We start from the raw sequence: 56,886 nt of genomic DNA on the forward strand, positions 1-56,886 counted from the left end.
ACCGCTACGAGGTGAACAACGCCTACCGCGCCGAGCTGGAGAAGAAGGCCGGTCTGCAGTTCTCCGGCCTTTCCCCCGACGGCAAGCTCGTCGAGTACGTCGAGTACCCGCGCGACGTCCACCCGTACCTCGTCGCGACCCAGGCGCACCCCGAACTGCGCTCCCGCCCGACCCGGCCGCACCCGCTCTTCGCGGGCCTGGTCAAGGCCGCGGTGGAGCGCAAGACGGGCAGGTAACACAAGGGTTGTACGGTGGCCGGGGTGCCGACCCGCGGGTGAAACCGCAGGTCGCGCGCCCCGGCTCCGTCGACGGACCGGCTTCTTTGGGCACGTGTGGGAGGACAGACCATGACGATCAAGGACACCCCCGAGGAGTGGGAGGTCCGGGCGACCGAGACCCCCTTCAAGGGCAACAAGACCTCGGTACGCACCGACGACGTGGTCATGCCCGACGGGTCCGTCGTCCGCCGCGACTACCAGGTCCACCCGGGCTCCGTGGCCGTGCTCGCCCTCGACGACGAGGGCCGGGTGCTGGTGCTGCGCCAGTACCGCCACCCCGTGCGGCAGAAGCTGTGGGAGATCCCGGCGGGCCTGCTCGACATCCCCGGGGAGAACCCGCTGCACGCCGCCCAGCGCGAGCTGTACGAGGAGGCGCACGTCAAGGCGGAGAGCTGGCGCGTGCTGACCGACGTGTACACCACGCCCGGCGGCTGCGACGAGGCCGTGCGCATCTTCCTCGCCCGTGACCTCTCCGAGGCGGAGGGCGAGCGGTTCGACGTCGAGGACGAGGAGGCCGACATGGAGCTGGCCCGCGTTCCCCTCGACGACCTCGTCCGCGGTGTCCTCGCCGGCGAGCTGCACAACAACTGCCTGGTCGTGGGCGTCCTCTCGCTCGTCGCGGCGCGGCAGGGCGACGGGCTGGACGCTCTGCGTCCCGCCGAGGCGCCCTGGCCGGCGCGCCCCTTCGAGGCCTGACACCGGTTCCTCCCGCCACCCCTCCGGACGCGGAACACCCACCCGTCCGGAGGTGCCGGTCCTACGATCGCCTGATCCGATCGGGGGACGTCCCCGCCGCGCTCCTCCCGGATCGTCGCAGAGCGTGAACTAGGCTCTGGAAACGCCCGAACCGGAGTCCCGGCGGGCTTGCGCGCGCAGTGGAACGGGAGTGTGGCCCGTGGCGGATCAGGCAGTGGACGACGGCGGCACGAAGGTGTCGGCCAAGGGGCGGCGACCGGCTGCCGGGTCCGCTCCTACGGAGAGTCAGTTCCTGGGCCGTACCAGAGAGTTGAAGGAACTCCGGGCCGACATCGAACGCGCGGGGCTGGACACGTTGTCCGGCCGCAAGGCACCCCGCGCGCGGGTTCTCCTGATCGCCGGCAAACCCGGATCGGGCCGCACCGCGCTCGCCGCCGAACTCGCCGGGCAGGTCGCCGAGAGTTACCCCGACGGCATACTGCGAGCCCGGCTCACCGAACCCGACGGCACCCCCGTGCCCACCGAGTCCACCGCCCGTGAGCTGCTGACCGCGCTCGGACTGCCGACGCCTCCCGGGGCCGGCGCGGACGATCTCGGCGAACGGCTGCGCGAGGCCCTCGCGGTCCGCCGGGCGGTGCTCGTGCTCGACGACGCGGCCGACGCCGAACAGGTCGACGCGGTGCTGCCCGACTCCCCGGACTGCCTGGTCGTCGCCGTGTCCGAGGGACCGCTGACCGGGATCGCGGACGTCCGCCCCTGCACCCTCGGCGGCCTGGACACCAAGTCCGCCCTCGAACTCCTCGGCCACTTCACCGGCTCGGTGCGCATCACCGTGGACCCGCTCGCCGCCGAGGGACTGGTCGAGCTCTGCGCCGGTCAGCCGGCCGCCCTGGTGCTCGCCGGCGGCTGGCTCGCCGCCCGCCCGGCGTCCGCCGTCGCCGACCTCTCCAAGCACCTGCGGTCCGAGGGCGAGGACGGCACCGCGCTGGCCCGCGTCTTCCGGCTCGCCTACACCTCGCTGCCGAGCACGGCCGCGCGGATACTGCGCCTGCTCTCCCTCGCGCCCGCGGGCCTGGTGGACCCGCACACGGCCTCCGCGCTGGCCGGCTGCTCGGTCCAGGCCGCGCGCACCACGCTCGACGACTTCGCCGCGCTCGGCCTGCTCCACGCGGTCCCCGGCCCGCTGCCCCAGTACGAGGTCCCCGGCTGCCTGCAGCCGCTCCTCCAGGGACTCGTCGAGGCCCACGACCGTCCCGCCGAGGTGCAGCTCGCCCGTGCCCGGATGCTGGAGCGGACCGTACGGCTGCTGGTGTCCTGCCGCGCCATCACCGAGACCGACAGCTCGCCCGCCCAGGAGAAGCTCGCCGGGATGCCGCGCGCCCTGCGCTTCCCGAGCCCCCGGGCGGCCGAGGAGTGGCTGACCGTCCGCAAGCCCGCGCTGCTCGCCTCCGCCCGGCTCGCGGTGGCGGACGGGGAGCTGGACACCCTCGCCCGGCGTCTGATGGCCGCGCTGGTGCGGGCCATGGTCGCGCACTTCGGCACCCAGGCCGCCGCACCCGAGCTGTACGGCATCCACCGGCTCGTCCTGGACGTCGCCGAGCGCCGGAAGCTGCCCCGCGAGAAGGCCGCGGCCCTGCTGAACCTCGCCGACCTCGACGCGCAGACCGGCCGGAGCACGGATGCCCTCGCCCGCTACCGGGCCGCGCTGGACGCCGGACGCGAGGCGAACGACCCGTACGCGACCGGCCGCGCGATGGAATCCGTAGGCGGTGCCCACCAGGAGCTGGGCGACTACGACCGGGCCGCCGACTGGTACGGCCGGGCCCTCGCCGAGCGCCTCGCCCGCGGCGAGCGGGTGGACGCCGCCCGGCTGTACGGACGCCTCGCCACCGCGCACACCTACGCGGGCCGCTACGGCGAGGCGCTGGTCAACTGGCGCTCCGCCGTCGCCGGGCACCGCAAGAACGGCGATGTCGCCGCGCAGGCACGCGCGTTGAGCGAGACCGCGCGCGTCCAGGAGTACGCGGGACGGCCCGAGGAGTCGTTGCGCACCTGCCAGGAGGCCGTCGAGTGGGCGCGTCGCGCGGACGACGTACGGCTGCAGGCCGCGCTGCAGCTCCGGCTGGCCGACACCCTGGACCGGCTCGGCGACCCGGCGGCCGCCCGGCTGCACCGCGCCGCCGCCGAGCGCATGCTGGGAGAAGAGCTCCCGGAGAGCGCAATCGACCCGGAACAGGACGCTAACGCCTGCGAAATCCGTAGTGCATCCGCTGAAGGTTGATGCATTGAAAGGCTAGACAGAAAGAATCCCTTCATTAGACTGGCTCCGCCGCGTTCTTCCGTGGTGTCTCCCGGTGTGCTCCCGTATGCCGGGTATGACATGCATCGCCTGGCTTGCATCGCCTCGGCGTGCATAGCCCCGAACCCTCTGAGCCAAGGACCGTGATCGACGTGAAGGTCGGCATCCCCCGCGAGGTCAAGAACAACGAGTTCCGGGTGGCCATCACCCCCGCCGGCGTGCACGAGCTGGTGCGCCACGGCCACCAGGTCGTCGTCGAGCAGAACGCCGGTGTCGGCTCCTCGATCACGGACGAGGAGTACGTCTCCGCCGGTGCGCAGATCCTCGGCACCGCCGACGAGGTCTGGGCCACCGCCGACCTGCTGCTCAAGGTCAAGGAGCCGATCGCGGAGGAGTACCACCGCCTGCGCAAGGACCAGACGCTCTTCACGTACCTGCACCTCGCCGCCTCCAAGGAGTGCACGGACGCCCTCCTGGAGTCGGGCACCACGGCGATCGCGTACGAGACCGTCGAGCTCCCGAGCCGCGCGCTGCCGCTGCTCGCCCCGATGTCCGAGGTCGCGGGCCGGCTGGCCCCGCAGGTCGGCGCCTACCAGCTGATGCGCGCCAACGGCGGCCGCGGCGTCCTGCCGGGCGGTGTCCCGGGCGTGCTCGCCGCCAAGGCCGTCGTCATCGGCGGCGGCGTCTCCGGCTGGAACGCCGCGCAGATCGCCATCGGCATGGGCTTCCACGTGACCCTGCTCGACCGCGACATCAACAAGCTCAAGGAGGCGGACAAGATCTTCGGTACGAAGATCCAGACCGTCGTCTCCAACACCTTCGAGCTGGAGAAGGCCTGCCTCGAGGCCGACCTCGTGATCGGTGCCGTGCTCATCCCGGGCGCCAAGGCCCCGAAGCTGGTCACCAACGAGCTCGTGTCCCGGATGAAGCCGGGAAGTGTCCTTGTCGACATCGCGATCGACCAGGGCGGCTGCTTCGAGGACTCGCGTCCCACCACGCACGCCGAGCCGACCTTCCCGGTCCACAACTCGGTCTTCTACTGCGTCGCCAACATGCCCGGCGCGGTGCCCAACACCTCGACGTACGCGCTGACGAACGCGACGCTGCCGTACATCGTCGAGCTCGCCAACCGCGGCTGGGTCGAGGCTCTGCGCCGCGACAACGCCCTGGCCAAGGGCCTCAACACCCATGACGGCAAGGTTGTTTACCGCGAGGTCGCCGAGGCCCACGGCCTGGAGCACGTCTCCCTGGAGAGCCTGCTCAGCTAGGACCCGCGCAGGCGTCGAGAGTCGACATTCGCGGTCGACTCCGGGCTGACAAAAGGCGATACGTCAACACAGGTCGTCAACACCGCGCACCCGGCCGGACCTTGCCCGACAAGGTCCGGCCGGGTGTGTGTCGGGTCACTTTGCGACACTCGTTCAACTCGCCACGAACGTAACTCTTTAACCGATTCGCACACCGGTGAAACCTGCTGTGCGACGGCCTTACGCCCTTGACAGAGGGGTGTTCGGTTGCCGACACATCGGGTCGGGTCCGGCGGATTGTGTTGCTGCGGAGCGGTGACACGCCATAGAGTCGCCAACCGTCGGCATGGTGCCACGCTGACCTATCTAGAAGTTTCCTGGTCACCAAGGAGGTAAGACGACTTGTGAATGAGTCGACATTTACTCCCGGGGGTGGTCAACCAGGAATGCCGGCGCGGGGCCAGAGCCCCACGGGGCTCGAGGCTGTCGGCTCCGTCGCTGTCCGCACCTTCGCGGCCCACCAGAGTCCCCGTAGAACAGGGCTGACCCAGCCAGCACACCAGAGCATGGATGGCCATCACGTGAACGCCATGGCCGGCAACGGAAGTGGCGAGAACCACACCCACTTCGCCGACTACGACGAACTGCCCGAGGGGCACTTCTACGACCCCGACGCCGAGTACGAGCCCGATCCGGAGTACGCGGCCACGCTCGCGCCCGACGCGGCCCGCCAGCGCCGCGAGCGCATCGGCCCGACGGGGCGGCCCCTGCCCTACTTCCCGATCCCGGGTCCGCTGACCAGCCACGGCCCCGCGACGATCATCGCGATGTGCAACCAGAAGGGCGGCGTGGGCAAGACCACGTCGACCATCAACCTGGGCGCGGCGCTCGCCGAGTACGGCCGCCGCGTGCTCCTCGTCGACTTCGACCCGCAGGGCGCGCTGTCCGTGGGACTCGGCGTCAACCCGATGGAGCTCGACCTCACCGTCTACAACCTGCTCATGGAGCGGGGCATGGCGGCCGACGAGGTGCTCCTGAAGACGGCGGTCCCGAACATGGACCTGCTGCCCAGCAACATCGACCTGTCCGCCGCCGAGGTGCAGTTGGTGAGCGAGGTCGCGCGCGAGTCCACGCTCCAGCGGGCCCTGAAGCCGCTGATGGCCGACTACGACTACATCGTGATCGACTGTCAGCCCTCGCTCGGTCTGCTCACCGTGAACGCGCTGACGGCCGCCCACAAGGTGATCGTGCCGCTGGAGTGCGAGTTCTTCGCGCTGCGTGGTGTCGCGCTGCTCACGGAGACCATCGAGAAGGTCCAGGAGCGGCTCAACCCCGAGCTGGAACTCGACGGCATCCTCGCGACGATGTACGACTCCCGCACGGTGCACAGCCGTGAGGTGCTCGCACGCGTCGTCGAGGCCTTCGACGATCACGTCTACCACACCGTGATCGGCCGGACCGTCCGCTTCCCGGAGACCACCGTCGCCGGTGAGCCGATCACCACGTACGCCTCCAACTCCGTCGGTGCCGCCGCCTATCGCCAGCTCGCCAGGGAGGTGCTCGCCCGGTGTCACGCCGAGTGAGTCTGCCGGGGGCCGACGAACTGTTCCGTACCACCGGGGGAATGGCGCTCCAGTCGTCCACGCCCTCGCGCCGGACCAACGGCGAGGCCCGGGTGCCGGCGCCGGCCGGTGAGAGCGACGCGGCGGCCGCCGGGGAGGACGCACCGCACGCGGTGCCCGTCCAGGGCGGTGACGGCGAGGGCGACGAACATGTCGCCGCCGGTGCCGAGTCGTCCGACGCGGGGGAGTCCCGCAGCCGGGGCGGTGCCCCGGACCGTTCGGGGCGGCGCCCGCAGGCGCAGGAAGGTTCTGCCGCCCCCGGCGCAGCGGGACAGTCGTCCCGTAAACGCGGTCGGGCGGCCGCCAACCGGCGGCCCAGCGGGCGGGAGCGGCACGACGAGAAGATCACGGTGTACGTGTCCGCCGAGGAACTGATGGACCTCGAACACGCCCGCCTGGTGCTCCGCGGTGAGCACGGGCTCGCCGTCGACCGCGGGCGGATCGTCCGCGAGGCGGTCGCCGTCGTCCTCGCCGATCTGGAATCCCGCGGGGACGCGAGCATCCTCGTACGACGGCTGCGCGGGCGGTAGCGGTAGCCTGCGACGGCTATGACCTCGAACGACCCGCCTCCGACCGCCGCCTCCGGCGGCCGTCGGCGTGCGCTGGGGCGAGGGCCGGGCACGGCACCGGCGCCCGGTGGGGCCCAGCCCCCGCCGTCCCCGGAACCGTCCGGCCCGTCGGCCGGACCGCACGAAACGCCTCCGGGGCAGCCGACGGCCCCGGTGGGCCCCTCCGCCGAGGAGGCCGAGGCCCCGGGAGCACCCGAGGCGCCCGGCGTCCGGCACGGGAACCCCACCGAACCGCCTGAGGCGGCCCCAGAGGGCTCCGGCACGTCCGCCGGGCCCGCGAGTCCGGCCGGACTCCCCGAGGCGCTCCAAGGGCCCGCGGAGGCCGCCGAGGCCCTTCCGAGGTTCGCCGGGTCCGTCGGGTCCGACCGCTCCGCCGACGCGAGCGGAGCCGAGACCGACCCCTTCGTGCGTCCTGCCGGGTCCGCCGCGGAGTCCGACGGCGGCCCCGTCGCGGTCGCTGCCCGGACCGCGGTCCCGCCCGCGTCCAGCGCCCCGGCCGCCCTGCCTTCGCGCGCGCCCGATGACGCTCCGGCGGTGCCGGGCCAGGCGGGCACGGGCGGATCCGGCTCGCCCGGCACGACTCCCGGCGGGGCCGGGACAGCGGGCGGCGACGTCTCCGGCTCGACCGCCGTCACCGACGGCGCCGCTGGCGTCGAGCCCGTCGAGCCCGTGGACGACGGGGTCTTCAAGGTGCGGCTCTCGAACTTCGAGGGACCCTTCGACCTGCTGCTCCAGCTCATCTCGAAGCACAAGCTCGACGTCACCGAGGTGGCTCTGTCGAAGGTGACCGACGAGTTCATGGCGCACATCCGGGCGATGGGCCCGGACTGGGACCTCGACCAGACGACCGAGTTCCTGGTCGTCGCGGCCACCCTGCTCGACCTGAAGGCCGCCCGCCTGCTGCCGACCGCCGAGGTCGAGGACGAGGGCGACCTGGCCCTCCTGGAGGCACGGGACCTGCTGTTCGCACGGCTGCTCCAGTACCGCGCGTACAAGCAGATCGCCGACATCTTCAACGCCCGGCTCGAAGAGGAGGGCCGCCGCTACCCGCGTACCGTCGGCCTGGAGGCGCACCACGCGGCGCTGCTGCCCGAGGTGGTCATCAGCATCGGGCCGGAGGGCTTCGCCCGGCTCGCCGTGAAGGCGATGCAGCCCAGACCCAGGCCGCAGGTCTACGTCGACCACATCCACGCCCCGCTCGTCAGCGTGCAGGAGCAGGCGGGGATCGTGGTGGCGCGGCTGAGGGAACTGGGCGAGGCCAGTTTCCGGGCGCTGGTCGAGGACACCGACGACACCCTCACCGTCGTCGCCCGCTTCCTGGCCCTGCTGGAGCTCTACCGGGAGAAGGCCGTCGCCCTGGACCAGGAGGAGGCCCTCGGGGACCTGATGGTGCGCTGGACGGGCGGCGAGGGCGAGGACCGGCCGAGGGTGACGGACGAGTTCGACCGGCCCCCGGACCCGCTGGACGACGGGAACAGGCGGGCGGGCGGGAAGCCCGGGGAACCCGAGGAGGAGAAGGCGTGAGCGAGGACACCATGGAGACCCCCGCGGGGCCGCGCACCGTCGCCGACCTCGACCTCAGGCCCGCCCTGGAGGCCGTCCTGATGGTCGTGGACGAGCCCGCGACCGAGGAGCACCTCGCGAAAATACTGGAGCGGCCCAAGCGGCAGATCGCGGACGCCCTGCGCGCGCTGGCCGACGACTACACCGTTCAGGGGCGCGGATTCGAGCTGCGGCTGATCGCCGGCGGCTGGCGTTTCTACACCCGGCCCGAGTACGCGGCCGCCGTCGAGCGCTTCGTCCTGGACGGGCAGCAGGCCCGTCTCACCCAGGCGGCACTGGAGACGCTCGCCGTCGTCGCGTACCGCCAGCCGGTCAGCCGATCCAGGGTCTCCGCGGTCCGCGGAGTCAACTGCGACGGCGTGATGCGCACCCTCCTCCAGCGGGGTCTGGTGGAGGAGGCGGGCGCGGAACCCGAAACAGGTGCGATCCTGTACACGACGACGAACTACTTCCTGGAGCGAATGGGCCTTCGCGGTCTGGACGAGCTCCCGGAGCTCGCGCCCTTCCTCCCCGAGGCGGACGCGATCGAAGCAGAGACGCTGGAAGGGGTCCCGTCGTTCGATCCGGATGCACCGGATACAGACGCAGACGACACGACGACGACGGAACTTTGATGCGAAGCAGTGGCAGTGGCAGCGGCAGGAACAGCGGGCGCGGCAACCCGCGGGGAACCGGCGGGAGCGGCAGCTCGCGTGGGTCCGGCGGGAGCGGCGGTGCGCGCGGAAGCGGCGGCGGTCCGCGGGGGACCGGCGGAGGCGGCGCCCCCCGTGGGGCCGGCGGTTCGCGTGGGGCCGGCGGGAGCGCGGGATCGCGCGGAGCCGGCTCCCAGCCGAGGAGCGACGACCAGCCGAAGCGTCCCAGCAAGCCCCGTCCCGAGGAGCGTCGCTACGACGTAGGCCCCGGCGGCACGCACGAGGGCCCGAAGTCCGGGCGCGGCGCCTCGGCGCGCGGCGGCGCCAAGGGCGGCCCCAAGCAGAGCCAGCAGCGCGGCGGCCGCACGGAGCCCTCGCGCTCCCGTGAGTACGAGACGCGGACCGAGGAGCGCAACCGCGACCGGTACGCGGGCAAGCCCGACATCAAGCTCCCCAAGACCTTCCCGGGTGCCGAGGAGGAGGGCGAGCGTCTCCAGAAGATCCTCGCGCGAGCGGGCTACGGTTCGCGGCGTGCCTGCGAGGAACTGGTCGACCAGGCCAGGGTCGAGGTCAACGGCGAGATCGTCCTGGAGCAGGGGCTGCGCGTCGACCCGGAGAAGGACGAGATCAAGGTCGACGGCCTGACGGTCGCGACGCAGTCGTACCAGTTCTTCTCGCTGAACAAGCCCGCCGGTGTCGTCTCCACCATGGAGGACAACGAGGGCCGTCAGTGCCTCGGCGACTACGTGACGAACCGTGAGACGCGGCTCTTCCACGTCGGCCGGCTCGACACCGAGACCGAGGGCGTCATCCTGCTCACCAACCACGGTGAGCTCGCACACCGGCTGACCCACCCCAAGTACGGCGTGAAGAAGGTCTACCTCGCGCACATCGTCGGCCCGATCCCGCGTGACCTGGGCAAGCGGCTCAAGGACGGCATCCAGCTGGAGGACGGGTACGCCAAGGCGGACCACTTCCGCGTCGTCGAGCAGACCGGCAAGAACTACCTCGTCGAGGTGACCCTGCACGAGGGCCGCAAGCACATCGTGCGCCGCATGCTCGCCGAGGCCGGCTTCCCGGTCGACAAGCTGGTGCGCGTCTCCTTCGGCCCGATCACGCTGGGCGACCAGAAGTCGGGCTGGCTGCGCCGCCTGTCCAACACCGAGGTCGGCATGCTGATGGCCGAGGTCGGCCTCTAGTCCTCCGGCGGGTGGTCGCGCGACTCACCGCCCTCACGCCTCGCGCGTACGACGGCCGGTTCCGGAACTTCTCCGGGGCCGGCCGATTCGTTTTCGCCGCCCCGCCGGTCTGTACCGGTGAACGGACCACCGGTGTGCCGACGTGCGCCGGGTGCGACGAAGGGAGCGGCGATGACCGCGACGACGGACCGTGACGAGTTCGTCCGGCTGACCGGCCCGTACCGGCGGGAGCTGCTCGCCCACTGCTACCGCATGCTCGGTTCGGCCGACGACGCGGAGGACCTGGTCCAGGAGACGTACCTGCGGGCCTGGCGCTCCTACGAGGGGTACGAGGGCCGGGCCTCCCTGCGCACCTGGCTCTACCGGATCGCCACCAACACCTGTCTGACGGCGCTGGAGGGGCGAGGGCGGCGTCCGCTGCCCACCGGGCTCGGCGGGCCGGGAGACGCGCCGGAGGGCCCGCTGAGGGCCCCGGCGACGGACGTCCCCTGGCTCCAGCCGCTGCCCGACGCGCTCCTCGACCCGGCGACGGTCGTCGCCGCGCGCGGCACCCTGCGGCTCGCGCTGGTCGCCGCGCTGCAGAACCTGCCCGCGCGGCAGCGGGCCGTGCTGATCCTGCGGGACGTGCTGGCCTGGCGGGCGTCCGAGGTCGCCGCCGTGCTCGACACGTCGACCGCGGCGGTCAAGAGCACCCTCCAGCGCGCGCGTGCCCGCCTCGACGAGGTCGCACCGGAGGAGGACCTGGTGGTCGAGCCCGACGGGGCCGACGACCGCGAACTGCTCGACCGGTACATGCGGGCCTTCGAGAACGCCGACATGGAGGCGCTGCTCGGACTGCTGAGGGACGGCGTCGAGCTGGAGATGCCGCCCCATCTGGAGTGGTTCAGCGGCAAGAAGGACGTCCTGCGCTTCCTGCGGGTACGGGTGCTCTCCGGCCGCGCGCCGGGATGGATCCGCATGCTGCCGGTCCGGGCCAACGGGCAGCCCGCCGTGGCCGCGTACGAAGCCGGTGCCGACGGGGTGCTGCGGGCGCACTCCGTGCAGGTGCTCACCGTCGAGGAGGGGGCCGTCGCACGGCTCACCGTGTTCCTGGACCCGGACCGTTTCCCCGGGTTCGGGCTGCCCGGGGTGCTCGCGTGAACCCCGGTGAGCTGCTGGAGCGTTCCCTCGCCTACGCGCTGGGCGGGGTCGCCGCCGTCCCGCGCGCGGATCTCGGCCGCCCGACGCCGTGCGCGGAGTGGGACCTCGGGGAACTGCTCCAGCATCTCGACGACTCGCTGGACGCGCTTCACGAGGGAGTTGCCGAGGGCCGGGTCGGGCTGTGCCCCGCCGTGCCCGCCGCCGATCCGGTGTGCGCCTTCCGGGCGCGGGCCGGGGCACTCCTCGGAGCCTGGGCCGCCGTGTCCGCCGCGCCGCCCGCCCCCGCCGTGGGCGACCGCTGCCTCGACCTCGGGCTGCTGGCGGCGGTCGGCGCCCTGGAGATCGCGGTGCACGGCTGGGACGTGACGCAGGCGTGCGGCCGGCCCCGGCCGATACCGGCGGCGCTCGCGGCGGACCTGCTGCCCCTCGCGCCGGTCGTGGTGGCGGACGCCGACCGCGGGGTGCGGTTCGCCGATCCGGTCGCGGTCCCCGCCGGGGCCGGGCCGGGCGACGTGCTCCTCGCCTTCCTGGGACGCGGCCCCGGCCACGATTCCTTTCCGGGGCGGCGCCGGTCCGTCTTCCGTGAGTGATCCTCACGGAAGGAACCGTCATGACCGACACCACCGCCCGCGCCCCCGTCCAGCAGCCGACGCCCGTGCCCGCACGCCGTGCGTGGACCGTCGTGCTCGCCGGACTGGGGGCGCTGCTCTGCTCCCTGGACGTGGTCGTCGTGGCCACCGCGCTGCCCTCGCTGCGCGCCGACTTCGGGGCGAGCCTGTCCGACCTGGAATGGACGATCAACGCGTACAACCTCGTGTTCGCCTGCCTCACCCTGACCGGTGCCGCGCTCGGCGACCGCTTCGGCAGGCGGCGCATGTACGTCGCCGGACTCGCCGTCTTCACCCTGGCCTCGGCGCTCGCGGCGCTGTCCGGGGGCCCGGGGCAGCTCATCGGCGCGCGGGTGCTCCAGGGCGCCGGCGCGGCCGTCCTGCTGCCGCTCACCCTGACCCTGATCAGCGAGGCGTTCCCGGCCGAGAAGCGGGGCGTGGCCATCGGCGTGTGGGGCGGGGTGACCGGCCTCGGGGTGGCGGCGGGACCCGTTCTCGGCGGGGCCGTCACCGAGGGCCTGTCCTGGCAGTGGATCTTCTGGCTGAACGTGCCCACCGGGCTGGTGATGCTGCCCCTGGCCGCGCTGAAACTGCGCGAGAGTCACGGGCCGCGCCCACAACTCGACATCGTGGGGATGCTGTTGGCGGCCGTCGGACTGACCGGACTCGCCTGGGCGCCGGTGCGCGCCCCGCAGGCGGGCTGGGGGAGCGCCGAGGTGCTGGGCGCACTGGCCGTGGGAGCGCTCTTCACGGCGGCCTTCCTCGGCTGGGAGCGGTCGCGGGCGCGCTACCCGATGCTGCCCCTCGGATACTTCCGCAGGCGGGCCTTCTCCACCGCCAACGGCGTCGCCTTCCTGACCTTCATGTCGCTGCTCGGCTCCCTGTTCATGATCACGCAACTGTTCCAACTGGGGCTCGGGAACTCGCCGTTGCAGGCCGGTGTCCGCATCCTGGTGTGGACCGGCATGCCACTGGCGGTGGCGCCGCTCGCCGGCGCGCTCGCCGACCGGTTCGGCAACCGTCCCTTCATGCTCGGCGGGCTCGCCCTCCAGGCCGCCGGTCTCGGTCTGCTGGCGTGGCAGGTCGAGCCGGGCGTGGCCTACGGGCGGCTGGTCCTTCCGCTGATCGTCGCGGGCATCGGCATCTCGATGGTCTTCCCCACCGTCGCCAACGCGGTGACCTCGTCGGTCCCGCCCGCCGACGCGGGGGTCGCCGCCGGCGTCAACAACGCGCTGCGCGAACTCGGCGGAGTCTTCGGGATCGCCGTCGCCGCGGCCGTGTTCACCCGGTACGGGGGCTACGGCTCGGCCGAGCGGTTCGTCGACGGCTGCGGCCCCGCGCTGTGGGTCTCCGCCGGCGTCGCGGCCGTCGGAGCGCTCGTGGCGGCTCTCGCCCCGGCGCGCGCACCGGCGCAGGGGCTCGACGTGCGCCGGTCCGGAGCCCGTCGGGCCGAGTCTCCGAAGGCGGGGGCCGACGGGTGACCGACGCGGCCTCGGCCCGGGTTCCGCACCCCTTCCGCCGCCCCCGCCCCAGGCGCGGTCACCTCTCCCGCGGCCGCCCCGAGAATCCGCAACTTCCCTGGCTGTGAACCTTGTTGGGGTCCTCGCATCCCCTTTATAGTCGTACTGACCATAGTCAGGCTGACCATAAAGGGGATGAGGGTGTGACGTCGGAGGACGGCCGCGCACCGGGCGGTACGAGGCCCGAGGGATACGACAAGTACGCCTTCGAGCCGTTCGCCGTCACCGTCGACCTGGCCGTCCTGACCGTGCGCGCGGGCGCACTCCAGGTGCTGCTCGTCGAGCGCGGCCAGGAGCCGTACGCCGGCCACTGGGCACTGCCCGGCGGCTTCGTGCTGCCCCACGAGTCCGCGGAGGCGGCGGCACGCCGCGAACTCGCCGAGGAGACGGGCCTGTCGGACATCTCGGGGCTCCACCTGGAACAGCTGCGCACCTACAGCGAACCCGACCGCGACCCCCGGATGCGGATCGTCTCCGTCGCGTTCGCCGCGCTCATCGCCGACGCGCCCGAACCGCACGGCGGCGGAGACGCGGCGCAGGCCCAGTGGCTGCGGTTCAACGCGCTCGCCCCGCTCGCCTTCGACCACGACCGCATCCTCGCCGACGCCCACGAACGGGTGGGCGCCAAGTTCGAGTACTCCTGTCTCGCCACCTCCTTCTGTCCGCCCGAGTTCACCCTCGGAGAACTGCAGCAGGTCTACGAGACCGTGTGGGGCACCGCTCTCGACCGGCCCAACTTCCGCCGCAAGGTCCTCGCGACGCCGGGTTTCGTCGAACAGGTCCCCGGTGCCGCGCGCCTCACGGGCGGCCGCGGCAAGCCCGCCGCCCTGTACCGCGCGGGCGGCGCGAAAGCACTGCACCCACCCCTGCTGCGCCCCACCTCGGAAGGACGGCCCTGATGACCACCACCACCCTCGCGAAACGCGCCGCCACCGGCTCCCTGATCGGTCTGGCCCTCGGTGACGCGCTCGGTTTCCCCACCGAGTTCAACTCCGTGCCCGCCATCCTCGACAAGTGCGGCCCCTGGCGGCAGATGGCGCTGCCCCGGCCCGCGATCGTCACCGACGACACCCAGATGACGCTCGCCCTGGCCCGCGGACTGCGCACCGCCATGGACCGCGGGCTGCTCGGCCCGCTGCGGATGGAACGGCCGGTGCGCGAGGAGTTCGTGGACTGGTACCAGTCACCGCAGAACAACCGCGCCCCCGGCCGGACCTGCCTCACCGCCTGCAACCTCCTCAAGAACGAGAAGCGCCGCTGGCAGGAGGCCAGCCAGATCGGCTCCAAGGGCTGCGGCGCCAACATGCGGGTCGCACCCGTCGGGCTCGTCCGCGGCCTCAGTGACGAACAGCGCGCGGGGGCCGCACAGCTCCAGGCCGCGCTCACCCACGGCCACCCCACCGCGCTCGCCGCCTCGGACCTCACCGCCCACGCGGTCTGGCTGCTCGCCCAGGGCACCGAACCGATGGGACTCATCGGCAGACTGCGCTCGTACGCGTACGAGAACCGGCACCGCTATCACGCGCGCTGGCTCGGCGACCTGTGGAGCTTCGGCGAGGACGCCACACCGGAGCAGTACATCTCCCGCGGCTGGGACGAGTGCCTCGACGTCCTCGACAACCTCCGGCACGCCGTGCGCACCGTCTCGCCCGAGTCCGACCCCTGCATGGCCACCGGCGGGGGCTGGGTCGCCGAAGAGGCGCTCGCCACCGGCCTGCTGTGCTTCCTGCTGTTCGTCGACGAACCCGTCACCGCGCTGCGCCGCGCCGCCTGCACCTCGGGCGACTCCGACTCGATCGCCTGCCTGACCGGGGCGTTCGCCGGCGCCTACCACGGCTCCGGCGCGTGGCCCCGGGAGTGGGCCGACCGGATCGAGTACCAGGGCGACCTGATGTCCCTGGGGGCGCTCTGGGACGCTTGAGGGATGACAGACGCCCTGGACCTCGGCACCGACCTCGCGAGCGTGGTGGCCGAACAGCCCGACCCCGTGCTCTTCGCCACCGTCTCCGGGGCGCACCTGTACGGCTTCCCCTCGCGCGACTCCGACGTCGACCTGCGCGGTGTCCATCTGCTGCCCACGGCCGACCTCGTCGGACTGCGCGAGCCGGAGGAGACGCGGTCCCGCATGTGGCTGCGCGAGGGCGTCGAGATGGACCTGGTCACCCACGACCTGCGCAAGTTCGTAACGCTGATGCTGCGGCGCAACGGCTACGTGCTGGAGCAGCTGCTGTCGCCGCTCGTCGTGCACACCGGCGACGAACACCGGGAGCTGGTCTCGCTCGCCCCCGGCGTCCTCACCCGCCATCACGCCCACCACTACCGGGGGTTCGCCTCGACGCAGTGGCGGCTCTTCGAGCGGACCGGCGAACTCAAGCCGCTGCTCTACACGTTCCGTGTGCTGCTCACCGGCATCCATCTGATGCGCAGCGGCGAGGTCCAGGCCGATCTGCCCACGCTCGTGGGACAGGTCGCCTCTCCCGACTATCTCCCGGAGCTGATCGCCGAGAAGGCCGAGCGGGAGCACGGCACGGCCGACGTCCCCCGCGACCGGGTGGAGGCCGACGTCGAGCGGCTGCACGGCGTCCTCGACGAGGCCCAGGACACCTCGGCGCTGCCGGACGCCCCCTCCGTGCGCGACGCCCTGCACGACTACGTCGTCCGGGTCCGTCTCGACGCCGACCGACGGGCCGCGGTGGTCTCCTAGGGCGTGTCGTACGCGTCGGGCGCGCCGGATTCCCGGAGCGCCGACGCCCGGCGCGTCCGGATCAGGAAGTCCTCCACGCGTGCGTGGTCCGGCTCGGGCGGAAGCGGGCTGCGGGACTCCGCCTCCTCGGCCTCCGCCGCCAGCCGGGACATCCAGGTCTCGACCCGGTCCCAGGACAGCTCGCCCCGCCGCACCGCGAGGAGCGGCTCCCGGTGGTCGCCCACGTCGACCGTGAGGACGCCGGTGCGCAGCAGATCGCGCGAACTCATCAGGAGCCGCAGCAGATGCATGGCGTGCTTCCAGCGCGGGGCGCCGTGCCGGCGGACGTCGGCCTCCAGCTTCCTGTGCTGGCCCAGGGCGTAGCGGGCGAACGTCTCGTGTGCGTGACGGGACAGGAACGCGTCCCGGAGGGCGAGGAGTTCGCGCCCCACGTCGTCCGTGTGCGTGACGAGGGGGGAGTGCAGGCACTCCAGGATGTTCGGGTTGGCCCGCAGCGCGAGTGCGCAGAACCGCTCCAGCTCCCAGCTGAACTGCTCCTCCGCCGGCCCCTCGACATGGGTCGGCGGTTTCTCGAAGCGCCAGAACAGGGGGGTCGGGGCGAGGAAGACGCCGCGGACGTCCGTGTCGCTGTCGTCCGTGGCCAGCCCGAAGGCGCGCGACCCCATCACACAGGAGTAGACCGTGTGGTCACGCACCAGGGCGAGCGGGGAGGCAGGGGGCGCCACGGAGACCCGCGGCGCTCCGGATTCGGGACGCATGCCCGGAGCGTACGGGTCCTCTCACGCCGTGCGGATCGAATTTCCGTCCACGACGATCTTCTCCGCGGGCAGCGGACGCGGGGCGGGCCCGGCCTTCACCGCGCCGTTCTCGACACTGAACCTGCTCCCGTGGCACGGGCAGTCGATCGTGCCGTCGGCGACGGTGTTCACGGTGCAGCCCTGGTGCGTGCAGATCGCCGAGAAGGCCTTGAAGTCGCCCTTCTTCGGCTGGGTCACCACGATCTTCCGGTCCTTGAAGATCTTGCCGCCGCCGACCGGGATGTCGCTCGTCGAGGCGAGCTCCTCCCCGCTCGACGCCTTCGGCGAGGTGGTGTCCGAGGAGGAGTCCGAACCGCCTTCGTCCCCGTACTTGCTGCATCCCACGAGCAGCGCGGACGCCCCCGTCGCGAGGATCACGGTGCGCCGCGTCGAGCGGTGGGTCATGTCGTCACTCCGAACGTACGGAAGAACCAGAGGGCGGACGTCAGCCAGACGGCCGTGAGCACGGCGAAGACCAGGCCGCCGACGATCGGCAGCAGCCAGCCGGGCAGGCGCTCCCAGCGGAGCAGCAGCATCTTGGCACTGAAGGCACCGAAGAAGAAGCAACCGAGGAGCGAGTGCAGCAGGACGCGCGTCTCGTACGTCTGATAGCCCAACGCGTACAGACAGTGCACGGCGACCGGCACCGCCACCAGGAAGGCGATCCGCCCGGACCACCGGTGCAGCGTGGACGCCCAGCCGGGCCCCGGCAGCTTCCCGTACATCATGAGCGCCGACACGAACTGGACGACGGCGAAGAAGAACGCGGTCGTGGCGAGCCACGACTTGACGGCGCCGGTGCTGCTGAAGCCCGCGAGGTTGAAAGCCGTCCCGGCAGGGTCGTGCAGCCTGCCGTAGACACCGAGGCCGAGAGCGACCGCCCCCGCGACCAGGGCGGGGACGAGGTAGCGGGCCGGACTCCGCCGGCCGTGGGCGGGCGGCCGGACGGGAAAGCCCCGGGTGGCGGCGTTCGGGTCCACGGTCATGAGCTGCTCCCTGCGAGAGAGGGGGTCAGGGGGTGACGGGCCGCGCGACGATCCTGTGTCCGTCGATGGTCACGGCGCCGGTCTCCGGGTCGATCGCCGGAGCCTTCGACGGGGTGCCGTCACGGTCGACGACGCCGACCTGTCGTCCGCCCGGCAGCACGATCCAGCCGCCGTCGATCTTCGCCCCGCGCACGGTCGAGGTCGCCCGGTACAGCCCGGACGGCTTGACCGCGCGGTCGGCCGTGAAGCCGTAGCGGCGCCCGCCGAGGTCGACGGTCCCGCGGATCCGCCTGCCGTCGTCGAGCGTGCCGTTCAGCTCGGCGCCGCCGCGGCCCGTGAGCTTCATGGCGCCGTCGCTGCCGACGTCACCCTTCAGCCAGGACTCCTTGTCGTGCCCGTCGCAGAAGTACGCGATCGCCTTCCCGTTCCGCAGGGAGACCGCGACCGCCGACGAGTCGTCGTCGGTGCGGCCCGCGTAGTCGGCGTCGGGCGCCGGGCGGACCGCGCGCGACGACGAGGGCGACGACGAAGGCGCGGAGGGCGACGAACCCGGCGACGAGGGGTCCGGTGAGGACGGGGACGCGGAGGCCCCGGGTGCGGCGGATGCGGCGGGCGACACCGTGGCGCCCGGCGGGTTCTTCTGGTCGGCCGACGCGGTTCTCGTCCCCGTGGCCGCGTTGAGCGTCAGAAGGAACACGCCGAGCACGAGCCCCGCGAGAAGGGTGAGAAGTGGTCCTGGACGCTTCATGCGGGCCATACGGGCCTCCCCCGAGGCGAGTCTCCTGCCATCAGAGCGGACCCGCGGCTCCGCGTCCAGGGGCGCACAGGGGCGTTCTCACCACAAGTGGCGGAAAGGGGTGATTCCGGTGACATTGGCAGAGCCTGAGGCCGGGTGGGCATCTCCCGCCGGCCGCACTCACGAAAGGCGGGACCATGGCGGGTGACGATCTCGGCAGTCTGCTCGGCGGCCTCCTCGGCGGGGGCGGCCGGTCCGGCGCCTCCGGCGGCGGTGCCGGCAACATCCTGGGCACCCTGCTCGGAGCCCTCGGCGGCGGCGCGTCGGGCAACGGCGGAAGCAGTCCGCTGGGTGGCCTGATGGACATGCTCACCAAGTCCGGCCTGGTCGACCAGGCCCAGTCCTGGGTCGGCACCGGCGAGAACAAGGCCGTCAGCGGTCAGCAGATCGCCGAGGCGCTGCCCGGCGAGACCCTCCAGAAGGTCGCCGAGCAGAACGGCGTCAGCCCCGAGCAGGCCGCCGACCAGATCGCCCAGTCGCTTCCGCAGGCCGTGGACAAGCTCACCCCGGCCGGACAGATCCCTTCCGGCACCTCCCTCGAGGACCTCATCAAGCAGCAGTCCCTCTGACCTGCGGCCCCGGCCGCCGACGGCCGGGTCCGGTGCGCGGCCCCGTCTCGGTGGACGGGCGCCGCGCACTCCCGCTCCGGGCGCTGACTACGCTGGCCACGACACGACATCCGCAGACCAGCGAGGAGCATCACCGTGGCGGTACGAGCGGTCCGGGGCGCCGTCCAACTGGAACGGGACGAGGCCGGCCACATGGACGAGCAGGTCAGCGAGCTGCTCACCGCCGTCCTGGAGCGGAACGCGCTCACCACGGACGACCTGATCAGCATCTGGTTCACGGCGACCCCCGATCTGCACAGCGACTTCCCGGCGGCCGCGGCGCGCAAGCTCGGCATCGTGGACGTCCCGCTGATCTGCGCACAGGAGCTGGACATCGAGGGCGCCATGCCGCGCGTCGTCCGCGTCCTCGCCCACATCGAGTCCGACCGGCCGCGCGCCGAGATCGTGCACGTCTACCTCGGCGCCGCCGGCGCGCTGCGCAAGGACATCGCCCAGTGAGGACCGCACTCGTCATCGGCACCGGCCTGATCGGTACCTCGGCCGCCCTCGCCCTCGCCGCCCGCGGCGTCGTCGTCCACCTCGCCGACCACGACCCGGAGCAGGCCCGTACGGCCGCCGCACTGGGCGCGGGCACCGACGAGCCGCCCGCAGGACCCGTCGACCTCGCCATCGTCGCCGCGCCGCCCGCGCACGTCGCCGCGACCCTCGCCGACGCCATGCGCCGGGGGCTCGCCCGCGGCTACCTGGACGTCGCCAGCGTCAAGGGCGGCCCCCGCCGCGAGCTGGAGGCCCTCGGCCTCGACCTCGCCTCGTACATCGGCTCGCACCCCATGTCCGGCCGGGAGAAGTCCGGCCCGCTGGCCGCGACCGGCGACCTCTTCGAGGGGCGCCCCTGGGTGCTCACGCCCACCCGCGACACCGACACCGAGGTCCTGAACCTCGCCCTGGAACTGGTCTCGCACTGCCGTGCCGTGCCCGTCGTGATGGACGCGGACGCCCACGACCGTGCCGTCGCCCTCGTCTCGCACATGCCGCACCTGGTCTCCAGCATGGTCGCCGCCCGCCTGGAGCACGCGGAGGAGGCCGCCGTACGCCTCTGCGGTCAGGGCATCCGCGACGTGACCCGCATCGCGGCCTCCGACCCCCGGATGTGGATCGACATCCTGTCCGCCAACCCGGGACCCGTCGCGGACCTCCTCGCGGACGTCTCCGCCGACCTCGACGAGACGGTACGGGCGCTGCGCGCCCTCCAGTCCTCCGACGACGTCAAACGCCGCGACGGCGCCACCGGCATCGAGGACGTCCTGCGCCGCGGCAACGCCGGCCAGGTCCGTGTCCCCGGCAAGCACGGCTCCGCGCCGCGCGCCTACGAGGTCGTGGCGGTCCTCATCGACGACCAGCCCGGCCAGCTCGCCCGCATCTTCGCCGACGCGGGTCAGGCCGGCGTCAACATCGAGGACGTACGCATCGAGCACGCCACCGGCCAGCAGGCCGGTCTGGTGCAGCTGATGGTCGAGCCGAAGGCGGCACCGGTGCTCAGCGCCGCGCTGCGGGACCGCGGCTGGGCGCTGCGCCAGTAGCCCGCTCCCGAGCCCGGTGGACCGGGGGCCCTTCCCGGGCCGTCGGCACGGTCCGGGAAGGGCCAGTAATACGGGGTCCGCGGAGCCAGTAACCTTGTGCGGGGCGCGATCGTGCCCCGCACAGACCTCCACCCCGCACCAGGAAGGTGTTCCCACCGTGGAAAACGGCGCCGCCCGGACCGCTCCGACCGTCATCGTGGCCATCGACGGCCCCTCGGGCACCGGCAAGTCGAGCACCTCGAAGGCCGTGGCCGCGAAGCTCGGTCTGAGCTACCTGGACACCGGGGCGCAGTACCGCGCGATCACGTGGTGGATGGTCAGCAACGACATCGACGTCACGGACCCCTCCGCGATCGCCTCCGCGGCCGGCAAGCCGGAGATCGTCTCGGGGACCGACCCGTCCGCCCCGACCATCACGGTCGACGGCACCGACGTCGCGGGCCCGATCCGCACCCAGGAGGTCACCTCCAAGGTCAGCGCGGTCAGCGCCGTGCCCGAGGTGCGCGCCCGGATCACCGAGCTGCAGCGTACGCTCGCCGCGTCCGCCGCCGACGGCATCGTCGTCGAGGGCCGGGACATCGGCACCACCGTGCTGCCCGACGCCGACCTGAAGATCTTCCTCACCGCCTCCCCGGAGGCCCGCGCGGCCCGCCGCAGCGGCGAGCTGAAGGGCGCGGACGTCGCGGCGACCCGCGAGGCGCTCATCCAGCGCGACGCCGCCGACTCCAGCCGCAAGACGTCCCCGCTCGCCAAGGCGGACGACGCGGTCGAGGTGGACACCTCCGACCTCACGCTCCAGCAGGTCATCGAGTGCGTCGTCACCCTCGTCGAGGAGAAGCGGGCCGCCAAGTGACCGCACCCTCCGCGAGAGGCGCCGAGGTCGGGCGCCGTATCGGCGTCGGCCTGATGTACGGGCTGTGGAAGCCGCGTGTGCTCGGCGCCTGGAAGCTCCCCGCGACCGGTCCGGCGATCCTGGCCGTGAACCACTCGCACAACATCGACGGACCGATGGTCATGGGCGTGTCGCCCCGGCCCACCCACTTCCTGATCAAGAAGGAAGCGTTCATCGGCCCGCTCGACCCCTTCCTGCTGGGCATCGGCCAGCTGAAGGTGGACCGCCACACCACCGACCGCACGGCGATCACCGACGCCCTCGGCGTCCTGACGTCCGGCGGCGTCCTCGGGATCTTCCCCGAGGGCACCCGGGGCGACGGCGACTTCGCCTCGCTGCGCGCCGGCCTCGCGTACTTCGCGGTGCGCAGCGGCGCCCCCATCGTCCCCGTGGCGGTACTGGGAAGCTCCGGGCGGAACAGCCGGTTGATACGGGGGCTGCCCCCGCTGCGCAGCAGGGTCGACGTCGTCTTCGGCGACCCCTTCGAAGCGGGCGACGGCAGCGGACGGCGCACCCGCAGCGCCCTGGACGAGGCCACCGGCCGCATCCAGAAGCAGCTCAGCGCCCACCTGGACCACGCCAGGCGTCTCACCGGGCGCCCGGAAAACGCCGGGCGCCCCGCCGGGCGTTAGGCGACACTTGAGTAGTGGATCGGCCGATTTGCGGTCGTTCCACCGATCACCACGATGAACGACGAGGTACGGACTTCATGAACGACCACATCCAGCCCGACGGCTCGGCAGAGCACGAGCACGGGGCGCTTGGCGATGCCGAGTACGCGGAGTTCATGGAGCTCGCCGCGGAAGAGGGCTTCGACGTCGAGGACGTCGAGGGCGCGATCGGGGAGGCGGGCCACGGCCCGCTGCCCGTCCTCGCCGTCGTCGGCCGCCCGAACGTCGGCAAGTCGACCCTGGTGAACCGCATCATCGGCCGCCGCGAGGCGGTCGTCGAGGACAAGCCCGGCGTCACCCGCGACCGCGTCACCTACGAGGCCGAGTGGGCGGGCCGCCGCTTCAAGCTCGTCGACACCGGCGGCTGGGAGCAGGACGTCCTCGGCATCGACGCGTCCGTGGCCGCCCAGGCCGAGTTCGCGATCGAGGCCGCCGACGCGGTCGTCTTCGTCGTCGACGCCAAGGTCGGCGCCACGGACACCGACGAGGCCGTCGTCCGGCTGCTCCGCAAGGCCGGCAAGCCCGTCGTCCTGTGTGCCAACAAGGTCGACGGCATGAGCGGCGAGTCCGACGCCTCGTACCTGTGGGCCCTCGGTCTCGGCGAGCCGCACCCGGTCTCCGCGCTGCACGGCCGCGGCACCGGCGACATGCTCGACGCCGTCCTGGAGGCGCTGCCCGAGGCCCCCGAGCAGACCTTCGGCACCGCGCTGGGCGGCCCCCGCCGCATCGCCCTCATCGGCCGCCCGAACGTCGGCAAGTCCTCCCTGCTGAACAAGGTGGCGAACGAGGACCGCGTCGTCGTGAACGAGGTCGCGGGCACCACCCGTGACCCGGTCGACGAGCTGATCGAACTCGGCGGCATCACCTGGAAGTTCGTCGACACGGCGGGCATCCGCAAGCGCGTCCACCTCCAGCAGGGCGCGGACTACTACGCCTCGCTGCGTACCGCTGCCGCCGTCGAGAAGGCCGAGGTCGCGGTCATCCTGATCGACGCGTCCGAGTCCATCTCCGTGCAGGACCAGCGCATCGTGACCATGGCGGTCGACGCGGGCCGTGCGATCGTGCTCGCGTTCAACAAGTGGGACACCCTCGACGAGGAGCGCCGCTACTACCTGGAGCGGGAGATCGAGACCGAGCTCGCGCAGGTGGCCTGGGCCCCCCGTGTGAACGTCTCGGCCCGCACCGGCCGGCACATGGAGAAGCTCGTCCCGGCGATCGAGACGGCGCTGGACGGCTGGGAGACCCGCGTCCCCACCGGCCGGCTGAACGCCTTCCTCGGCGAGCTGGTCGCCGCCCACCCGCACCCGATCCGGGGCGGCAAGCAGCCCCGCATCCTGTTCGGTACTCAGGCGGGCACCAAGCCCCCGCGCTTCGTGCTCTTCGCCTCCGGCTTCATCGAGCACGGCTACCGCCGCTTCATCGAGCGCCGGCTGCGCGAGGAGTTCGGCTTCGTGGGCACGCCGATCCACATCTCGGTGCGGGTGCGCGAGAAGCGCGGCGCCAACAAGAACAAGTAGCGTCCGGTGACACGGGTGAGGGGCGGCTCCAGAAGGAGCCGCCCCTCACCCGTTGTCGCCCGGAGAACCGTTTCTCACAGCCCCCGACGCGGTGCCGGCGGCAGCGCGGCCGGGATGTGGTGCATCCCGGTGGCGTGCTGACGGCTGCCTGCCTGCCAGACGGCGGTCGCGCCCTGCCCGTTCTGCGCCGCGATCTGCCGCGCGGTGTGCGCCCCCGCGCTGTACGAGCTGTAGGAGTTGTACGAACTCGACGAGCTGTACGAGTTCGAGCCGCGGCCGAGGCCTCCGAACGCCGTGAAGTCCAGCTCCTCCTCGCCGTGCCGGTCCCCGGGCAGCGTCCTGAATGAGCGGACCCACTCGGCGTAGAGCGCGTCGTAGATCGGCGTGGCCGAGGGGGCGTCCCGGACCGGTCGGGACGCCGCCACCTCTCTGCCGGAACGGAGCGGGAGAGGGGAACCGGTGGGGGGTACCGGGTGGAACGGCCGGGGGCTGGGGACGTCGTAGGTGTGCACGTACGTGCCAACGACCCCGCCGCTCAACGGATGCGGTCCGACCGCTGATTTCGCAGGTCACCGGGAGTGAGTGGCGCTCGCGGGGGCGCGGGCGACCGCACGGACGACCGTCCGCGCGGGGGCGCGCCCGTTCCCGCGCCCCCGGCCGCCGGTTCCCCGGCCCCTGGGCGCTTCGCGCAGCCGGATGCGCCCCGCCGGGCGTGGGGCCGCTCGGCGGGGTCGGGGGCGCGCCGTCGCGGGGGAGCCGCGGGCATGCTTCCGCGGTCGGCTCAGGTGCCGGCCAGCGGCATCGTGGCCGCGACCAGCTGGCCGTTGGCGGCCGCCTTGTCGAGTGCGTCGCGCAGCAGGTCCTCACGGGGCTGACGGCCGATCGAGCCGACCGGTGCCGCGAACAGCAGCACCTGCTGGTGCTTGTTGGCGGCCGCGCGCCAGCTCTCGGCGACCTGGAGGGCCTGGTGGGCCTGCCACCAGGCGACGGGGGAGCCGCCGCCGGTGCCCGGCTGGAGCACGGCGTGCAGCTGGCCCATGGCGAGCAGCACGGACCAGCCGTGCAGGACCGGCGGCACCGCGTTCAGTTCGGTCACCGGCATGAAGCCCTGCTCGATCAGCAGCGGAAGGAAGTCGTCGCCGATGTCGGTCGAGCCGGGGCGCACGATCGGCCCGGTCGGCTCGACGACGAGCGCCGGGTGCAGATCGCCGTTGAGCAGCACGAGTCCGCTGGTGACACCGAGTACGGCCTGCTCGGGTGCGCTGTCGGTGGGAGCGCCGTCGGGGTGGATGGAGCGGACGGCGCCCTGCAGTTGCTCCTCGGTGACCTGCACGACCTGCGAGGGCAGGCAGGTGGCGTGGGCGAACGCGAGGACGGCGGTCTCGTCGCCGATGAACAGGACCGTGCTGGTGCGCTCCTGTTCCGAGTCGCCCGGGGTGCGGCACGACGTGCAGTCGTAGCTGCCGGGGGCGTTCTCTCCGGCGAGCAGCCGGTCGGCTTCTTCGTCGCCGATCTCGGCGCGTACGTCGTCGCTGACGTCGAGCATGCGCGGCACGGTGGCTCCTCGGGATGCGGTGCGTGGCGGTGCCGGGGTGGCGCCCGGCCCATGAACCCGGGGGTTCCCGGCTCATGAAGATGACAACGGGCGATCTGTGGCCGGGGTCACGCTCAAGAGCGAACGGAATCGAACCAACCGACGCCCAGGGTGAGGTGGCGCCCGGAATCGGTCACTCCACGTCAACTTGTTGCCCTGCAGAGGAAGTTGAACGGGTGAAGTAGCTCACAGGCCGTCAGGGTGACAGGTCGACAAATCAGGAAATCACCCCATGAAGTGGGCGGCTGAAAATCGACGATACCCGCGGTAACGGGGAACTGGCCTCGAATGACAGGGAATTGGTTGATACCAGGGCGCCCCGCTCCCTAGATTCCTCCGCCGTGTGCACAGAGCACCGCTCGGGTACGTCCGCCGGCCGATCACGGAAAGACCGCACGACCGCACGACAGCACGGCCTCCGGCGGACGGGGCGGAGCGCGACGACCGCGTCCTACGCGCGGCACGTCGCGCCCCTGCCTTGGGGGATCCCGGGTGTTCGGAGAGGGAAATACATGTCCGCATGTGCCGATAGCGCTCACGGCAACAGTTCCAAGGCCCGTACGCCGAACAAGGCGCGTACGACGGCGGTTCTCGCCGGGGCGGCACTGCTCGCCCCGCTCGGCGTGCTCGCCGCCACCGGCGACGCCGCCGCGGCCGACAGTGGAGTGTGGGACCGTATCGCCCAGTGCGAGAGCGGCGGCAACTGGCACATCAACACCGGCAACGGCTACTACGGAGGGCTCCAGTTCTCCGCCGGCACCTGGCGCGCGTACGGCGGCACGGCCTACGCGCCGACCGCCGACCAGGCCTCCAGGAGCGCGCAGATCGCCGTCGCGAGCAAGGTCCAGAGCGCCCAGGGATGGGGGGCCTGGCCCACCTGCTCGGCCCGCGCGGGCGCCTACGGAGGCGCACCCGCCTCCTCGGCCGGGGGCACGGCCACGAAGTCGACACCGAAGCCGACACCGAAGTCGGCCCCCGCGAAGGCCGCGAAGGCGCCGGAGCGCCCCGCGGCCCACACCAACCGCAGTGCGTCCCGCGGTGACTACACCGTCCGTGAGGGCGACACCCTGAGTGTCATCGCCGCTCGGCACGGGACCACCTGGCGGAAGATCTACGCCGCCAACGAGGCCGTCATCGGCGGCGATCCCGACCTGATCGTGCCCGGACAGCGCCTCGACATCTGAGGCCTGCTCCCGCACGCCGTGTGACGGGCCCCGCCCGGTCGTCCGACCGGGTGGGGCCCTGGGCGTGCCGGGCGCGGCTGGGCGGGCCCGCCGGGCGGGCTGCTTAGCGTGGCCCGATGTCTCCCATGTCGAACAGGTGCACCCCGCCGACCTCCAGGACCGCGCCCGCGCCCGGACCGCTCAGCGGGCCCGCCCGGTACGCGGCCGCGACCGCCCTCGCCGCCGCCGTACTGGCCACCGTGGTCCCCCAGGACGCGGTCGCCGCACCGGCGCCCCCACGGCCAGGAGCCCGGACCGCGGGCGTCTCGTACGCGTGCGCGGCCGACGGCTGGCCCTGGGGCTGTCTCGCCGACTGCGAGAGCAGCGGCCGCTGGAACGCGAACACCGGCAACGGCTTCTACGGCGGGCTCCAGTTCTGGCAGCCGACCTGGAAGGAGTTCGGGGGGCTCGTCTACGCCCCGCGGGCCGATCTCGCCACCCGCGCCGAGCAGATCAAGGTCGCCGAGAAGGTACTGGCCGTCCAGGGGTGGGGGGCCTGGCCCGCCTGTTCCAAGAAGTACAAACTGCGGGGCCGCGCACACATCGTGAAGAACGGCGACACGCTCTCCTCCATCGCCCGCAAGTACCGGATCAAGGGCGGCTGGCAGGCGCTCTACCAGGCCAACAAGAAGATGATCGGCGCCAGTCCGGACAAGCTGAACCCGGGCACGCTGCTCACGCTCCCGAAGGCGGGGAGCAGCACGCGCGTCCTGGACCCGGCCGGGTTCGGGCCGCCCGTCGCCTCCGCCGGTGCGGGCTCCCGGGGGTCCACTCGGCCGCCTCTCCGCTGAACACGACCGCGCCCGGGCCCGGTTCGAGCGGCGCCGGGCGCGGCCGGGCGTCCAGGGCGGGGGCGAGGCCGGCCCCTGCCGGCTCCGGGTTCCCGGCGACGGCCGGCGAGCCGAACACGGCCCGGTGGTCCTAGGCGCCGGGCACCGGACCCGCTTCGGGATCCCGCGGCTCGGCCCCCGCCGTCGACCCGCATGAGCCTCGCCCCCTCGCCCCCTTCGTCCCTCAAGGTCCCGTACCGGGGGCGTTCTGCCCGCGGACCGCCACCCCTCGATCACCGGAGGGGCCGGACTCTTGGCAGACTCGGGGGCATGTTGGAGACCTCCGCGCGGCTGCTGAGGCTGCTGTCGCTGTTGCAGGCCCACCGGGAGTGGTCGGGCGCGGACCTGGCGGGACGGCTGGGCGTCACCCCGCGCACCGTCCGCCGCGACGTGGACCGCCTCCGCGAGCTGGGCTACCCCGTCCACGCCAGCCCCGGCACCGGCGGCGGCTACCAGCTCGGCGCCGGCGCGGAACTGCCCCCGCTGCTCCTGGACGACGACGAGGCGGTCGCCGTGGCCGTCGGACTGCGCACGGCCGCGGGGCAGGGCATCGAGGGCATCGGGGAGGCCTCCGTCCGGGCGCTCGCCAAGCTGGAGCAGGTCCTGCCGAACCGGCTGCGCCGCCGCGTCGGGGCCCTGAACTCCTTCACGGTGCCGATGCTGCGCGGCCCCGAGCCGTCCGCCGTCGACCCGGGCGTCCTCACCGACCTGGCCAACGCCTGCCGCGACAGCGAGCGGCTCCGGTTCGAGTACCGCGACCACGGGGGCTCCTCGACGCGCCGCACCGTCGAGCCGTACCGGCTGGTGTGCACCGAGCGCCGCTGGTACCTGGTCGCCTGGGACGTCGAGCGGGACGACTGGCGTACGTTCCGCGCGGACCGCATCACGCCCAGGCCGCCGCACGGACCGCGCTTCCCGCCCCGCACACCGCCGGCGGAGGACCTGGCCGCGTACGTCTCCCGGGGCGTCTCCACGCGTGCGTACGCCACGCACGCCGTGGTCCGGCTGCTGGTGCCCCTGGAGCGGGCCACCGAGCGGATCTCGCCCTCGGCCGGGACGCTGGAGGCCGAAGGGGAGGCGAGCTGCCTGCTGCGCACGGGGGCGGCGAACCTCGACGTGATGGTCATTCACGTGATGCTGATGGGCTTCGAGTTCGAGATCGTCGAGCCCGCGGAGCTCACCGGGTCGATCAGGACGGCCAGGGACCGGCTGTCCCGCGCGCTGGAGCGGGCCGAGCCAGGAGGGCCCGCGGCCCCGCCTCCCGCGCTCTAGCGGATGATCGGCGGCACCGAGAGAACAGGCGGGGGTTCTGTGTCGGAACCGTGTATTTCCTATGCCGTGTCAGCTGTCGCTGTGGCCGGCGGAATCGGCGGGACGGGAATGGAAACACAGCGGCCGAACGTATGCGCGCGCACATTCCGCGAGGTTATTCGGGAAGCGCCGGTGATGGCTCCGAATTGCGTTCGAAGGTGTTCGGAACACGGTGCGTGATCCTCGTGCGCGGGACGGAGTTCCGCCGAAACACGTGTCGCGATCCTGTGACAGAGATGTGACCGGCGGGGGACGAGTGACGCATGGTGGTCGCCCGGGCTTCCACCGCCGGGTCGCGGAGCCTAACGTGGCGGTCATGGCACCCATTCACCCTTCGCGTCCAGAGCCGCAGGACAGTCCGGAGAGCTATGTCGGACTGGAGGTGAGCCGTGCCGAGGAGCGCGCGCGGGAGCACGGCTGGACCTCGGTGCGCTCGCTGCCCCCCGGCGCGATCATCACCATGGAGTACCTCGTGGGACGGCTGAACTTCGAGGTCAGAGACGGCACCGTGGCCCGCTGCTGGAAGGGCTGAGCCCCCCGGAGCGGTCGGGTTCGAGACCCCTTCCGCGGGACGGACGAGGCGGCCACCGGACGTGCGAAGGCCCCCGGCTCGATGAGCCGGGGGCCTTCGCGGTGCGGGGAGAGGCTGTGCGTACCGGCCCCGCAGTCCTCAGCCGCCCGTCAGGGGACGGGCCGAGGTGGTCGTCGTCGCCGTGCGGGCCACCCGGTCGGCGTGCGGTGGCCGACGGCTGCCCGCCGGGGTGACGGGGGTGCGCTCCGAGCGGGCGGTGTGCGGGCCCGGAGCCAGGTAGACGGGGGCTCTGGCCGGGGCCGGGCGCGAGGTGGCGGCGCCGCGGGCCGGCATCTCTCCGCCGTCCGCGGGGGAGGGCTGCGTGGCCATGACCGGCGCGCCGACCGGCGCGGGTGCCGGAGCGGGCGCGGTACCGCCGCGACGGGAGCGCACGATGTCGCGGAGCGTGAAGATCCAGGCCTCGGCCCGGGCGATCAGCGGCTCGAACCAGGGCAGTGCCAGCAGGATCAGCAGACCGGCGGCCCAGCCCAGCAGGACATCGCTCAGCCAGTGCGTACCGAGGTACACGGTGGTGAGGCCGACACCGAGGGAGGTCACGGCGGACAGGGCGGAGAGCCAGCGTCTGGCCCTCGGGGTCGACGCCAGATACGCCAGGATTCCCCAGGTCACGACGGCGTTCGCGGTGTGGCCGGAGGGAAATATATCGCCGCCCAGACCCATCTCGTTCGAGCCGATCGTGATGGCGTAGTGCGGGCCGAGACGGCCCATACCGAGCTTGGCGGCGCCGACCGTGATGTTGAGCAGCAGCAGGGAGGCGCCCAGCGTGAGCAGCGGGCGCAGGGTGTGCTGCCGCCAGGAGCGCCAGCCGAGCCAGGCCGTGACCATCACGGCGGTAGGGCCGCGCTGGCCCAGCACCACGTAGTAGTCGAGGAAGGCGTGGATCTCCGGCCACTGCTGGTAGGGCCGGAAGAACATGACCTGCCAGTCGAACCGGACCAGCCACGACGTGATCGAGACGGCCCACACGATGGCCAGGTAGAAGGCCAGGGTCGCCGCGAAGAGCACGACCCTGTGCCGACTCATTCTGGAGACATCGATGTGGGCCGGCCGTTCCGGCTCACGGTCGAGCCGGGCGAAGACCCGGTCCAGACGGGTGAGGTTTCGTTCGGTACGCACCCAATCGACGTTACAGCGAGTGAGCTGCGTTCCAGGCCGATTCACTCGCTTTGTGATGACGATGTGATGTGGGATTCCTCTCAGGATCATGTTCATTTCCAATGAATCTCTAATCCGTGGAGTGCGGAGCCTTCAATTCCTTTGGTCATCGGCGGCTGCGGTTATATAGCGCTTATGTATTCGTTCACCGAATGATGGCGCGGAATTACCCGTGCGCTCACCGACCGCACACGGGTGGCCGGGCCGCCGCCCACAGCGGTCCCGGGCCCTTCGTCGCAGGTCGGCGGACCCGCGACGCCGCCGCCGTACCCCGTGGACCGGCATCGACCTGGATGGACGCACCCGGTCGGGTCCGGGCCCCGGAAGGCCGGCATCGAACGGGTCCCGTCTGCCCCGATGAGCGTGGCGTACGCCACACGGGCCCCGGAAGAACGTGAGAGGTCCGCCACGTGTCATCCACGGGAACTCGCGTACGCTGACGCCTCACTCGCCTTTGTTGCGTGGGCCCGGGATTCCCGCTCTCCGGGCCGCAACCCCCAGGGAGTCCCCACCCTGGCGGATCCGCCGAACGCGAGGGAACCTCTGGAGGTACGTACATGTCCGGGACGACCACGGCCGCAGCGCGATGCCGTCGGGAGACCGGGGCCGGTGCCAACCGCTGGGTCGTCCTCGTCGTGCTGTGCGTCAGCCTGCTGCTGGTCGCCCTCGACGCCACCGTGCTCCACGTGGCGGTGCCCGCCGTCACCGAGGACCTCAGGCCCGGCGCCATGGAGCTGCTCTGGATCGTCGACGTCTACCCCCTCGTCTGCGCCTCGCTCCTCATCCTCTTCGGCACGCTCGGTGACCGCATCGGCCGCCGACGGGTCCTCCTCCTCGGCTACGCCCTCTTCGGCGTCGCCTCCGGCATCGCCGCCCTCGCCGACAACGCCCAGGTCCTGATCGGTGCCCGCGCCCTGCTCGGCGTCGGCGGCGCGATGATCATGCCCGCGACCCTGTCGATCCTGCGCCAGGTCTTCCCCGACCGGCGCGAGCGGGCCCTCGCGATCGGCATCTGGAGCGCGGTGGCGGCGGTCGGCGCGGCCATCGGCCCGCTGCTCGGCGGGTTCCTCCTCGAACACTTCTGGTGGGGATCGGTCTTCCTCGTCAACATCCCCCTGATGATCGTCAGCCTGCCCATCGGACGGCTGCTGCTGCCCGAGTCCCGCGGCGACCGCGACGGCCCCTGGGACGTGGTCGGCGCGCTGATGGCCGCCGCCGGCCTGTTCGGACTCGTCCTCGGGGTGAAGCGCCTCGGCGGCGGCGAGGCGCCCCTCAGCCCGTTCACCCTGGCGCCCCTGCTCGTCGGCGGCCTGATGATGGCCGCCTTCGTCCGGCGCCAGCGGCGGCGCAAGCATCCGCTGGTGGACCTGCGGATGTTCTCCCGGCCCGCCTTCAGCACGTCGGTGGGGTGCATCGTCCTCGCGATGCTCGCCCTCGTCGGGCTCGAACTGATCGCCGCGCAGTACCTCCAGCTCGTCCTCGGCCTGTCCCCGCTGGAGACCGGGCTGCGGCTGCTGCCGCTGACGGTCGCGGCGATGGCCGCCGGCCTCGCGGGCGCGAAACTGCTGCGCCGTTTCGGTCCGCGCACGATGGTCTGCCTCGGCTTCTGTCTCACCGCGGCCTCCGTGATCACGCTCACCGCCATGGGCACCGAGGACAACACCGGGCTGCTCCTGTTCGGCTTCGTGCTGCTCGGCTTCGGCCTGGAGACCACGCTCTTCGGCGCCTACGAGTCGATGCTCAGCGAGGCGCCGCAGGCACAGTCCGGCGGGGCCGCCGCGATCGGCGAGACCTCCTACCAGCTGGGCGCCGGTATCGGCATCGCCCTCCTGGGCAGCGTGATGAACGCGGCGTACGCGCCCGGACTGTCCTCCGTCCCGGGCGTCCCCTCCGCCGACTCGAAGGCGGCCGGTCACTCGCTGGGGGAGGCGTACGAGGTCGCCGCTCGCCTCGGCGGACCGGCGGGCGGCGCGCTGCGACAGGCCGCCCGGACCTCCTTCGTGCACGGACTCCATGTGACCCTGCTGGTCAGCGCGGCCCTGCTGCTGCTCGGCGCGGTGATGGCGCTGCGCCTGCCCCGGGTCATGGACTGCGGACCCGTCACCACGGCCGCCGCCCCGGACGCCGGTCCCGGCAGGGATTCCGCCCCGGATCCGGGCGCGGACACCGCGCCGGGCTCGGCGGACATCCCGGCCCCCCGGGACGTCGCCGAGACCCGCGTCTCCGCGTAGCGCCTGCCGCGGCGCGGTCCCGGACCTCGCCGCGTGACCCGCCCGGCCGGGAAGCGCCCTGGACTTGCGGGACACTGCGTCGTAACGTCGGGGCGAGATCATTAACTAGCGGTGCTAGTTATCACCCCCGCCGGAGGCTGTCGTATGTCCGCGTCCTCGAAGCTCCCGCCCCTCGACCCCGCCGATCTGCTCGGGATCGACGACCTGCTGGACGCGGAGGACCTCGCGATCCGCGACACCGTGCGGACCTGGGCCGCCGACCGGGTGCTGCCGCACGTGGCCGACTGGTACGAGAAGGGCGAGCTGCCCGGCATCAGGGAACTGGCGCGGGAACTGGGCGGACTCGGCGCCCTCGGCATGTCGCTCCAGGGCTACGGGTGCGCGGGCGCCAGCGCCGTGCAGTACGGCCTCGCCTGTCTTGAGCTCGAAGCGGCCGACTCCGGGATCCGCTCGCTCGTCTCGGTGCAGGGCTCCCTCGCCATGTACGCCATCCACCGGTTCGGCAGCGAGGAGCAGAAGCAGGCGTGGCTGCCGGGCATGGCGGCCGGCGAGATCATCGGATGCTTCGGACTCACCGAGCCCGACCACGGCTCCGACCCGGGCTCCATGCGGACGTACGCCAAGCGCGACGGCGGCGACTGGGTGCTGAACGGGCGCAAGATGTGGATCACCAACGGGTCCGTCGCCGGTGTCGCCGTCGTCTGGGCGCAGACCGACGACGGCATCCGCGGATTCGTCGTCCCCACGGACGCCCCCGGCTTCTCCGCTCCCGAGATCAAGCACAAGTGGTCCCTGCGGGCGAGCGTGACCAGCGAACTGGTCCTCGACGACGTACGGCTGCCCGCCGACGCCGTCCTGCCCGAGGTCGTCGGCCTCAAGGGTCCGCTCAGCTGCCTCTCCCACGCCCGCTACGGCATCGTGTGGGGCGCGATGGGCGCGGCGCGCTCAAGCTTCGAGTCCGCCGTCGCCTACGCGAGGACGCGGGAGCAGTTCGGGCGTCCCATCGGCGGTTTCCAGCTCACCCAGGCCAAGCTCGCCGACATGGCCGTCGAGCTCCACAAGGGAATCCTGCTCGCCCATCACCTGGGCCGCCGCATGGACGCGGGGCGGCTCCGCCCCGAGCAGGTCAGTTTCGGCAAGCTCAACAACGTGCGCGAGGCCATCGAGATCTGCCGCACCGCGCGCACGATCCTGGGCGCCAACGGCATCTCCCTGGAGTACCCCGTGATGCGGCACGCCACGAACCTCGAATCGGTGCTCACCTACGAGGGCACCGTCGAGATGCACCAACTCGTGCTGGGCAAGGCGCTCACCGGACTCGACGCCTTCCGGTAGAGACCCGTTCCCGGAACCCCGGTGGGGCAGGGCCGGTGAGCGGCCCTGCCTCAGCTCTGGTTGAAGAACCCGTCGGTCTGACGGCCGGCGGCCTCGCCGCTGACGATCTCCGTGTTGGCCGGGGTCAGCAGGAAGACCCGGGTGGCGACCCGCTCGATGGTGCCGCGCAGGCCGAAGGTCAGGCCGGCCGCGAAGTCCACCACGCGCTTGGCGTCGGTGGGTTCCATGGCCGTGAGGTTGATGATCACCGGGACGCCGTCCCGGAAGAGTTCGCCGATACCGCGTGCGTCCCGGAAGCTGTCCGGGGTGACCGTGCCGATCCGGCGGCCCTTCTCCTCCGCCGTCTCGGAAGCGACCTTCACGCGCGGGTCGGTGACCCAGGCCTCGCCAGGGGTCTCCTGACCCTCGGCGTAGTCGTCGTCGTAGTAACGCTCGTCATCGTTGTCGTCGACGAGGCCAAGCCAGGCACTCGCCTTGCGCACCGATCCCATGGACGCCTCCTCTCACAGCGGTCTTTCGTGCTTCCGCATCCCCATGGTCGTCCATGATGCGGATGTCGCGCCAAGTGGATAGACGCCGCGCGGGGGTTTCGTGACGGTACTGGTGCACAGCGAATCCGTCGAGAGCCCGCGCCCCCCAAGGGTCCTGTGCCGTACGGCTGCTGACTGAGAGTGAAATATGATTTCTCTCGGCGATCGGGTGACGACGGGGCGTACGGGTGAACGGGGTGGTCGATACGATGCCGCAGCCCAACGTCGTACGTGTCACGGGGGAGTGTCGTGTTCGGAATCGTCAGGCCCTGCAGCCATCGTCTCGGTGAGGGGCTCAAGGCGCAGTGGATGGCCCATCTGTGCGGGTTGTGTCTCGCGCTGCGCGGGGACCACGGCCAGTTCGCACGGGTCGTCACCAACTACGACGGCCTGCTCATATCGGTTCTGACGGAGGCTCAGGCCGAGCGCGCCACAGGATGGCGGCGCACCGCCGGCCCCTGTCCGCTGCGCGGCATGCGCACCGCCTCCGTCGCCCAGGGCGAGGGTGCCCGGCTCGCCGCGGCCGTCTCGCTGGTCCTCGCCTCGGCCAAGGTGAGCGATCACGTCGCCGACGGGGACGGCCTCTTGGCGCGCAGGCCGGTGGCGCTCGCCGCTCGCCGGGTCGCGGCGAGCTGGGGGCGGGCCGGAGCACGGACCGGGTCCGACGTCGGGTTCGACACCGCCGTGCTCGTCGACGCGGTGGACCGGCAGACCGGGATCGAGGCGCTGGCCGGCCCCGGCACCTCGCTGCTGACCGTGACGGAACCCACCGAGACGGCCACCGCGGCGGCCTTCGCCCACACCGCCGTCCTCGCCGGGCGCCCCGGCAACGCCGCGCCGCTGGCCGAGGCCGGCCGGCTCTTCGGCCGGCTCGCGCATCTGCTGGACGCCGTGGAGGACAGGGAAACTGACGCCGCGTCGGGTGCCTGGAACCCGCTCACGGCCACCGGCACGCCGCTCACCGAGGCCCGCAGGCTCGCCGACGACGCCCTGCACGGTATACGGCTCGCGCTGCGCGAGGCCGAGTTCACCGACAGCAGGCTCGCCCATGTGCTGCTCGCCCACGAACTGGGCCGCTCTGTGGACCGCGCGTTCGGGACGTCGGGATGCGGGCACCCCGCGGACGGCTCGCACGGGTCGGGTGATCTTCACGATGTCCCCGGTACCCCCGGAGTTCCGGGTTCACTCGGATCGGCTGTCCTGCTCGGTCCCGAGGGCGCCTTCGGGCCGCCGCCGCACCACGGCGGCACCCCGTACGTCGGTGGCGGCAACCCCTTCGGCGGAGGTCCTTCCGTCCAGCCCCCGAACCCCGGCAAGCGCGGATTCTGGGCGGGCTGCGCCGCTGCCGTCGGGCTGTGCTGCACCTGCAAGGTGTGCTGCGCCGACGAGTTCGAGGGCCCCTGGTCGCGCAAGAAGCGCGAAGGATGCCTGAACGACTGCGACTGCGACTGCGGTTGCTGCGAGGCGTGCCAGTGCTGTGAATGCTGCGAGTGCTGCTCGTGCTGTGACTGCGGGCTCTGAACCCTGTCGCCGAACGGGGTGCCGGCGCGGCGCACGGCCCGAAGTCGGGCCGTGCGCCGCGCCGTCGTCGTCCTGGCCCGGAACGGGGCGTGACGCCGTTCCGTGGTGCGCGGTGAGGGGAGGGGAGGGGTGCGCGTGTGAAGGCGGGGAGTGAGGAAACGCTGCGAAACGCCGGCAGGTGCGGCGGGCGACCGTCCGGGACGGGCGCTCAGGCGGTCAGCTCAACAGGAAGAGGACCACACGCGACCGAAGTCGATGTGGGAGCGCTTGACCAGCCACTGCTGTGGATGCATGGGCCAAGTGGAACAGGCATCCGGGGGCACGTCAACCGATGTGAGACGGACCGCTCACAGTACGGACACCCTTGACACGGAGGGGAAACGCCGCCGTACTCTCGTGCCACGGCCCTGCTGAGGGGCTCGGCCGTGCGGCGCCCCAGGGCGTCCGGCGTGACCTGTGTGAAGGCACCCGTGCTCGACTCGACGCATCACGGAGCCTCCGCATGTCCTCCGACACCCCTGCGCACCCCGTTCCCGCACCGGACGAACCGGTGTCCCCGCCCGCCGCCCGGCAGCAGCCCGGCCCCGTCGTGCCGGCGCACGTCCCCGCCGCGCGGGTCCCGATCGCACGGGACCGGGGCGCGCCGACCGCGGGCCGCCCCTCGCTGGTGATCGTGGGAGCCGGGCCGCGCGGGACCGGACTCCTGGAGCGGATCGCCGCCAACGCGCCCGAGCTGTACGCCGGTTCGGTGCTCGACATCCATGTCGTGGACCCGTATCCGGCGGGCGCCGGGCGCATCTGGCGCACCGAGCAGTCGCCGCTGCTGTGGATGAACTCCGAGGCGCAGGACGTCACGATGTTCACCGACGAGACGGTCGACATGGCCGGACCCGTGCTCGAAGGGCCCACGCTGGACACCTGGGCCGGCCTCGACGGGCGGACGTTCGCCGGCCGGCCGCAGCAGGGCGCCTATCTCCGGTGGGTGTACGAGCGGGCGGTGGCCGCCCTGCCGCCGGGCATCCGGGTGCACCGGCACGCGTGCCGTGCGGTGCGGGTGAGCGGATCCCGCGACGGCCGGCAACAGGTCTGGCTGGAAGGCAGGGCCCGCCCGCTCCTCACCGACACCGTCGCCCTGACCCTCGGCCATCTCGACGCCGAACTCGACCCCGAGCAGGTCGCGTTGGCCGCGTACGCACGCGAACACGAACTGGTCCACCTGCCGCCGGACTTCACCGCCGACAGCGACCTGTCCGCCCTCGCGCCCGGCGAGCCCGTCCTGGTCCGCGGTTTCGGACTGGCCTTCGTCGACCTGATGGTGCTGCTCACCGAGGGCCGCGGCGGCCGGTTCGAGGGCGACCGCTACCGGCCGTCCGGACAGGAGCCGATCCTGTACGTCGGCTCCCGGCGCGGCGTCCCCTACCACTCCAAGATCGGCTACGACTGGGAGGGCGAACGGCCGCCCCTGCCACGGTTCTTCGGGCCCGCCGAGGTCGACGCGCTGCTCGCCCGCCCGGACGGCCACGACTTCCGGCGCGACGTGTGGCCGCTGATCGAGAAGGAGCTGGGGTTCGCGCACTACCACCGGCTGTTCGCCGCCCACCCCGAACGCACCCGCACCCCGTGGCCGGACTTCGAGGAGAAGTACGCCGCCGGGACCGGGGAGGAGATCCGGGCGCTGGTCGCGGACGCCGTGCCCGACCCCGCCGACCACCTCGACCTCACCGCGCTCGACCGGCCGCTGGAGGGCGTGCGGCACACCTCGTACGAGGATCTCCAGCGCGGACTGCGGACGTACATCGAAGACGATCTGGAGCGGCGGCACGACGCCTCCCGCAGCCCCGACCTGGCCGTCTTCCTCGGACTCCTCTCGGTCTACGGGCAACTGGTCCGGCTCGGCGACATCGGTCCGTGGTGGCACGGGTTCTTCAGCTACCTGGCCTCGGGACCGCCCGGGCCCCGGCTGCGGCAGATGCTCGCCCTGTCCCGGGCCGGCATCCTGAGGTTCCTCGGCCCGGACATGACCCTCACCGCCGAGGACGGGGTCTTCCGGGCGTCCGGCGCCACCGTGCCCGGCACGGTCGTCGAGGCCCGCGCGCTCGTCGAGGCCCGGCTGCCGCACCCCACCGTCGAGCGCACCCGGGACACCCTGCTGCGCGAGCTGTACACCGACGGAGCCGCCGCGACCCCCGAGGGGCTCCTCGCCGTCGACCCCGCCGACGGACGGATCCTGGACCACGACGGCACCCCGCACCCCAGACGCTTCGCGCTCGGACCGCACACCGACGCCCGGGGCTCCGGTGCCTTCACCCGGCCGCGCACCGGCGGGCCGGCCTTCCGGCAGAACGACGCGACGGCCCGCGCCGCGCTCACGTTCCTGCGGGCACTGTCCTGCCGCATCGCCGCCTGACGGTCCGTGACACGGGCGCGGGACCGGGCCCCACGACGGCGCGGCGGGCCGGCGGCTCCCGTGCCGTGCGCCCGCGCCGCACGGAATACACGGACACCACGGCGCGCTCGCACCTCGGGTTGGCCGAGTGCGTATGGAAGGGTTGATCACATGACGACGGACGCACCCGAGGACTGGAAGCACTGGCAGGAGCACCGCGAGGCCGCGGTGTCCGCGCCGTACGGACCGCTCTCGCTCACCGCCACCCACTGGGTCGAGGACTATCCGGAAGGGCGACTTCCGGACATCCCCGGTCTGTGGGGTGTGAAGGGCGACGGAGTGGTCCTGACGGCGGTGGCCGAGGAGGGGCTCACCGTCGACGGAAAGCCGTTCACCGGCGAGATCGTGCTGGGCGCCGACCATGGTCCGGCCGACGGGGCACGGGTCGGACACGGCGACCGCCGGTTCGTGGTCCTGGTGCGCGAGGAGCTGTGGGGCGTACGCCGCTACGACCCCGACGCCCCCGCCCGGAAGGCCTTCGCCGGCATCGAGGCGACCCCCTACGACGAACGCTGGTCGGTGCCGGGACACTTCACCCCGTACGGCGAGAGCCGCACCGTCCGGGTCGAGAACGCCGACGGAGTCGCCCGCGGACTCCCCATCGGCGGCATCCTCGCCTTCACCCTCGACGGGCAGGACCTCACCCTCCAGGTGTCGGTCGAGAGCGACGGCTCCCTGTGGGCCGTCTTCTCCGACGCCACCAGCGGGGACGGCAGTTACCGCTTCCGGTTCCTGCGCCCGGCGGCGCCCGACGCCGAGGGGCGCACGACGGTGGACTTCAACCGCACCGTGCTTCCACCGTGCGCGTTCGCGGACCATTTCGTCTGCCCCTTCCCGCCGCCCGGAAATACCCTGGGCGTGGCCGTCGCCGCGGGGGAGCGCCGGCTGGGCTGAGGTCCCCGGGACTCCCGAAGCCGCGTGGGGATGCCGGGGTCTGCGGTGCCCTGTCGATCAACCTCCCTGGGGCGTACGCAAGTTGAACGCGGCACGGCCGAAAGGCGCCCTTGCGGCTGTCGGCCGTGCCGCCGAATACTCCCCCTCAGCGCTTGTCAGGAGCACGGCTTGTCCGGAATCCGGACGGGCGGCTCCCGGCTGCGCCTCACGGGCCCCACCACCCCACTAAACGGGGGCCCCTTACTTCCCTTCGGAGGAACGAAACGTGAGGATCAAGCGCACCACCCCCCGCAGTGGCATAGCGAGACGGAGTCGGCTGATCGCCGTCACCACCGGACTCGTCGCCGCGGCAGCGTTCGCGGTCCCCAGCGCGAACGCGTCCGACGCCCAGACGTTCAGCTCCAACCAGCTGAGCAGTGCCAAGGAGTCGGTCCTCAAGTCCGACGTCGCGGGCACCGCCTGGGCGGTCGACGCCAAGACGAACCGCGTGGTCGTCACCGTCGACAGCACGGTCTCGAAGGCGGAGATCGCGAAGATCAAGGAGCAGGCGGGCGGCAACGCCGGCGCCCTCACCATCAAGCACACCCCGGGCACCTTCAAGAAGCTGATCTCCGGCGGCGACGCCATCTACGGCGGCGGCTACCGCTGTTCGCTCGGCTTCAACGTGCACAGCGGAAGCACCTACTACTTCCTGACCGCCGGTCACTGTGGTGAGGTCGCCTCCACCTGGTACTCCAACTCGGGCCAGACCACGAAGCTGGGCACGAACGTCAGCTACAGCTTCCCGACCAACGACTTCGCGCTGGTCCGCTACACCAACACCTCGGTCGCGCACCCCAGCGCGGTCGGCAGCCAGACGATCAGCAGTGCGGCCACGCCCAGCGTGGGCACCACGGTCTACCGGCGCGGCTCGACCACCGGCACGCACAGCGGCCGGGTCACCGCCCTGAACGCCACCGTCAACTACGGCAGTGGTGACGTCGTCTACGGCATGATCCAGACCACGGTCTGCGCCGAGGGCGGCGACAGCGGCGGTCCGCTGTACGGCGGCAGCGTCGCCTACGGTCTGACCTCCGGCGGCAGCGGCAACTGCAGCTCCGGCGGGACGACCTTCTTCCAGCCGGTCACCGAAGCGCTGAGCTACTACGGCGTGAGCGTCGGCTGACCACCGCCCGACCGATGGACCGGCCCCTCGATCGACTCGTCGCCTGACGGAACCGGCACCCCCCACACCGCTTCCGCACGACAGAACGACCGCGCTCCGCACGGCGGAGCCACCGGCACAAGAGCGAGCCCCCGTACGCAACCGGCGTGCGGGGGCTCGCCCTTGTTCCGTCGGCGGAGTTACCTTCGAAGCACACGCTGTGCACACGCCTGCTGCGCCCACGTCGGACCCTGGGGGGCCGTGATGGTCGAGGAACTGGTGGCGGCGGGAGTCTCCGTCGCGTCCGTGGGGCTGGTCTATGTGATGACCGGAGCCCGCGTCGTCAAACAGTACGAACGGGGCGTGGTGCTGCGGCTCGGCCGGCTGCGTCCTGAAGTGCGCGGTCCCGGGTTCACGATGATCGTTCCGTTCGTGGACCGGCTCCGGAAGGTCAACATCCAGATCGTGACGCTGCCGATCCCGGCTCAGGAGGGCATCACCCGCGACAACGTGACGGTCCGGGTGGACGCCGTCGTCTATTTCAAGGTCGTCGAGGCGGCCGACGCGATCATCCAGGTCGAGGACTACCGTTTCGCGGTCTCGCAGATGGCGCAGACCTCCCTGCGCTCGATCATCGGCAAGAGCGACCTGGACGATCTGCTGTCCAACCGCGAAAAGCTGAACCAGGGCCTGGAGTTGATGATCGACAGCCCGGCGATCGGCTGGGGCGTGCAGATCGACCGTGTCGAGATCAAGGACGTGTCGTTGCCCGAGACGATGAAGCGCTCCATGGCCCGGCAGGCCGAGGCCGACCGTGAGCGGCGGGCCCGGGTCATCAACGCCGACGCCGAGTTGCAGGCCTCGAAGAAGCTCGCGCAGGCCGCCGAGGTGATGTCGGAACAGCCGGCCGCCCTCCAACTGAGGCTGCTGCAGACCGTGGTGGCCGTCGCCGCCGAGAAGAACTCCACCCTCGTGCTGCCCTTCCCCGTCGAGCTGCTCCGCTTCCTGGAGCGGGCTCAGCAGGGCGGACCTCCCCAGCAGCCGGTCCGGGCACAGGAGTCCGCGCCCCAGCGGTCCGCGCGGCCGGACGAGCCCCGGCAGGTGGGCGAGTCCGGAGAACCGGCCGCGCCGCAACAGGCCCCCGCGGCACCGTGGTCGGCGGTGCCCGAGCAGTCCGCGGACGTGCGGGAGCCGGTCGCTCCGCCCTCGAACGAGCCTCCCGCGGGGTCGAAAACAAGACAGGACTAGTCCTCACAGGCTGCGTCGTCTTGATCCGCGGAGAGTGTTTGCAGGGGGAATCGACACGCCGTGACCATGGGTGGTCACGGCGTGGGAGGGGTACGGCGGTTGTCGTCCACGCGTCCTGAAGTCGACCTTGTGGGTCCCCTGTGCGTCTCGGAATAGTGGGCCGCGAACAACTGGCATGGACGCGTCGAAACGAGCATTTCTGTCGTTCCGCGGGTTCATGTCCGTACGCCTTCCGGTCCTGGAGGTCCCCACAACCTCCCGGTCCGACCCCCCACAGGAGGACGTGAGTTGAAGCACCGACGCATATCCCGGCGCCGTGCCGTCATGGCGGGCGCGGGCATCGCCGCACTCGTCACCGCCGGCGTCACCTTCCAGACTGCGAACGCGAGTGAGGTCCCCACGGCCTCGACGCCGCACACCCTCTCCGCGCTCGCGGCCGGAAAGCTCGCCTCGACCCTGGGCAAGGACCTGGGTGCCGACGCGGCGGGAACGTACTACGACGCGAAGTCGAAGCACCTCGTCGTCAACGTGCTGGACGCGAGCGCGGCGGACGCCGTCACCGCGGCCGGCGCCAAGGCCAGAATCGTCGAGAACTCCCTCGCCGAACTGAAGGGCGCCCGCACGACGCTCAAGAAGGACGCGACCATCCCCGGCACGTCCTGGGCGACCGACCCGGCGAGCAACAAGGTCGTCGTCACCGCGGACCGCACGGTCTCCAAGGCCGAGTGGGTCCAGCTCGCCAAGGTCACCGACGGGCTCGGCAACGCGGTGGAACTCCAGCGCACGAAGGGGGAGTTCAAGCCCTTCATCGCCGGCGGTGACGCCATCAGCGGTTCCGGCGGGCGCTGCTCGCTCGGCTTCAACGTGGTCAAGGGCGGCCAGCCGTACTTCATCACGGCCGGGCACTGCACCGAGGCCATCTCCACCTGGTCGGACGCCGGCGGCAACGAGATCGGCACGAACGAGCAGTCCAGCTTCCCGGACAACGACTTCGGTCTGGTCAAGTACACCGGGAGCACGGAGCACCCGAGCGAGGTCGACCTCTACAACGGTTCCTCGCAGCCCATCACCAAGGCCGCCGAGGCGACCGTCGGCGAGAAGGTGACCCGCAGCGGTTCGACGACCCAGGTGCACAGCGGCACGGTCACCGGCCTCGACGCCACCGTGAACTACGGCAACGGCGACGTCGTCAACGGGCTCATCCAGACCGACGTCTGCGCCGAGCCCGGCGACAGTGGCGGTTCGCTCTTCGACGGCGACTCCGCGATCGGTCTCACCTCCGGCGGCAGCGGCGACTGCACCGCGGGCGGCGAGACCTTCTTCCAGCCGGTCACCGAGGCGCTCTCCGCCTTCGGTGCCCAGATCGGCTGACGGCCTCCCCGGTCCGACGGAGCCCCGCTCCCGCGCACCCGCGCGGGAGCGGGGCTCCCGGCGTTCCCGACGCGGTCGCGGTCGCGGTCTCCGGCTACGAGGGTTCCGCGGCGGTGGCCCCTGCCGGGGCGCTGGTGCGGAACGCGGCGGCGAGCAGCGTCACGGCGCTGCCCGCCACCGCCCACGCCGAGAGCACCAGCAGGGAGCCGGTCATGTCGTTGCCCTTGAAGTACGCGATCGAACGGGCCGACCAGGTGCCCGCCCCCGGCGGCAGGGCCGGGCCGATCGCCTTCCAGAAGGGCGGCAGCATCGGCAGCGGGAAGGCGCCGCCCGCGCTCGGGTTGCCCGCGATCACCACCAGCAGGATCGCCAGACCGATGCCGACGACCCCGAACAGGCCCTGCAGGCCGAGGGTGGCGGCGCCCACCGCGAAGGTGATGAGGGCGCCGAGCCCCCAGAAGGCGCAGACGGGTCCGGGCAGGGCGCCGAGGATCGGGCCCACGATCACCGCGCCGCCGAGACCGCCGACGATCGCGACGAGGGCCATCACCAGGAGCCGGATCATTGCGCGCCGCAGGTTGGCGGGCCGGGCCCCCGCGCTGATCGCGAGGATCGAGGCGCAGAGGTAGCCGCCCACGCACCAGCCGACGACCAGATAGAAGGACGAGAGGCCGTCGAAGTCGTGGGTGGAGGCCCGGGCCACGTCGACGGTCCGCACGGTGCGCTGTTCGGTCGCCTCCAGGGTGGTGACCAGTTTCTCCAGGGTGGTGGCGAGGACGGTGCCGCCGCCGGAGGCGACCAGCAGCGTGTCCTTGGCGCCCCGGGGATCGATGATCAGGGCGCCGTCGATCTCCCGGTTCAGGATCTGCTCGCGTGCGGCGGCCGCGTCGGAGACCGTCCTCGGGTCCAGCGGCTCGCCCTTGATCCCATCCAGCCGGGTCACCGTCCGCTGGGCCACCGCCTGCGGGGCCACCACGCCGAACGGGACGTCCTTCGGCTTCGGATCATGGAGCGCGCCCACGTAGGAGGCGATGAAGAGCAGCTGGAGCGCGATCACGCCGATGACGAGGAGCGTGGCCCGGGGGGTGACGGCGTCCTTCGCCTCGGTCAGGAAGGACGGGCGCGGGGCGGTGTCACCGGCTGTCTGCGTCATGCCCCCACGGTCCGAGCCGGTCGGTGTTCGCGCAGGTGGGGAGGGTCCGAACGGATGTCGTACAAGAGTTCGAAAATTGGTCTATGGTGGAGACGGGGCGGTTGGGAACTAGTGTTCGAAAGTCCGCAGGGACTCACAGGTCGGGAGGTGTGCGTGCCGGGATTCACGCATCTGCACACCTCCTCCGGATTCTCCCTGCGATACGGCGCCTCGCACCCGGAGCGGCTCGCCGAGCGCGCCTCCGAGCGGGGCATGGACGCCCTCGCGCTCACCGACCGGGACGGTCTCGCGGGCTCCGTCCGGTTCGCCAAGGCCTGCGCGAAGGCGGGCGTCCGTCCGCTGTTCGGCGTGGACCTGGCGGTCGGGGAGCCCGTGCGCACGGAGCGGCGGCGGACCCCGGTGCGCGGTGGCGCCTTCATCGACGAGTCGGCGGCCCGCGTGACCTTTCTCGCCCGGGACGGCGCCGCCGGCTGGGCCGACCTCTGCAGGATCGTCACGGCGACCCATGCCGACGCCCGGCGGAGCGGCCCTCCCCTGCTGCCCTGGCCGGACAACCACGGCGACGGCCTGACCGTGCTGCTCGGCCCCTCCTCCGACGTCGGCCGCGCACTCGCCGCGGGCCGCCCCGACCGCGCCGCCGAACTGCTCGTTCCCTGGCGGGAGATCTACGGCGACGCCCTGCGGCTGGAAGCCGTCTGGCACGGCCGCCAGGGCACCGGCCCCGGCTCCCTGCGCCTCGCCGCCCGCACGGTCGGCTTCGCCGCCGAACAGCGGGTGCGCCCCGTGCTCAGCAACGCCGTCCGCTACGCCGACCCCGGCCTCGGACCGGTCGCCGACGTGCTGGACGCCGCCCGCCGGCTCGTCCCCGTCGACCCCCGGCGCGAGCTGGACTCCGGCGAGGCCTGGCTCAAGGACGGGGCCGCCATGCTGGGCGCCGCCGAACGGATCGTCGAGGCGGCCGGTTTCCGCCGCGACACCGCGCACCGGCTGCTCGAACAGACGGCGGACACCGCCGCGGCCTGCCGTGTCGACCCCGAGGACGACCTCGGCATCGGCAGCGTCCACTTCCCGGAACCGCGTCTCGTCGGCGCGGACCGCCGCACCGCCCAGCGCGTCCTGGCCTCCCGGGCGGCGGCCGGCATGGTGCTGCGCGGCTACGCGGGCCGGCACGCCTACTGGGAGCGGATGCACCACGAGCTGGACATCATCGCCCACCACAACTTCGCCTCCTACTTCCTGACGGTGGCTCAGGTCGTCGACGACGTACGGGACATGGGCATCCGGGTCGCCGCGCGCGGGTCCGGGGCCGGCTCCCTGGTCAACCACCTCCTCGGCATCGCCCACGCCGATCCCGTCGAGCACGGGCTGCTCATGGAGCGCTTCCTGTCCAAGCGCCGCCCGGTGCTGCCCGACATCGACATCGACGTGGAGTCCGCGCGCCGGCTGGAGGTGTACCGCGCGATCATCGGCCGGTTCGGCACCGAGCGGGTCGCGACCGTCTCCATGCCCGAGACCTACCGGGTCCGGCACGCCGTCCGTGACGTGGGCGCCGCCCTCTCCCTGGACCCGGCCGAGATCGACCGGATCGCCAAGGCCTTCCCGCACGTCCGGGCCCGCGACGCCCGCGCCGCCATGGCCGAACTCCCCGAACTGCGCGAACTGGCGGCGGAGAAGGACCGGTACGGCAGGCTGTGGGACCTGGTCGAGTCCCTCGACGCCCTCCCGCGCGGCATCGCCATGCACCCGTGCGGGGTGCTCCTCTCCGACGCCTCGCTGCTCGCCCGTACGCCGGTGATGCCGACCAGCGGCGAGGGCCTGCCCATGTCGCAGTTCGACAAGGAGGACGTCGAGGACCTCGGGCTGCTCAAGCTCGACGTGCTGGGCGTGCGGATGCAGTCCGCGATGGCGCACGCGGTGGCCGAGGTGGAGCGGGCGACGGGGGAGCGGCCGGACATCGACGCGGCGCCGCCGGGCGACCCGGCGACGTACCGGCTCGTGCAGTCCACCGAGACCCTGGGGTGCTTCCAGATCGAGTCGCCTGGCCAGCGGGACCTGGTCGGACGCCTGCAGCCCGAGACCTTCCACGACCTCGTCGTCGACATCTCGCTCTTCCGGCCGGGGCCGGTCGCCGCCGACATGGTCCGGCCGTTCATCGAGGCCCGGCACGGCAGGGCGCCGATCCGCTACCCGCACAAGGACCTGGAGAGGCCGCTGAAGGAGACGTACGGAGTCGTCGTCTTCCACGAGCAGATCATCGACATCGTCGACATCATGACCGGCTGCGGACGTGACGAGGCGGACCGGGTGCGCCGGGGGCTCTCCGACCCCGAGTCGCAGGGGCGGATCCGGTTCTGGTTCGCCCAGCACGCGACCGCGAAGGGGTACGACGCCGAGACCGTCGCGCGCACCTGGGAGATCATCGAGGCCTTCGGCTCGTACGGCTTCTGCAAGGCGCACGCGGTCGCGTTCGCCGTCCCGACGTACCAGTCGGCGTGGCTGAAGGCCCATCACCCGGCCGCCTTCTACGCCGGGTTGCTCACGCACGACCCCGGGATGTACCCGAAGCGGCTGCTGCTGGCGGACGCGCGGCGGCGCGGGGTGCCGATCCTGCCGTTGGACGTGAACCGGTCGGCGGTCGCTCATCGTATCGAACTGGTGTCTGAATCGAGCGAGTCGGGCTCGGCCTCCGGCTCAGGCTCCGCGGGCTCCGGGGCCGGCACGGACGCGGACACGGACGCGGATACACATTTGGTCGGCTCCGGCTCCGGCTCCGGCTCGGTCCCGGCCGGCCGCGGCCCGGGTTCCGGCGCCGCCGGTCGCTGGGGCGTCCGGCTGGCGCTCTCCGACGTGCACGGCATCAGCGAGGCCGAGGGCGCGCGGATCGCGGACGGGCAGCCGTACGCCTCGCTGCTCGACTTCTGGGAACGGGCCCGGCCGAGCCGGCCGCTCGCCCAGCGGCTCGCCCAGGTCGGCGCGCTGGACGCGTTCGGCGCCAACCGCCGTGACCTGCAACTGCACCTGGCCGAACTGCAGCGAGGCGCCCGCGGGGTGCGCGGCGGCCAGCTCCCGCTGTCCGGCGGACGGAACACCGCGCCGGCCGGGCTGCCGGACCTGTCCTCGGCGGAGCGGCTGAGCGCCGAACTGGGCGTGCTCTCGATGGACGCCTCCCGCAACCTGATGGACGACCACCGGGCGTTCCTGGGCGAGTTGGGCGTGGTCACGGCCCGTCGGCTGCGCTCGGCGCGACACGGCGAGACGGTGCTGGTGGCCGGCGCCAAGGCGGCCACCCAGACCCCGCCGATCCGCTCCGGCAAGCGGGTCATCTTCAGCACGCTGGACGACGGGACGGGCCTGGTCGACCTCGCCTTCTTCGACGACTCCCACGACGCCTGCGCCCACACCGTCTTCCACTCCTGGCTGCTGCTCGTCCGCGGCGTGGTGCAGCGCCGCGGCCCGCGCAGCCTCAGTGTGGTGGGCGCCGCCGCCTGGAACCTCGCCGAACTGGCCGAACTGCGCGCTGAGGGCGGCCTCGACGTGGTGGCCGCGCGGCTGGCCGAGCCAGCGCCGCGCGCGCCGGAGGAACCGGGGGAGTCCCGGCGGCCGGGAGCGTCCGGCGCGTCCGGTGACGGAGGTCCGGCCGGGGGCCGGACGATCCGGATGTCCACGGGGTACGAGATGCACCCCTGGGCCGATCTGCGCCCCGCGGGCGAAGGGCCCGCGGGAGGAAAGAAGTTGTGGCACCAGAGTCCGGGGAGTGCGGGATGACCATCCTCTGCGTACGTTTCCAGCTGCCTCCGACGCGCGAGGCGGAGTTTCCCCAACTCCTCGGATTACTGGAGGAGTTCACGCCCGTCATCGAGGCGCTGCCACCCGACGGGGCACTGCTCGACGTGCGAGGTGCCGAGCGGTACTTCGGCCGTGGCCCCGCCGGGTTCGCCTCGCTGATCCGGCTCCGCGCCCTCGCCCTGCACGGCGTCGACTGCGTGATCGGCGCCGGTCCCGGACCGATGCTCGCCCGGATGGCGCTGCGCGACGCCGTCCCCGGAACGCCCCGGGTGGTGCTCGCGGACCCGGACGCCGTCACGGAGTTCCTCGCCGAGCGTCCCGTCGGCGCGCTGCCCGGCGTCGGCGCCGCCACCGCGCGCACCCTGGGCGAGTACGGCCTCGACACCCTTGGCAAGGTCGCGGCCGCACCCCTGTCCACGCTCCAGCGCCTCACCGGCGCCCGGGCCGGCCGCGACCTGCACGAGAGGGCCTCCGGGGTCGACCGCGGCCGGGTCGTGCCGAACGCCACCTCCCGCTCCCTCGCCACCGAACGGCCCTTCCAGCGGGACGAGTTGGACCCCGACCGGCATCGCCGGGCGCTGCTCTCCGCGGCCGAGGAGCTGGGCGCACGGCTGCGCGCCCTGGAGAAGGTCTGCCGCACCCTGACCCTCACCGTGCGCTACGCCGACCGCTCCGCGACCACGCGCAGCCGCACCCTCGGGGAGCCGACCGCGCACTCCTCGACCCTGACCGGCACCGCGTACCGCATGTACGAGATGCTCGGCCTCCAGCGCGCCCGGGTCCGCGCGATCGCGCTGCGCGCCGAGGGGCTCGCGCCCGCCGAGCGGGCCTCCCATCAGCTGACCTTCGACCCGGTGGACGAGAAGGTCCGCCGTATCGAGGAGGTCGCGGACCGGGCGCGGGCGAGGTTCGGCCCGCATGTGATCGGACCCGGGACGCTGGCCGCGTGACGCTGCCGGATGTGACGACCTGAGGCGTGACGAACGACCTGCTACAGGCCCTAGTTGGCCCACGGCGGAGTCAGGACCGAGCCGTCGGCCAGTTCCGCCCGCAGGCCGACGGAGGTGGTGACCCAGGCGGTCGCCGGCTGCCCCGAGGTGTTCTCGATGCCGAGCGCGGTGCCCGCGTTGACGATCACGGTGTCGCCCGCGGTGACCTGCTCGGTCCTGCCGTCGAGCGTGATCAGCAGGTCGCCGGTGAGGAGGTGGAGGATCTCCTCGCGGTCGACGGTGTGCACGGGGGCCCGGAGCCCCGCGGGGAGCTCCGTGCGCCAGGCGCACAGCTCCTTGCTCCCGCTGCGCGGAGCGGCGTGCGAGACGAATCGGCCGCCGTGCATCTCGTGGACGACGGCTTCGGAAGAACGGACGACGGGCACGGGTGCCTCCTGGATCGGTGGATCGGACAGGTGGATCGGATCGGTGGGAATCGGGGGTCGGGTCGAGGTCCGGATCCGGACGGTGCCCGGGACCCGGCGAGGCCGGCCCCGGCCCGTACGGTCGGGCGGACGCGGCACATGGTCAAGCTGCTTGACCATGTGCGCTGTCCTTATAGTCAAGCTGCTTGACTGATTCGTCAAGGGTGTTTCAATGCCTGCGTGCAGAACTCCGAGGCCATGGCCCTGTCCGCCGCCCTGCTCGCCACCGCCGGCGAGCTGACCCGCCGCATCCACGAGGGTGTGGTCTCCCGCGGATTCGACGACGTGCGGCCCGCCCACGGGTTCGCCTTCGCGCGGCTCTCGGCGGACGGGGCGACGGTCACCGATCTCGCCGCGCATCTCGGGGTCACCAAGCAGGCCGCCAGTCAGCTCGTCGACGAGCTGGTCCGCAAGGGGTACGTCGAACGCCGGCCGCACCCGGAGGACGCCCGCGCCCGGCTGATCCTGCTGACCGAGCGGGGGCGGGCGTGCACCCGTGCGGCCGAAGAGGCGGCGGCGGACGCCGTGCGGACGTGGGGCGAACTGCTCGGTGAGGGTGACATGCGCGCGTTGTATACGCGTCTGCTGCGCATCGCGCCCTACGGTCCCATCAGGCCCGCCTGGTGACGGTTTGAAGGACCGTGGCATCCCTCATCGGCTACCACTGAAAGTTTTTACTGACGCGTAACTTCACACGCGTGCTACTCGCTCGTAACTTGACGAGTGAACAGCATCCTCGTGATCCGGATCACAGGGCGTACGCCGTCGCAACTCCCTTGAGCCGCAAGGAGATCACACGATGCTGCCCTGGAACCGAGTGCTCAGACCCCTGGCCGCCCTGCTCCTGGCCGCCGCCGTCGCGGTCGTCCCCGCCGCCACGGCCCAGGCCGCCTCCGCCCCCAGCAGTGGCTGGAACAACTACTCCTGCAAGCCGTCCGCCGCGCATCCCCGCCCCGTCGTCCTCGTCCACGGCACGTTCGGGAACTCCGTGGACAACTGGCTGGCCCTCGCCCCCTACCTGACCAGCCGCGGGTACTGCGTCTTCTCCCTCGACTACGGCCAGCTCCCCGGCGTCCCCCTCTTCAACGGCCTCGGTCCCATCGACAAGTCGGCCGCGCAGCTCCAGATCTTCGTCGACAAGGTGCTCGCCGCGACCGGCGCAGCCAAGGCCGACCTGGTCGGCCACTCGCAGGGCGGCATGATGCCCCGCTACTACCTCAAGTTCCTCGGCGGAGCCGCCAAGGTGAACGCCCTCGTCGGCATCGCCCCCGACAACCACGGCACGACCCTGAGCGGCCTGGCCAACCTGCTTCCGTACTTCCCCGGCGCGGCGGACCTGCTGTCGTCGGCGACTCCCGGACTCGCCGACCAGGTCGCCGGTTCCGCGTTCCTGACCAAACTCAACGCGGGCGGCGACACCGTCCCCGGCGTGCACTACACGGTCATCGCCACCAAGTACGACGAGGTGGTCACGCCGTACACCTCGCAGTTCCTGAGCGGATCCGACGTCCACAACGTCCTGCTGCAGAACCTGTGCGGCCTGGACCTCTCCGAGCACGTGGCCATCGGGATCGTCGACCGGATCGCCTACCACGAGGTGGCGAACGCCCTCGATCCCGCCCACGCCTCCGCCACCACCTGCGCGTCCGTGTTCAGTTGAACACAGCCGGGGGCTGACCGGCCTGAGCCGCCGGTCAGCCCCCGGAGTCCGTGGTCCAGGACACGGCCTAGCGGCCGTGCCGGCCGCCCGGGGTCGCCCGGCGGCGCACCGACGCGAACAGGGTCGCGGCGCCGAGCGCCAGGACGGCGGCACCGCCGACCGCGATGTACGGGGTGGTGGAATCACCGCCGGTCTCGGCGAGGTTCGCGGAGGAACCGGCGGCCTCCGGCTGGTTCGCCGCGGCGTCCGTGGTGGTCTCCGTGTCCTCGGCGACGCCGGCCGCCTTCGCGCTCGCGCTCGCCGTCGGTTCGGCCGACGTACCGGCGTCGCCGTCTCCGTGACCGTGGTGCTCCACCGTCGACTTGTCGCTGCCGTCCGCGATCTGCTCGTCCGAGGGCGCGGAGGCGGTCGGCACCGGAGTGGTCCCGCCGCCCGCTCCGTTGCCGTCACCGCTGCCGCCGAACGCCACGTCGGAACACGAGTAGAAGGCCTCCGGGCTGTCCGAACGCTGCCAGACGGCGTACAGGAGCTGCTTGCCGGAACGCTCCGGGAGGTTGCCGGAGAAGCTGTAGAAGCCGTTCGAGGCGGTCGGGTCGGTCACCGTCGCGACGGGGTGCGCGAGATCGAGGTCGGCCCAGGCCAGCGGCTTGGACGGGTCGTAGCCGGACTTCGTGATGTACACCTTGAACGTGCCCTTGTGCTGCGCCGTCACCCGGTACCTGAAGGTGTACGCCCCGCTGCTCACGCCGGTCGCCGGCCAGTCGGCGCGCGCCAGGTCGAGCCCCTTGAACTCCTCGCTGTCGGCGCTGCACAGCTTGCCGTCCGGGATCAGCGCCTGGTGCTGCCCGTTCGCGTCACCGATGCGGATGCCGTTCCAGTCGTAGAGCGCCTGCGTGCCGCCCGCGGCGACCGCCGCCTTGCAGGCCGCCGACTTCGGGCTCTCCGGACCCTCCGCGTAACACTGGGACACCCGGCTCACCGGGTCCCCCATCGTGCCGTGCGCCGACGCGGGCGCGGCGGCCAGCGCGGACAGGGCGAGCGGGGCGATGCCGACGGCGACGACAGCGGCGGCCTTGCGGCGTGCAGACATGCGGGAACTCCTCGGACGATCCTGATGCGGGGGGCGAGCCCCGCACACCGTTCGTGCGGGGATCCCGTGGGGGTGATCAGAAACTAGCCCCAGGAATCCGTGAAATCGCCTGCTGGGGACGGGTGATGGGGATCCTTATGGCGCCGTTAAGGCGGGGCTAACGGGGGGCTCAGGAAGGGAGCGCGGGCCCGGCTGGGCATCGGTGCGCCGCGGCCTGTGGGTAGCGTGCGGGGTATGACGGAGATGCCCGGGGGATCAGGCGGGTTCCGGGAGCCCGGAGAGCGGCTCGCGGCGTTCGGGGTGCGGCGCGCCGCTGCCGGTGACGTGGCCGTGGTACGGGCCGTGATCGACGCCGCCTTCGAGCCGTACGTCGAGCGCATCGGCGTCGTGCCCGCGCCCATGACGGCCGACCACGAGGCCAATGTGGCGGCGGGCCGGGTGTTCGTCACGGGGGAGCCGGTGACCGGACTCGTGGTCGTCGAGGAGCGGCCGGACCACCTGTACCTCGACATCGTCGCCGTGCGGCCCGACGCCCACGGCAAGGGCATCGGGGGACGACTGCTGCGATTCGTCGACGCACACGCGCGTGCTCGGGGACTGGACGAGGTCAGGCTCTACACCAACGCGATGATGTGGGAGAACCAGAAGATCTACCCGAAGCTCGGGTACGAGGTCGTCGAGCGGCGCGTGGACGGGCCCTACGACCGCGTCCACTACCGCAAGCGCCTCGGCTGACAGGGGCCGCGCGCCGGTCCGGCGGGGCGGCTCAGCCGTCCGGCCACCAGGTGCGCGCGATGTCCTTGCGGATCTCGGGGCGCGCGGCAGGACGTTCGTCGGCCTCGTCCCGTACACGGCGGGAGTCCGACTTCCTCAGGGGCTTCTGCACGGTCGCACGGCGCATGGCTGCCTCCTCGCGTCTACCGGATCCCGATGGTGTACGGAGGTAGACCTTTCGGGGGAGAGTTCCTCATCGGTGGCGATCTGTCTGTGGCGCCGGTCACGTCCTTGCCCGGCCGGCCCGCCCCGGCGGCCCCGCCGGACTGTCAGTGGCGGCTGACACGATGGGACGCATGGTGAGCGACAGCGTGACGAATCCAGGGGCGGGCGTCGACTGGGACGCGGAGTCCGCCACGTTCGACGAGGAGCCCGACCACGGCCTGCGCGACCCGGCGGTCCGCGCGGCCTGGGCGGCCCGGCTGCGGACCTGGCTGCCGGACCGGCCGGGCGACCTGCTCGACGTGGGGTGCGGTACGGGAAGCCTGTCCCTCCTCGCGTCCGAGGAGGGACACCGTGTCACCGGGGTCGATCTCTCGCCCCGCATGATCGACCGCGCCAGAGCCAAGCTGGCCGGCCGTGACGCGGCGTTCCTCGTCGGTGACGCGGCGGCACCCCCCGTCGGCGAGCAGCGCTACGACGTGCTCTTCTGCCGCCATGTGCTCTGGACCCTGCCCGCCCCCGAGCGCGTGCTGCGGCACTGGCGGGGGCTCCTGCGTCCGGGCGGCCGGCTCGTCCTCGTCGAGGGCGTCTGGGGGACCGTGCACCCGGTCGGTCTCTCCGCCGACCGGCTGACCGCCCTGCTCCGGCCGCTGGTCGCAGAGGCGGGCGAGAGCGCCGGGCTGCGCGTGGAGCCGCTGTCGGACGACGCGCGGCTGTGGGGCCACGAGGTCGACGACGAGAGGTTCGCCGTGGTGGCCACCTTCTGACCCCGGGCGACACGGCCCGACCGGCACCATGCCGGTCCCGGGAGCCGCCGGCACCGGCGCTCCGAAGAGGCCGCCGGTGCCGGCGGAACCCGCCTACTCCAGCAGCGCTTCGAAACCGCCCTCGCGGGCCAGGCGTTCGAGGTCGTCCAGGGCCTTCTCGGCGGCGAGCGCCGCCGCCGGGTCGGTGGCCGCCAGGCCGCTCTCCGCGAACTCGTCCTCGTCCAGCCGCAGGACCTCCGTGCCGTCGGCCGAGCGCCACAGGTCCAGGTCGAGATCCTCGACCACCAGGCGCCCCGCGGAGACGGTGGCGGGCCGCGTGACGTCGCAGTACCAGCCCTTCCGCACGCCCGCCGCGTCCCGTACCTCCTTCACCGCGTACCACCGGTCCCGCCAGTAGTACTCGGTGAAGACGTCACCCCGCTCGAACCGTACGAAGCCGAAGTCCCGGGCGGTGTCGCCGGCCCAGGGAGCGCGCACCACGACCCGCGTCCCGTCGTCGGCGAGCAGCTCCGCCGGGTAACTGATCTTCGTACGGCCCGCCTTGACGAGCACGATCTCCACCGGGTCAGGAGCCCCCGCCGAGTTCGTGGACATACTTCACCTCCGTGGCGCACACCTCGTAGCCGAACCACTTGTTGATCGCGAGCATCGGCCCGTTGTCCGTGTCGTTGCCGGTGAACGCCTCCCGGAAGCCGGCCGCGCGGGCGCGGTGCAGGGAGTGGTTCTTGGCGAGCTTGGCGAGACCGCGGCCCCGGAAGGCACGGGCGGTGCCCGTCATCACGGTGCCGTAGCGGCTGCCGCCGTCGGTGCGGGCCGCGCTGAACGCCGCCGGCCGGCCGTCCACCAGAGCGACGGACGTCAGCTCGTGGTCGAGGAGCGGATGACGCCAGGTCTCCTCCAGCCAGGCCTCGTAGTCCGTGAACTCCCGGTCGACGTCGCTGGGTTCGTCGAGGAGCGTCTCCGCGTCCAGGACGAACAACGGCCGCGGGTCGTCCGCGAAGTCCGCCCCGCTGCGCACCTCGACGCCGGGGGGCGGGGACTGGAGCGGCGGCAGCTCGCCGTTCGCCAGGTCGAGGCGGAGGAAGTGCGCGGAACGGGCCGAGCGGTAGCCGCGCTTCTCCGCGAAGGCACGGTTCGCGGGCGCGTCCAGCACCCAGGCGAACAGCCGGGTCGCGCCCAGGGCGGCGAGCCGCTCCTCCGCGGAGCGCACCAGCAGCGACCCCGCGCCGCGGCCCGTCCGCTCCGGGTGCACATAGACGTTGACGTAGCCCTGACCCGGCTCGGGGCTGTCGTACACGATGCCCACCTGCGCGGTGCCGACCGGCTCGCCGTCCTCCAGGGCCAGCAACGGCCGGTAGTGCGCGTCGGGATGGGCGTGCTCGACGTCGTAGGCGATGGACTGCGGGGTGAAGAGCACGAAGGGGAGAGCCTCGTGACGGATGCGCGCGAAGCTCGCGGCGTCCACCGGGTCCCCGCGACGCACCTCACGGACGATCAGTGTCATGGCAGCGAACGCTACGGGCAGACCGCGTGCGGATGCCTCCCCTTTTCCCCGGGTGCGGGACAATCGCCGGGTGACCCTGAAGATCCACATCGCAGAGGGGGCCGCGCCGTACGAGCAGGTGCGCGCCCAGATTTCCGAGCAGGCCAGGTCCGGCGCGCTGCCGGTCGGCCACAAGCTGCCCACGGTGCGGGGGCTGGCCGAGTCGCTTGGCCTCGCGGCCAACACCGTCGCCAAGGCCTACCGGGCCCTCGAATCGGACGGGGTGATCGAGACGCGCGGCCGCAACGGGACGTTCGTGGCCGCCGCCGGGGACGCGGCGGCGCACCAGGCGGCGTCGGCCGCGCAGGCCTACGCCGACCGGGCGCACCGCCTCGGACTGACCGAGACCGCCGCGCTGGCCGCCGTACGGGACGCCCTGCGGGCGGCGTTCGAGGGGGACTCCTAGAACGCGGAGCGCTCGGAGTGCCCTGGGCGCCGCAGCCTGCGCCGCCCTTACAGGTACAGCCCCGCGTCCGCGCCCTCGCGCTGGTCCGGAACCGATGTCGGTGTCGTACCGCGGCGCAGCGCGTACAGCTCGGCGAGGGTCGCGCCCTCGCGCGGGACGCCCTCGTCGGTGCCCAGCCAGCCGACCGACTCCCGGCGGGTCAGCGGTCCGACCTCGATACGGGCGAGACAGCGGCCGGGGCGGACCACGGCGGGGTGCAGACGCTCCAGGTCCTCGTTCGTCGTGACGCCCACCAGGACGTTGCGGCCCTGGCCGAGCAGTCCGTCGGTGAGGTTGAGCAGCCGGGACAGGGCCTGGCCCGCCGTGTGCTTCGCCTCGCCGCGGATCAGCTCGTCGCAGTCCTCCAGCAGGAGCAGCCGCCAGCGCCCCTTGCCGGTGCCGTCCTCCTCGCCGATCGCGATGTCCATCAGATACCCGACGTCGGAGAAGAGTCGCTCGGGGTCCAGCACACAGTCCACCTGGCACCAGTCGCGCCAGGAACGGGCCAGGGTGCGCAGGGCGGACGTCTTGCCGGTGCCCGGCGGACCGTGCAGGAGCAGCAGCCGGCCCGCGATGTCCTCGGGGGTCGTCTTCATCAGGCCGTCCATCGCGTCCGCGACCGGCGCCGTGTAGTTGGCGCGGACCTCCTCCCACGTCCCGGCGGAGATCTGCCGGGTGGTGCGGTGCGGGCCGCGCCGCGGCGACACGTACCAGAAGCCCATCGTCACGTTCTCCGGCTGCGGCTCGGGCTCGTCCGTGGCACCGTCCGTCGCCTCGTTCAG

Annotated in this window: 55 protein-coding genes (2 of these 55 cut by a window edge); 40 read left to right on the forward strand and 15 right to left on the reverse strand. The window is 72.4% G+C overall.

All coding sequences use genetic code 11. From position 1 onward, the window contains the following. The 15 genes from OG406_RS30775 to OG406_RS30845 all read left to right on the forward strand — a co-directional run. On the forward strand, positions 1-236 hold the final stretch of the coding sequence (locus OG406_RS30775) for a CTP synthase (protein ID WP_164372615.1). Its footprint begins 1,432 nt before the window's first position; only the last 236 of its 1,668 coding nucleotides appear in the window; the start codon falls outside the window, past its left edge; the stop codon is at positions 234-236. A gap of 111 nt (positions 237-347) precedes the next feature. Continuing rightward, complete coding sequence (locus tag OG406_RS30780) at positions 348-974, forward strand: NUDIX domain-containing protein (RefSeq protein ID WP_164372592.1); 627 nt, start codon at positions 348-350, stop codon at positions 972-974. Between the two features lie 199 nt (positions 975-1,173). Further along, positions 1,174-3,255: a tetratricopeptide repeat protein gene (locus OG406_RS30785; RefSeq protein ID WP_266612531.1), complete on the forward strand. Its 2,082-nt coding sequence runs from the start codon at positions 1,174-1,176 to the stop codon at positions 3,253-3,255. A gap of 161 nt (positions 3,256-3,416) precedes the next feature. Beyond that, the gene (ald, locus tag OG406_RS30790) at positions 3,417-4,541 is read left to right on the forward strand and encodes an alanine dehydrogenase (RefSeq protein WP_266612529.1); all 1,125 of its coding nucleotides are present in this window, start codon (positions 3,417-3,419) and stop codon (positions 4,539-4,541) included. Between the two features lie 425 nt (positions 4,542-4,966). Then, positions 4,967-6,103, forward strand: coding sequence for a ParA family protein (locus OG406_RS30795; RefSeq protein WP_081223623.1), 1,137 nt, complete (start codon positions 4,967-4,969; stop codon positions 6,101-6,103). Beyond that, a complete protein-coding gene (locus OG406_RS30800) occupies positions 6,088-6,672 on the forward strand; it encodes a hypothetical protein (protein ID WP_329188904.1) in 585 nt (194 codons plus the stop codon). Before OG406_RS30795 ends, OG406_RS30800 begins: the two co-directional genes overlap by 16 nt. A 573-nt stretch (positions 6,673-7,245) precedes the next feature. Further along, on the forward strand, positions 7,246-8,235 hold the full coding sequence (locus tag OG406_RS39475) for a segregation and condensation protein A (RefSeq protein WP_443067155.1): 990 nt from the start codon (positions 7,246-7,248) through the stop codon (positions 8,233-8,235). Then, on the forward strand, positions 8,232-8,888 hold the full coding sequence (scpB, locus tag OG406_RS30810) for an SMC-Scp complex subunit ScpB (protein ID WP_081223620.1): 657 nt from the start codon (positions 8,232-8,234) through the stop codon (positions 8,886-8,888). The genes OG406_RS39475 and scpB overlap by 4 nt, the downstream gene beginning before the upstream one ends. Continuing rightward, on the forward strand, positions 8,888-10,105 hold the full coding sequence (locus OG406_RS30815) for a pseudouridine synthase (protein WP_164372589.1): 1,218 nt from the start codon (positions 8,888-8,890) through the stop codon (positions 10,103-10,105). The genes scpB and OG406_RS30815 overlap by 1 nt, the downstream gene beginning before the upstream one ends. Before the next feature lie 171 nt (positions 10,106-10,276). Next, the gene (locus OG406_RS30820; RefSeq protein ID WP_267050387.1) at positions 10,277-11,245 is read left to right on the forward strand and encodes a sigma-70 family RNA polymerase sigma factor; all 969 of its coding nucleotides are present in this window, start codon (positions 10,277-10,279) and stop codon (positions 11,243-11,245) included. After that, a complete protein-coding gene (locus OG406_RS30825; RefSeq protein ID WP_164372587.1) occupies positions 11,242-11,835 on the forward strand; it encodes a TIGR03086 family metal-binding protein in 594 nt (197 codons plus the stop codon). Before OG406_RS30820 ends, OG406_RS30825 begins: the two co-directional genes overlap by 4 nt. Before the next feature lie 20 nt (positions 11,836-11,855). Further along, positions 11,856-13,334, forward strand: a complete 1,479-nt coding sequence (locus OG406_RS30830) for an MFS transporter (RefSeq protein WP_266854701.1) — start codon at positions 11,856-11,858, stop codon at positions 13,332-13,334. Between the two features lie 182 nt (positions 13,335-13,516). Then, positions 13,517-14,272, forward strand: a complete 756-nt coding sequence (locus OG406_RS30835) for an NUDIX hydrolase (RefSeq protein ID WP_164372585.1) — start codon at positions 13,517-13,519, stop codon at positions 14,270-14,272. Beyond that, the gene (locus OG406_RS30840; RefSeq protein WP_081223614.1) at positions 14,272-15,294 is read left to right on the forward strand and encodes an ADP-ribosylglycohydrolase family protein; all 1,023 of its coding nucleotides are present in this window, start codon (positions 14,272-14,274) and stop codon (positions 15,292-15,294) included. The genes OG406_RS30835 and OG406_RS30840 overlap by 1 nt, the downstream gene beginning before the upstream one ends. 3 nt (positions 15,295-15,297) lie before the next feature. Then, the gene (locus tag OG406_RS30845) at positions 15,298-16,077 is read left to right on the forward strand and encodes a nucleotidyltransferase domain-containing protein (protein WP_164372584.1); all 780 of its coding nucleotides are present in this window, start codon (positions 15,298-15,300) and stop codon (positions 16,075-16,077) included. On the opposite strand, the gene OG406_RS30850 is transcribed toward OG406_RS30845, so the two are convergent. The 4 genes from OG406_RS30850 to OG406_RS30865 are packed head-to-tail and all read right to left on the reverse strand — an operon-like array spanning position 16,074 to position 18,608. Next, positions 16,074-16,835, reverse strand: a complete 762-nt coding sequence (locus tag OG406_RS30850; protein WP_267050385.1) for a nucleotidyltransferase domain-containing protein — start codon at positions 16,833-16,835, stop codon at positions 16,074-16,076. The genes OG406_RS30845 and OG406_RS30850 overlap by 4 nt on opposite strands. Positions 16,836-16,856: 21 nt before the next feature. Continuing rightward, positions 16,857-17,279 carry a Rieske (2Fe-2S) protein gene (locus OG406_RS30855; protein ID WP_164372582.1) on the reverse strand — a complete coding sequence of 141 codons (423 nt, stop codon included), beginning with the start codon at positions 17,277-17,279 and terminating at the stop codon, positions 16,857-16,859. Then, positions 17,276-17,860 (reverse strand): DUF6529 family protein, encoded by a 585-nt coding sequence (locus OG406_RS30860; RefSeq protein ID WP_164372581.1) that lies wholly within the window; start codon positions 17,858-17,860, stop codon positions 17,276-17,278. The genes OG406_RS30855 and OG406_RS30860 overlap by 4 nt, the downstream gene beginning before the upstream one ends. A 25-nt stretch (positions 17,861-17,885) precedes the next feature. Continuing rightward, positions 17,886-18,608, reverse strand: a complete 723-nt coding sequence (locus tag OG406_RS30865; protein WP_329191040.1) for a hypothetical protein — start codon at positions 18,606-18,608, stop codon at positions 17,886-17,888. 185 nt (positions 18,609-18,793) lie between these two features. Between OG406_RS30865 and OG406_RS30870 the strand changes: the two genes are divergently transcribed. From OG406_RS30870 to der, 6 genes are all read left to right on the forward strand, one after another. Beyond that, the gene (locus OG406_RS30870; RefSeq protein ID WP_329188913.1) at positions 18,794-19,225 is read left to right on the forward strand and encodes a YidB family protein; all 432 of its coding nucleotides are present in this window, start codon (positions 18,794-18,796) and stop codon (positions 19,223-19,225) included. A gap of 135 nt (positions 19,226-19,360) precedes the next feature. Further along, positions 19,361-19,723 carry a chorismate mutase gene (aroH, locus tag OG406_RS30875; protein WP_081223608.1) on the forward strand — a complete coding sequence of 121 codons (363 nt, stop codon included), beginning with the start codon at positions 19,361-19,363 and terminating at the stop codon, positions 19,721-19,723. Beyond that, on the forward strand, positions 19,720-20,805 hold the full coding sequence (locus OG406_RS30880) for a prephenate dehydrogenase (RefSeq protein WP_266854692.1): 1,086 nt from the start codon (positions 19,720-19,722) through the stop codon (positions 20,803-20,805). The genes aroH and OG406_RS30880 overlap by 4 nt, the downstream gene beginning before the upstream one ends. A 157-nt stretch (positions 20,806-20,962) precedes the next feature. Next, a complete protein-coding gene (gene cmk / locus OG406_RS30885; RefSeq protein ID WP_081223606.1) occupies positions 20,963-21,658 on the forward strand; it encodes a (d)CMP kinase in 696 nt (231 codons plus the stop codon). Further along, positions 21,616-22,329, forward strand: coding sequence for a lysophospholipid acyltransferase family protein (locus tag OG406_RS30890; RefSeq protein ID WP_164372578.1), 714 nt, complete (start codon positions 21,616-21,618; stop codon positions 22,327-22,329). Before cmk ends, OG406_RS30890 begins: the two co-directional genes overlap by 43 nt. 77 nt (positions 22,330-22,406) lie before the next feature. Further along, positions 22,407-23,885, forward strand: a complete 1,479-nt coding sequence (der, locus tag OG406_RS30895; RefSeq protein ID WP_164372577.1) for a ribosome biogenesis GTPase Der — start codon at positions 22,407-22,409, stop codon at positions 23,883-23,885. A 74-nt stretch (positions 23,886-23,959) separates the two neighbouring features. Here the strand turns inward: der and OG406_RS30900 are convergent, their stop codons facing one another. Both OG406_RS30900 and OG406_RS30905 read right to left on the reverse strand, forming a co-directional pair. Then, positions 23,960-24,310 (reverse strand): hypothetical protein, encoded by a 351-nt coding sequence (locus OG406_RS30900; protein WP_266612496.1) that lies wholly within the window; start codon positions 24,308-24,310, stop codon positions 23,960-23,962. A gap of 356 nt (positions 24,311-24,666) precedes the next feature. Beyond that, complete coding sequence (locus OG406_RS30905; RefSeq protein ID WP_164372575.1) at positions 24,667-25,440, reverse strand: hypothetical protein; 774 nt, start codon at positions 25,438-25,440, stop codon at positions 24,667-24,669. Positions 25,441-25,991: 551 nt separating this feature from the next. On the opposite strand from OG406_RS30905, the gene OG406_RS30910 reads away from it, so the two are divergent. The 4 genes from OG406_RS30910 (at position 25,992) to OG406_RS30925 (ending at position 29,375) form a co-directional block, all read left to right on the forward strand. Further along, positions 25,992-26,663, forward strand: a complete 672-nt coding sequence (locus OG406_RS30910) for a LysM peptidoglycan-binding domain-containing protein (protein WP_267050381.1) — start codon at positions 25,992-25,994, stop codon at positions 26,661-26,663. Between the two features lie 116 nt (positions 26,664-26,779). Beyond that, entirely contained in the window at positions 26,780-27,493 is a 714-nt protein-coding gene (locus OG406_RS30915; protein WP_164372573.1) for a LysM peptidoglycan-binding domain-containing protein, read from the forward strand. 309 nt (positions 27,494-27,802) lie between these two features. Next, positions 27,803-28,804: a helix-turn-helix transcriptional regulator gene (locus tag OG406_RS30920; protein ID WP_329188917.1), complete on the forward strand. Its 1,002-nt coding sequence runs from the start codon at positions 27,803-27,805 to the stop codon at positions 28,802-28,804. Positions 28,805-29,159: 355 nt separating this feature from the next. Beyond that, positions 29,160-29,375 (forward strand): I78 family peptidase inhibitor, encoded by a 216-nt coding sequence (locus tag OG406_RS30925; RefSeq protein ID WP_164372571.1) that lies wholly within the window; start codon positions 29,160-29,162, stop codon positions 29,373-29,375. Between the two features lie 138 nt (positions 29,376-29,513). On the opposite strand, the gene OG406_RS30930 is transcribed toward OG406_RS30925, so the two are convergent. Beyond that, positions 29,514-30,551: a phosphatase PAP2 family protein gene (locus tag OG406_RS30930; protein WP_266854682.1), complete on the reverse strand. Its 1,038-nt coding sequence runs from the start codon at positions 30,549-30,551 to the stop codon at positions 29,514-29,516. A 596-nt stretch (positions 30,552-31,147) separates the two neighbouring features. On the opposite strand from OG406_RS30930, the gene OG406_RS30935 reads away from it, so the two are divergent. Both OG406_RS30935 and OG406_RS30940 read left to right on the forward strand, forming a co-directional pair. Beyond that, entirely contained in the window at positions 31,148-32,821 is a 1,674-nt protein-coding gene (locus OG406_RS30935; protein WP_164372569.1) for an MFS transporter, read from the forward strand. 144 nt (positions 32,822-32,965) lie between these two features. Then, positions 32,966-34,156 carry an acyl-CoA dehydrogenase family protein gene (locus OG406_RS30940; protein WP_164372568.1) on the forward strand — a complete coding sequence of 397 codons (1,191 nt, stop codon included), beginning with the start codon at positions 32,966-32,968 and terminating at the stop codon, positions 34,154-34,156. A 50-nt stretch (positions 34,157-34,206) separates the two neighbouring features. Here the strand turns inward: OG406_RS30940 and OG406_RS30945 are convergent, their stop codons facing one another. After that, complete coding sequence (locus OG406_RS30945; protein WP_081223594.1) at positions 34,207-34,647, reverse strand: cell division protein SepF; 441 nt, start codon at positions 34,645-34,647, stop codon at positions 34,207-34,209. A gap of 288 nt (positions 34,648-34,935) precedes the next feature. On the opposite strand from OG406_RS30945, the gene OG406_RS30950 reads away from it, so the two are divergent. From OG406_RS30950 to OG406_RS30975, 6 genes are all read left to right on the forward strand, one after another. Continuing rightward, positions 34,936-36,207 (forward strand): DUF5685 family protein, encoded by a 1,272-nt coding sequence (locus OG406_RS30950; RefSeq protein WP_267050376.1) that lies wholly within the window; start codon positions 34,936-34,938, stop codon positions 36,205-36,207. A gap of 502 nt (positions 36,208-36,709) precedes the next feature. Continuing rightward, positions 36,710-38,614 carry an FAD/NAD(P)-binding protein gene (locus OG406_RS30955; protein WP_164372567.1) on the forward strand — a complete coding sequence of 635 codons (1,905 nt, stop codon included), beginning with the start codon at positions 36,710-36,712 and terminating at the stop codon, positions 38,612-38,614. 150 nt (positions 38,615-38,764) lie between these two features. Then, positions 38,765-39,547: a DUF1684 domain-containing protein gene (locus OG406_RS30960; RefSeq protein WP_164372566.1), complete on the forward strand. Its 783-nt coding sequence runs from the start codon at positions 38,765-38,767 to the stop codon at positions 39,545-39,547. Positions 39,548-39,812: 265 nt separating this feature from the next. Continuing rightward, positions 39,813-40,712: a S1 family peptidase gene (locus tag OG406_RS30965; RefSeq protein WP_164372565.1), complete on the forward strand. Its 900-nt coding sequence runs from the start codon at positions 39,813-39,815 to the stop codon at positions 40,710-40,712. Between the two features lie 243 nt (positions 40,713-40,955). Beyond that, on the forward strand, positions 40,956-41,939 hold the full coding sequence (locus OG406_RS30970) for a slipin family protein (protein WP_266854867.1): 984 nt from the start codon (positions 40,956-40,958) through the stop codon (positions 41,937-41,939). A gap of 288 nt (positions 41,940-42,227) precedes the next feature. Next, on the forward strand, positions 42,228-43,310 hold the full coding sequence (locus OG406_RS30975; protein ID WP_326843509.1) for a S1 family peptidase: 1,083 nt from the start codon (positions 42,228-42,230) through the stop codon (positions 43,308-43,310). Positions 43,311-43,404: 94 nt separating this feature from the next. Here OG406_RS30975 and OG406_RS30980 read toward each other — a convergent pair whose 3' ends face one another. Then, positions 43,405-44,463, reverse strand: a complete 1,059-nt coding sequence (locus OG406_RS30980; RefSeq protein ID WP_329188920.1) for a DUF3533 domain-containing protein — start codon at positions 44,461-44,463, stop codon at positions 43,405-43,407. 153 nt (positions 44,464-44,616) lie between these two features. Here OG406_RS30980 and OG406_RS30985 point away from each other — a divergent pair, with 153 nt between their 5' ends. Both OG406_RS30985 and OG406_RS30990 read left to right on the forward strand, forming a co-directional pair. Then, positions 44,617-48,228, forward strand: a complete 3,612-nt coding sequence (locus OG406_RS30985) for a DNA polymerase III subunit alpha (RefSeq protein ID WP_329188922.1) — start codon at positions 44,617-44,619, stop codon at positions 48,226-48,228. Further along, positions 48,225-49,199: a DNA polymerase Y family protein gene (locus tag OG406_RS30990; RefSeq protein WP_266612473.1), complete on the forward strand. Its 975-nt coding sequence runs from the start codon at positions 48,225-48,227 to the stop codon at positions 49,197-49,199. Before OG406_RS30985 ends, OG406_RS30990 begins: the two co-directional genes overlap by 4 nt. Positions 49,200-49,249: 50 nt before the next feature. Here the strand turns inward: OG406_RS30990 and OG406_RS30995 are convergent, their stop codons facing one another. Continuing rightward, the gene (locus OG406_RS30995; RefSeq protein WP_329188924.1) at positions 49,250-49,624 is read right to left on the reverse strand and encodes a cupin domain-containing protein; all 375 of its coding nucleotides are present in this window, start codon (positions 49,622-49,624) and stop codon (positions 49,250-49,252) included. 219 nt (positions 49,625-49,843) lie between these two features. On the opposite strand from OG406_RS30995, the gene OG406_RS31000 reads away from it, so the two are divergent. Together OG406_RS31000 and OG406_RS31005 are read left to right on the forward strand one after the other, a co-directional pair. Then, on the forward strand, positions 49,844-50,290 hold the full coding sequence (locus OG406_RS31000; protein ID WP_081223584.1) for a MarR family winged helix-turn-helix transcriptional regulator: 447 nt from the start codon (positions 49,844-49,846) through the stop codon (positions 50,288-50,290). Positions 50,291-50,462: 172 nt separating this feature from the next. Continuing rightward, positions 50,463-51,323 carry an esterase/lipase family protein gene (locus tag OG406_RS31005; RefSeq protein ID WP_329188926.1) on the forward strand — a complete coding sequence of 287 codons (861 nt, stop codon included), beginning with the start codon at positions 50,463-50,465 and terminating at the stop codon, positions 51,321-51,323. Positions 51,324-51,390: 67 nt separating this feature from the next. On the opposite strand, the gene OG406_RS31010 is transcribed toward OG406_RS31005, so the two are convergent. Next, on the reverse strand, positions 51,391-52,413 hold the full coding sequence (locus OG406_RS31010; protein ID WP_329188928.1) for a lytic polysaccharide monooxygenase auxiliary activity family 9 protein: 1,023 nt from the start codon (positions 52,411-52,413) through the stop codon (positions 51,391-51,393). A 243-nt stretch (positions 52,414-52,656) separates the two neighbouring features. On the opposite strand from OG406_RS31010, the gene OG406_RS31015 reads away from it, so the two are divergent. Next, complete coding sequence (locus OG406_RS31015; RefSeq protein WP_164372610.1) at positions 52,657-53,148, forward strand: GNAT family N-acetyltransferase; 492 nt, start codon at positions 52,657-52,659, stop codon at positions 53,146-53,148. Positions 53,149-53,179: 31 nt separating this feature from the next. Here OG406_RS31015 and OG406_RS31020 read toward each other — a convergent pair whose 3' ends face one another. Beyond that, positions 53,180-53,314 (reverse strand): hypothetical protein, encoded by a 135-nt coding sequence (locus tag OG406_RS31020; RefSeq protein ID WP_266854661.1) that lies wholly within the window; start codon positions 53,312-53,314, stop codon positions 53,180-53,182. Between the two features lie 169 nt (positions 53,315-53,483). On the opposite strand from OG406_RS31020, the gene OG406_RS31025 reads away from it, so the two are divergent. Then, the gene (locus tag OG406_RS31025; RefSeq protein ID WP_164372558.1) at positions 53,484-54,116 is read left to right on the forward strand and encodes a class I SAM-dependent methyltransferase; all 633 of its coding nucleotides are present in this window, start codon (positions 53,484-53,486) and stop codon (positions 54,114-54,116) included. A gap of 93 nt (positions 54,117-54,209) precedes the next feature. Here the strand turns inward: OG406_RS31025 and OG406_RS31030 are convergent, their stop codons facing one another. Then, positions 54,210-54,710, reverse strand: coding sequence for a DUF402 domain-containing protein (locus OG406_RS31030; protein ID WP_164372557.1), 501 nt, complete (start codon positions 54,708-54,710; stop codon positions 54,210-54,212). Further along, a complete protein-coding gene (locus tag OG406_RS31035) occupies positions 54,682-55,620 on the reverse strand; it encodes a GNAT family N-acetyltransferase (protein ID WP_266612459.1) in 939 nt (312 codons plus the stop codon). The genes OG406_RS31030 and OG406_RS31035 overlap by 29 nt, the downstream gene beginning before the upstream one ends. Before the next feature lie 70 nt (positions 55,621-55,690). Here OG406_RS31035 and OG406_RS31040 point away from each other — a divergent pair, with 70 nt between their 5' ends. Beyond that, on the forward strand, positions 55,691-56,065 hold the full coding sequence (locus OG406_RS31040) for a GntR family transcriptional regulator (protein WP_266612457.1): 375 nt from the start codon (positions 55,691-55,693) through the stop codon (positions 56,063-56,065). A gap of 47 nt (positions 56,066-56,112) precedes the next feature. On the opposite strand, the gene OG406_RS31045 is transcribed toward OG406_RS31040, so the two are convergent. Further along, positions 56,113-56,886: the 3' portion of a DUF5925 domain-containing protein gene (locus OG406_RS31045; RefSeq protein ID WP_081223577.1), read on the reverse strand. It continues 321 nt past the right edge of the window; the window shows 774 of its 1,095 coding nt (coding positions 322-1,095); its start codon lies off the right edge, out of view; the stop codon is at positions 56,113-56,115.

Origin of the sequence: Streptomyces sp. NBC_01428, assembly GCF_036231965.1 — a bacterium.
GTDB lineage: Bacteria > Actinomycetota > Actinomycetes > Streptomycetales > Streptomycetaceae > Streptomyces.

Coding starts and splice junctions, on each gene's coding strand:
- OG406_RS30780 (WP_164372592.1), top strand. CDS start 348: ATGACGATCAAGGACACCCCCGAGGAGTGGGAGGTCCGGGCGACCGAG.
- OG406_RS30795 (WP_081223623.1), top strand. CDS start 4,967: ATGCCGGCGCGGGGCCAGAGCCCCACGGGGCTCGAGGCTGTCGGCTCC.
- OG406_RS30815 (WP_164372589.1), top strand. CDS start 8,888: ATGCGAAGCAGTGGCAGTGGCAGCGGCAGGAACAGCGGGCGCGGCAAC.
- OG406_RS30820 (WP_267050387.1), top strand. CDS start 10,277: ATGACCGCGACGACGGACCGTGACGAGTTCGTCCGGCTGACCGGCCCG.
- OG406_RS30830 (WP_266854701.1), top strand. CDS start 11,856: ATGACCGACACCACCGCCCGCGCCCCCGTCCAGCAGCCGACGCCCGTG.
- OG406_RS30840 (WP_081223614.1), top strand. CDS start 14,272: ATGACCACCACCACCCTCGCGAAACGCGCCGCCACCGGCTCCCTGATC.
- OG406_RS30845 (WP_164372584.1), top strand. CDS start 15,298: ATGACAGACGCCCTGGACCTCGGCACCGACCTCGCGAGCGTGGTGGCC.
- OG406_RS30850 (WP_267050385.1), bottom strand. CDS start 16,835: ATGCGTCCCGAATCCGGAGCGCCGCGGGTCTCCGTGGCGCCCCCTGCC.
- OG406_RS30855 (WP_164372582.1), bottom strand. CDS start 17,279: ATGACCCACCGCTCGACGCGGCGCACCGTGATCCTCGCGACGGGGGCG.
- OG406_RS30860 (WP_164372581.1), bottom strand. CDS start 17,860: ATGACCGTGGACCCGAACGCCGCCACCCGGGGCTTTCCCGTCCGGCCG.
- OG406_RS30865 (WP_329191040.1), bottom strand. CDS start 18,608: ATGAAGCGTCCAGGACCACTTCTCACCCTTCTCGCGGGGCTCGTGCTC.
- OG406_RS30870 (WP_329188913.1), top strand. CDS start 18,794: ATGGCGGGTGACGATCTCGGCAGTCTGCTCGGCGGCCTCCTCGGCGGG.
- der (WP_164372577.1), top strand. CDS start 22,407: ATGAACGACCACATCCAGCCCGACGGCTCGGCAGAGCACGAGCACGGG.
- OG406_RS30910 (WP_267050381.1), top strand. CDS start 25,992: ATGTCCGCATGTGCCGATAGCGCTCACGGCAACAGTTCCAAGGCCCGT.
- OG406_RS30915 (WP_164372573.1), top strand. CDS start 26,780: ATGTCTCCCATGTCGAACAGGTGCACCCCGCCGACCTCCAGGACCGCG.
- OG406_RS30920 (WP_329188917.1), top strand. CDS start 27,803: ATGTTGGAGACCTCCGCGCGGCTGCTGAGGCTGCTGTCGCTGTTGCAG.
- OG406_RS30925 (WP_164372571.1), top strand. CDS start 29,160: ATGGCACCCATTCACCCTTCGCGTCCAGAGCCGCAGGACAGTCCGGAG.
- OG406_RS30935 (WP_164372569.1), top strand. CDS start 31,148: ATGTCCGGGACGACCACGGCCGCAGCGCGATGCCGTCGGGAGACCGGG.
- OG406_RS30940 (WP_164372568.1), top strand. CDS start 32,966: ATGTCCGCGTCCTCGAAGCTCCCGCCCCTCGACCCCGCCGATCTGCTC.
- OG406_RS30945 (WP_081223594.1), bottom strand. CDS start 34,647: ATGGGATCGGTGCGCAAGGCGAGTGCCTGGCTTGGCCTCGTCGACGAC.
- OG406_RS30955 (WP_164372567.1), top strand. CDS start 36,710: ATGTCCTCCGACACCCCTGCGCACCCCGTTCCCGCACCGGACGAACCG.
- OG406_RS30960 (WP_164372566.1), top strand. CDS start 38,765: ATGACGACGGACGCACCCGAGGACTGGAAGCACTGGCAGGAGCACCGC.
- OG406_RS30970 (WP_266854867.1), top strand. CDS start 40,956: ATGGTCGAGGAACTGGTGGCGGCGGGAGTCTCCGTCGCGTCCGTGGGG.
- OG406_RS30980 (WP_329188920.1), bottom strand. CDS start 44,463: ATGACGCAGACAGCCGGTGACACCGCCCCGCGCCCGTCCTTCCTGACC.
- OG406_RS30990 (WP_266612473.1), top strand. CDS start 48,225: ATGACCATCCTCTGCGTACGTTTCCAGCTGCCTCCGACGCGCGAGGCG.
- OG406_RS31005 (WP_329188926.1), top strand. CDS start 50,463: ATGCTGCCCTGGAACCGAGTGCTCAGACCCCTGGCCGCCCTGCTCCTG.
- OG406_RS31010 (WP_329188928.1), bottom strand. CDS start 52,413: ATGTCTGCACGCCGCAAGGCCGCCGCTGTCGTCGCCGTCGGCATCGCC.
- OG406_RS31015 (WP_164372610.1), top strand. CDS start 52,657: ATGCCCGGGGGATCAGGCGGGTTCCGGGAGCCCGGAGAGCGGCTCGCG.
- OG406_RS31020 (WP_266854661.1), bottom strand. CDS start 53,314: ATGCGCCGTGCGACCGTGCAGAAGCCCCTGAGGAAGTCGGACTCCCGC.
- OG406_RS31025 (WP_164372558.1), top strand. CDS start 53,484: ATGGTGAGCGACAGCGTGACGAATCCAGGGGCGGGCGTCGACTGGGAC.
- OG406_RS31030 (WP_164372557.1), bottom strand. CDS start 54,710: ATGTCCACGAACTCGGCGGGGGCTCCTGACCCGGTGGAGATCGTGCTC.
- OG406_RS31035 (WP_266612459.1), bottom strand. CDS start 55,620: ATGACACTGATCGTCCGTGAGGTGCGTCGCGGGGACCCGGTGGACGCC.